A 57,159-nucleotide genomic window follows, 5' to 3' on the forward strand; every position below is an offset into this window, starting at 1 on the left:
GATGCTCGCCATGCTCGGCGGGGTGTTTGTGGTGGCGAATACCGGCGAATCGGTACAAAAGGTGGTCAGCCTGTTTGTGAACCCGGACAGCCGCTTCATGCTGGTGGTCATTTATTGCGTGGGGATGGCGCTGTTTACCATGATTATGGGCAACGCCTTCGCTGCCTTCCCGGTGTTAAGCGCCGGTATCGCTCTGCCATTCCTGATTAACGTCCATCACGGTAACCCGGCACCATTGCTGGCTATCGGCATGTACGCAGGCTATTGCGGCACGCTGATGACCCCGATGGCCGCCAACTTCAACATCGTGCCCGCCGCGCTGCTGGAGCTAAAAGACAAATATCAGGTTATCAAGATCCAGATCCCGACCGCGTTAACCTTGCTGGTGGTGAACGTGTTCTTAATGTATTTCCTCGTGTTTCGCTAAGGAGCTGCAATGGAATTAACGCAACATCAGGCTGACGCCTTCGCCAGAATGCCGTTGACCTATTTACGTCAGGAATATCCGAACCACATTATGCATCTGCTCAACGATGACAGCGACGTTCTGCCGCCTCGCGAGCTGCACCCGATCTTTTACGGCTGTTTTGACTGGCACTCTGCGGTGCACGGCTACTGGCTGCTGCTGCGCTGCCTGCGTCTCTGGCCCGAACTGCCGTGTCGGGAAGAGATCATCACTCTCTTCGAAGAACACCTGACCGACGAGAAGGTGGCGAAGGAGCTGGCCTATTTTACCGCGCCGTTCCGCGCGTCGTTTGAGCGACCTTATGGCTACGGCTGGCTGCTGGCGCTGGCGCAGGAGCTGAAACAATCGTCACTGCCGCAGGCGGAGCGCTGGTACCAGACGCTGCAACCGTTAACGCGGGATATTCGCCAGCGGCTGGTGGATTACCTCAGCAAGCTTACCTATCCGATCCGCGTCGGGACGCACTACAACACGGCGTTTGCGCTCGCGCTGGGGCTGGATTATGCCCGGGCGGTGAACGATGACACGCTTGAGCGCGCCATCCTGGACGCGGCAACGCGGTTTTACCTCGCGGACACGCATTATCCTGCGCATTATGAGCCGGGTGGCGACGAGTATATCTCCGGAGCGCTGACCGAGGCCCTGCTGATGAGTAAGGTGGTGGAGGATTTCCCGGCCTGGTTCGATGCGTTTCTGCCTGAAGTGGGCGCCATTTCTGCGCTCATGAACCCGGCTGAGGTGAGCGATCGCACCGACCCGAAAATCGCGCATCTGGACGGTCTCAACCTCAGCCGTGCCTGGTGTATGAAGCACATTGCCCGCGCCCTGCCGGAAAATCATCACGCCCGGAAGCCATTACGCGATGCCGTTGCGCGCCATCTCTCGGCAAGCGTGGAGCATGTTGTCGGCAGTCACTACAGCGGCGGGCACTGGCTGGCGAGTTTTGCGCTGCTGGCACTGGAATAGCGCTTAGTTGTATATCAGACTAAATGTTGCCAGGCTGTCTGCCAGCCCCGCGGTGGCCTGGGTTTCGGTGCGCACATATTGTGCGTCGTAATCCAGGGAAAACGCGGTCTGCCGGGCAGCATTGGCAAAAGGCTCGACACCGGTGCTGTTGAGAGGAACGGTTGTGCCTCTGGCGGCACCGTAGTTATCGCCATACAGAATGCGGATCCCCACGCCGGTAGCGGCGCTCTCCTGTTGACTTAGCGCCAGCACATCGTGATTCTGCGCGTCTTTTTCAGTCGGACCAAAGAACCCGATCTTCACCGCTGCCGTTTGGGATGCGTCACAGACCAGAGGGATGATGAAGCGGTGTTTATCCCCATCCATTCCTTTGTTGAGATCGCTTACGCTACTTTGTCCCATATTAACGGTGATGTTGTTATCCGAGATATAACAGCTCGATTTATGCACTTTCAGGTCGGCGGCAGCGACTTCCACCGTCACGCCAGCTTCAGATATCACCGCGCCGTTAGCATCCTCCAGAATAAGCGTTCCTGCGCGAATTTGCCCGCTGTTCGGCTGTTCATAGACAATCTCCTGCGCGGTTTTATAAAACACGACGAAGAACTGGGTCGCCATTTGCGAGGGATCGTTTGTGCTGCAAATCGCAACGCTGTCATCCCCCGAGGCGATGTAATGCACGGGTTCAGCTGCACAGTGCGTGGTTTCGCGAATGCCCACCGCAAACCCAACGCCGGGAATATCTGGCACGTCATAAACGGAGGCCGGGGCGCCCGTACCGTTCGGCGCCACGCCGCTGACGGGCGCTACGGTTAAGGCGTTATTGGCCACAAAGCGCATCGTTACCGGGCCGGTTCCCTCAGGACAGTTATAAAACGAGCGGTTTTCCTGGCCCAGGATAGCGCCTGAAAGCATCGACCCCGGAGGGATCGATGGGTTATCAGTGATCGAGTAGTTTTGAAAGTTAATGACCGCATCGCCCATGGTCGGCGGGCAGGTCTGAGACGCCCTTGCCGTAGCGTGAATCAGCAAAAAAGCGAGCATCAGGAGATTGATTAAACGGTTGATATTGTTCACAGGTATCTCAGTAAGTTATTGGCACTGAAGGTTCATAAGCGTGACCGGAGTGCGGCCAGCGGTATCCGGAAGGCGTAATGGGGCGCTACAGCGCATATCCTGGCCTTTCTGCCGCCAGCTGGCATGCAAGGTTCCGCGTAGCGGCACGCCGCTGAGATAGACCTGTCCTGCTTCGCCAACGATGCCGACGCTTGATTTCGCAGATGTCCCGTTCGAGACATACGCGCTGGCGCCAAATGGAAGCGGGCGCCCGTGTGCCGTAAGGGTGATGAGCGTTCTGATGCCCACGTGGGTATGGTAATTCGCCAGGACGACCGCGCCGCTGGTCGGCACAATCGTTCTGCTGTTCTGGTCCAGATCGACATTTTCTGCCAGCGTTTCGGTATCCAGCGAAATGGTGTTTTTGTGATACGCCGATAAGGTTGGCATCACGGCATAACCTCGGGAGTCGGTGTGAACATTGGTCGCCCCTTCAACCTGAACGTCCGACGCCTCGTCAGCGCGGATCAGCGCCAGGGTATCCCCAAGGCTTTGGCTCAACGTCACCCCATACTGTGTTGCCACAATGCCGCCTGCCGCGCCGTAGTTCACGCGGTTGCTATAGCGATCGTGGCTGTACCCGAGACTGGCGCTGCCATAACCGCCGTGATAAGCCAGCGCAAGGTTGCTGTTCGCGGTATTGGCCTGGTTGTCGAAGCCCTGCTGGAGGTTATAGTTCAGGCGATCGTGGGCCAGCGCCGTACCATACAGCGAAACCTGCCGGGTAGTATGGCCATCAAGGTTATTGTTGAGGCTGTAGCTGGTTGTTGCGCCGGGTAACCAGCGGCTGAGTGGGACGCTGATGCTAAGGTTTATCGCCCGTTCGTTGTCGCTATCATCAGCGCTTGAGCGGGTGAGATAATACCCAACACTTAACGACACCCCTTTGTAGTTAGCGTAATAGCCAAGATGGACGGTTTGATCGACCGCCGAGGCGTTCCAGTAATCCTGACGGTAAAAAGATGCGCTGATATTGCCCATCGCACCGAGATCCTGCGTCAAACTGAACTGTGTGCGGTTACGCCGGTTATGCACGTGCTGGTCTGGATCGCTGTCATCATTTGCTTCACTGAAACTGTAAAAGTCATGCGTCGTATAATGGCTGGTCGAAAGGGTGAGCGACGTGTTCGTCTCAGCGAGATTTTTTTGGTACTGAGCGCGTATTTGCTGCCCGAGGGCCAGCCTGTCATCACTGAGGTGTGCTTTCGCCGCAACGGTGTCCACACCCAGTGCCCCAAACCGGCCAAAATCTTTACCTAATCCCAGCGCGAGAGCCTGATAGTGGCCGGAAAGCTCCGCTCCGCCGTACAGCGTCAGGCTTGAAGACAATCCGTAAAAGGCGGAGGCCTGAACAAACGGCGGGGTGTCGCCCTCGGCGTCAGGGCTGTTATACCGTCCGGCGCTGGCGCTGAATTTCAGTCGTTTCTCCCGTAGCATGAAGGCCACCGAGGAGTAGGGTTGGGTGAACGTGCGTTCGCTGCCATCACTTTCATGGACCGTGATCTCAAGATCGCCGCTTTGCGAAGTGGGGAAGAGATCGCTAATGACAAATGCGCCAGGCGCAACATAGGTTTCATAGATGGTGTAACCGTGCTGGCGAACGCTGACGCGGGCATTGCTGTGAGCGACCCCGCGGATCGTGGGCGCGAAACCGCGCTGGCTGTCCGGCAGCATATTCTCATCCGAGGCAAGCTGAAGCCCCGTAAACTGAAAACTGTCAAAAACCTCGCCAGACGTGTAGGCATTCCCTATTGTTAACGCGCTCTTCAGCGGCGTAATGGCCCGCTGGAGGGATGTTCCCTGAGACTGCCAGTGATGGGTATTACCATATTCAAACGTGGCGTAATTGCGTAAACGCCACGCCCCCAGGTTGATACCGGATCGCAGGCTCAGATAGCTGCTGTTGTCATGAATATTGTCGATGTTGGTTGTCGAGCCCGTAAGATTGTAATCGACAAAAGCAGCGGGGATGCCGTCGTCCCACTGTTCGGGAGGAATATAATCGGCACTTTTTTGCAACATGGCTGCCTGCGGAATGCTGAAAACCAGCCGATGATGGGTGAAGTCAAAATGCGTCGACGCATCGGGAATATATTTGCCGATGTCCGTAAATGTCTCCTCGTCATGCAGCGCATCGAACGAAGAGAAGGCCGCGATGTTTACCCCAAGTCTCTTGAGGTACGCCAGGTTGAGGACCGGTGAGAGCGTTCCCCCGGTATCAACGAATGCAATTTCGCGCTCATCCCGCTGCGTCTGGTTAACAACAACCGCGACACGATAACGTCCCGGCTGCTGACCGCCTTGTCGGGAAAAATAGCTTAAGTCGCTAGCCTGCTGCTGATCTGCTGTGATCTCCAGCGCCTGAGGATCGAAGTACTCATCGGCCTGTGCCCGGCGCACATGAATGCCAGACGTGACCGCACCCGCAAGCATCGCGAGCGTATAAATGCGGGGTAAATTGCGTGGGCCGAGAGAATGCATGTGCGGTCGTTGGCTACATTCGCCAAAGGCGTGTTGTCACAGCGTCAGGATTGCGTGGCGACTCTCGTCAGCCCGCCGTAATCGTTGATCGCCTGCCAGCGAATGGTCCCCGAGCAGGGAATGTGCCATTGACGATCGGAAAAGGGGTCAATCATTCCCGGCATTTCAACGTCGGTGTTCACAACGCTGACCTTGTAAAACGATACAAACCAGGGCGAGGGGTTGTGTGCGCTAAGCGTATTATTACGACAGGTAAATTTTAATTTTTTGTAGGCAAGTTCGGCATTGCCTTTCAACCCTGCGGGACGGAAAAATAACTTGAATTTTGACTTCACGTTAATCTGCAATTTGTTGCTGTTTGCTTTTTTGCTCGGGGCAATATTTTTGATGTTAAGCCAAAAAACAGATTCCCGGTCAGTGGGTAATGGCGTTCCAAGATAATTGATGCGCAGCGAGTTTTTCTGTTCCGCATCTAAACGAAATAACGTAGGCGTCACGATAAAGGGCGGAGCGGTTTTATTTTTACTGTCAATATTTTCAATCCACGACTGAATAAGATAAGGGGTTTCTTTTTCCATATTGGTAATGGAAAATGCCACTTCTCTTTGCCCCTCAAGGTAAACAACACGCGTACCGCCCATCACGACCCCCGCGTGTGCTGACAGACTCATGCCGAGCGAATAAAAGAACAGGGCCGCGGTGAGTTTCTTCATTTTCAGATCCCCGTAGAGGAAAAAGATAAGCAGAGCAAGCTCTGCTTATCATCAGTCGATCAGTTATAAACCATCAGGAAATTGGCATCTGCGTCGGCTTCTCCGGTGCTGACGACATCGGTGGTGGCATTATAATTGGCGTAGAAATTGAGTGTTTTTGAATCTTCCCCTTCGGCAAGGTCGATACTCTGAGAAATATCACCAATTTTAATCTGCGTGTTACGATCGCTTTCATAGAGTTTAACGGCAACGCCAGTCGCCGTATTGCCATCGCTGTCCACGGAAGAATTTAAACCCAGCAGGGTATTATCATTCGCATCTTTGTTACCATCAAACAACACGGCAACGGTTTTAACGGAATCCGGGCAACCTTCAACTGAGATCTGGAAAGGCGTGCGCGTGGTCTCTTTTTGGGTGGCAAAGTAGCTTGCAGCCCAGGTGCCTAATTCAACGGTTTGCCCTGCTGAGTCGGTGGTGATATTACAGGATGCATCGGTAATCTTACCGGTAAAATGGACTACGCCGCCCGTGCCCTGAGTCCCCGCATCGTTCTCTGGGTTGGTATTAATATTATTGTCGCTGTCACCAGAAGGAAGGCCCGCCAGCGCACTGCCACTTGCCATCATCAGGCCACAAAGGGTTAATGCGATCATGTTTTTTTTGTTGATCATGCCTATTGTTCTCATTCGCTCAAATATGTCAGTCTGGATATGCTGCTAGCAACACTGCCGGTGGCATTATTGCTCAGAAAAAACAGCGCGAATGCTAACAAAATGCCAATCCAGGCCATAACAAAAGGTTGTCTAAAATTAAATTACTTTATTTTACGAAACTCCGTAACTTTCTTGTAACCTTACTTCGGGTTTGCTGATGTCGTTTATTGATGTTACGAATCTAATTCCTGCCTGAGCGTTTATATTAGCCTTGTCACAGACGGTGCATTATTCATTGTTAGCTCAGCGGTGCTGCTTTGTTATTGTCTCGTCCTGGCAGGAATAAAAATGAAGATATTTATTATTTCTATTGGGATATCAACGAATGAAACTGACTAAAATTGGTGCGACGCTTATTCTGACTTTCTGTGGCGCGAGCGCGGCGACGGCTTCTAACACTATCACATTTAATGGAACGGTGCTCGATCAGGGTTGTGATATTGCCGTTGATGGCGGCACGGCAAATGCGACCGTTGATCTGGGCTCAACGGCGGCAACCGACCTCGCTACAAAAGGCGACCTTGGCGCGCCAAAACAGTTTGTGTTCGACCTGAATAACTGCCCAACCAGCACGACTGCAAATATTGTCTTCTCAGGCCCTGTTGATGCTGTTGCAGCCGATCCATCCTATTTTGCAAACACTGCTACGCTGGGTGCGGCAACCAACGTGGCCGTTCAGCTCAAGCAGGGCGGCTCAAATGGTACCATCGTCAAAAATAATGCAGATAACGATCCTATTACTTTCACCGATGGCACAGCGAGTCAAACCTATACCGCGCAGATGATTGCCACCGGGCAGGCCGTTGCCGGCGATGTTAACGCTGTTATTACCTATAACGTCCGTTATAACTGATTCCGCAGGAGGGGAAACCCTCCTTTTTAGTTTGTGAGTGCATTATGAAACCCATCGCCGCTGTTATTTTTTGCGTGGCCAGCGCCGCCAGCCTGAACGCGTCCGCCAGTATTGTTACCGGGAGTACGCGGGTTATTTTTGATGGCTCCCGCCAGGCCGCCTCTTTGTCCGTTGAAAACTCTGACAAGGTTACCAACCTGGTACAGTCGTGGATTAGCCCGGCTAAAGGCAGCCCGTTAAAAAAAGAAAATATGATTATTACGCCACCGCTATTCCGTCTGGAAGCCGGGAAAAAAGCGTCAATTCGTATTGTGCGTTCAGGTTTACCTGTTCCGGAAGATCGTGAATCGCTGTTATGGCTGAACGTGAAAGGGATCCCCGCTACCGACGGTAGTGAAGGTAAAAATACGATGCAAATTGCCATCAACTCAAAGATTAAGCTGATCTACCGTCCGGCAGCATTACAGGGGCAGACGCCAGAATCCAGTGCGGAAAAGCTTAAGTGGAACCTGACCGCGAAGGGTTTACAGGTCAATAACCCGACACCTTTTTATATGAACTTCTCACGAATTGAAATTAATCACCAGGCGTTAAGCGGACAGTATTTTGTCGCGCCATTCTCCACGTTGAGTATTTCTGAAGGTGTTATGTCACCTCACGGCAAAGTAACCTGGTCGCTTATTAATGATTATGGCGTGAAAGGTCCGGACAAAGTCACCTCATATTAATCGACACCGTAAGTCTCCCGCACGGATACAGGGTTACAATGGAAAAAGTGAAACAAACCTACGTCCTTTCTTTAGGGCTCGGGCTCAGTGTTGTCTTTAGTTCTTTCAGCGCACGTGCGCAGGAACATTTCAACCCTCATCTTTTGGAAACAGACAGCGCAGAAGTGCCAGCAATGGATCTCAGTCTGTTTGCCAAAGATGAGGTGCCGCCCGGGGACTATAACGTCGACATTTTTATCAACGGCAATCTGGTAGACAGTAAAACCCTCTCTTTTCGAAGGTTGAAAAGTGCCCCTACGTCAGACCGCACAGGGGCATGCTTAAACGTCACTCAGCTGAAAGCCTGGAACGTTCGTGTCGATAACTATTTTGGCGAACAGGAAAAAGCCAGCGAATGTGTGGATCTGTATGCCATCCCCGGCGCGGACGAAAAAATCGATCTGGCGCAGCAGCGTTTCGACCTGATCCTGCCGCAGGTTGCTTTATTTAACACCGCAAGGGGTTATGTTTCACCGGAGCGCTGGGATGAAGGGATCACGGCGGGTTTACTTAATTACAGCGTCTCGGGTCAACAGGATCTGCATCAGCGCAACGGCACCGACAGCAGTAATCAGTTTCTTAGCCTGCAACCGGGGCTGAACGTAGGCGCCTGGCGCTTTCGCAACTATTCCACCTATACCCATTCCGAATCCGAAAATGACTGGGATTCCGTGTATACCTACGCCTCACGGGATATTAAATCTCTTAAAAGCCAGCTGGTGCTGGGACAAGGAACCACGCGCGGCGGCATTTTTGATAGCGTCGGTTTCACCGGGGTGCAGATGTACTCGGATAACGATATGAAGCCGGACAGCATGCAAGGCTTCGCCCCGGTAATACGCGGTATAGCCCGCAGCAATGCCGAAGTGACGGTATACCAGAACGGTCACAGCATTTATAAGGCTACCGTGCCGCCGGGACCGTTTGAATTCAGCGATATGTATCCGACCGGCAGCTCCGGCGATCTGCAGGTGGTGATCAAAGAGTCCGACGGTACGCAAAGTAGCTTTATTGTGCCTTACGCCACGCTGCCGGTATTGCAACGTGAAGGTCAGGTGCAGTATGGCCTGGTGGCGGGCAAAACCCGTCAGGACGGGTCGGGTTCACGTGCAGAGGATTTTAACTTTATTCAGGGATCAGCGGCCTGGGGCGTCGGAAAAGGGATCACGCTTTACGGCGGCTATATTCAGGCGGAAGACAATTATTCCAACCTGATTGCCGGAACTGGTTTTAATATGGGCAGCGCCGGAGCGCTCTCATTTGATATTTCCCAGTCGTGGGCGGATATCCCGCAGCCGGACAACATGCGACAACAGGAACACCATAGCGGCCAGTCGTATCGCGTGCGCTACAGTAAGACGCTTCAGCAAACCAGCACCGATATTTCCGTCGCCGGTTATAAATTTTCAACCCGGGGTTATCTTTCGTTTCAGGACTTCCTCAATGACTGGGATCCGGGCAATAGCACTATTGATAATGGCCGGGAGCGAAACCGTTTTGATGTGACAATCTCACAGACGTTGCCTTTCGGCACCCTGTCACTGAGCATGTACGACGCCTCTTACTGGAACAGTGAACATGCGGACTCCATGAACCTGGGCTTCAGCAGCACGCTTGGACCGGTGTCGTACTCGCTGAACTATGCCCACTCTAAAAACGTCAATGGCGGTTACAATAACGATTCCGATAACTACGACGACGATAACGTCTTCTCGCTTAACCTGAGCGTACCGTTCAGCGCCTTCAGCCACAGTGAAGCGGCCCGGTCTGTTTCGGCTAACTATTCGATGAACAGTAGTAAAAACGGCGATACCACGCACAACATCGGAATTTCCGGTACCGCGATGCAGGAAAACCAGCTGAACTGGCAGGTTTCAGAAGGCTATAACGCCGATTCTGAAGCTACTAACGGCAATGTCACTGTGGGTTATCAAAGTACTTATGCCGATATGTCCGCAGGCTATAGCTACGACGATTACAGCCGACGAGTGAATTACAGCCTGCGCGGGGGCATGGTGCTGCATCGCGACGGTATCACCCTGGCGCGTCAGCTGAACGATAGCGTAGCGCTGGTTGAAACACCGGGTGTTTCCGGTATGCCGATCAACGGGCAGACGAACGTTCATACCGATTATTTCGGTAACGCCATTGTGCCGTACGTTCGTCCGTATCACAGCAATTCGATCTCACTCAACACAGTGGATGCCAGCGATACTTCTGCGGCCATTGATAACATCGCCAAAACCGTGGTGCCGACCAAAGGGGCGGTAGTACGCGTGAAGTACAACACCTGGATTGGACAAAAGGCGATGATGACGCTGACCTACAACGGTAAACCGGTGCCGTTTGGCGCAGTAGTAACACAAACCAGCGGCGAGTCGGATGACACGCGCAGCAGTATTGTTGGCGACGGCGGGGAAGTGTATCTCGTCGGGCTCGCCGGGAAAGGGCGGTTAATTGTTAAGTGGGGGGAGGCGGCGAACAAGCAGTGCGCCGTTGATTACACACTTGCCGGCGCAAAAACAGAGGCCGATATTTTATTCATCAACGGGGTTTGCCATCCCGTATCGGGAGCAAATTAATGTCACGCTTCATTATTCTCCGTTCCGGCCTTAAATCGCTCATCGGCCCGGGAATGGTATTCATGCTGAGCGTGTCGCCGGCAATGGCGTACACCGATCGCAATGATATTGAGTTCCATGTCACCGGAAACATTATTGATGGCTCATGTAACGTCACCAAACCGGAGGCAGTCGACCTCGGGAAATATTACTGGAAAGACTTTGCCGTAGCGGGGGGGAACACAGGAAATGTGCCAGTGACCATCGCGTTTGACAGCTGCACCGCAGGGTTAAGCCAGGCAACGGTTACCTTTACAGGCGCACCTTACGCTGAAGATCCGGCTTATGCTTCTGTCATTTACGCCAATCAGGTGGCGGCAGATGCAGGCGGCGCGACCGATGTCGGCCTTCAGTTGTTTATCCGTGATCACGAACATCCCATCAGCGGTGTCGCGCTGGCCAACGGCGTGAGCTACCCGGTTGCGCTCGAAAACCAAACCGGCGCGATGACTTTTACTGCCCGAATGTATACCCCACATGGGACCCCAACACCGGGTGCATTCAGCAGTGCGATTACATTGAATGTTGTTTATAACTGAGCTTAAGTGAGCAGACTAATTTCATGTCAAAATATTTATATTATCTGGTGTTATTGCTGGGGCCAGTCCCACTATTAAGTCATGCAGCCTGTAACCGGGATAACGGCGATGATGTTACCGTTACGACGATCCCATTACCCTCGAAACTGTTGGTCAGTGCGAAAAATTATACCTTTGGCGAAGTGTTATACGATTCTGGATATATCAGCGGGACGGATGGGGATGTCACGATTAAAAACTGTAGCAGGGATTATTACGTAGGATTTCATTATAACCCGACTCATTTAGCGTCGGCGTCGCCGGTGGGAGATAATATCTACCCGACCACGATACCGGGTATCGGCATTAAGACCTACACGCTTAACCAGGCCGGTCCGTATGATTATGAACGTGCGGTTGATAACTCATGGCAGTCCGGCGATGGCGAGAGCAGCCATACGCTGGCGGGCTCGGCCTATCGTGTGCAGTTGATTGCGACGGGGGGTACAATCCCGGGCGGTAATCTGGCCCTCGAGAGCGGCAAACTGGCGACGGTGGAATTTCGTGAAGGGCAAAGCAGTTCGGATAACGGTGATAATGCGTCAGAAGTCTATTTGTCAAATACACAGATAGAAGTCTATGCGATGGGATGCTCAGCATCCGTTTCTTCCCTGCTGTTTAATATGGGCGATGTGGATACCTCTGCGTTTGATAATCTTAAGATGGTGGAAGGACCCGAACAGGATGTTGGTCTGAGCTGTCAGCCAGGCACCAACGTGACCTTGACCATCAACGGGCCGCTTGCCGAGGGCGACAACGATGATGGTTCAGTGATTGCTTTAGACCAGTCTGAATCGGGTACGACGGCGACCGGTGTGGGGGTCGTGATATCAGCCTATCAACCGGCGCTACGCAGTTTTACCTACTGGGCCCTTGGTCAGGAGGTGCAAGCTTTTAATTCAAGTCGTGTAAAAGCCGCATCACAAGGCAGTGGGCTTGCTGCCGATGGTACCGCGATTGCTGATATCGGCTCCGCAACAACCTATAGCGATCCGGCAAATGCAGGCGGGGCCGGAGAGTCTGAAACCTTACGTTTCAAAGCGTGGTATTACAAAACCAGTGACGTTGTCACGCCAGGGCAAGCAAATGCCACCGGGACAATCACCCTTAAATATAATTGATACCTTTGATCATGACAGGGGGTAGCGCTGCGGTTTATTTTTGTACACCTCTGCGCTACCGTTATGTGTTTTTGTCGTGTACATTTCCTCAGCGACCATATTTATTCGGTGGAACTGACAATGATTACTAAACGGTCTGAGCCACGCTTTTCAGTCATTCTGTTAATTTTTGTGTGTCTTGTAGGATTATATTCTTTTAACGGTCACCTTAAGCCTCACGCCGGACAAAAAGGGGTTGCATGTATTTCTTACAAGCGGATCCTGCGTGAATCACCGTTACTGGCACAGGAAAAAAAGCAGAACGAAATACTTCTCGCATTAGCTAAAAAATCCGCGCTTGAAGTTGAGAAAAAATATTATGCTCTGCCAGAACCCTTGCGCCGTGAAATGAAAGCGATCGATGATATGAGTAAAAACACGCAACTGCGGGCAGAGCAGGGTCGCCTGCGGCATATAAGCCAGCGAGTCATTTCTGATACCGTTGAAAAATACAGAATAGATCATCACTATTCAGTCGTTTTCAATAAAGATAGCGCCTCTACAGTGGATTATGGTCACGACATCAGTAATGAAATCATTAATGAATTACAGCATGTAAAAGTGGTGTACGGGCCGCGCCCTAATTTTGAAGATGCGACCCGGGAGCTTTTGCTCGCTCAGCCTGTTTCCGCAGGATGAGTGATTTTACGCAGTCGGCTCGCGCTGACGATGACCGCTACCGCAGAAGCCGCCGCAGCGATCCACAGTGCAGCATGAATTGCTCTCTCATTTGTCGCCAGCAGTACGCCCACAGCGGCGGCCCCCAGACACTGCCCGAACGTGCGCATAATGGATAACACACCGGATGCATAGCTCGCATAGTCACGACTAACGTTTGAGAGCATTTCCCGGTTATTGGGACTCTGAAAGCAGCCAAATCCCATCCCGCAAACCAGGCTTCGCAGGCAGATATCCCACATCGAAGGGCTGGCGGGTAATGTTGCCAGCAGAATCAAACCGACGACAAAAATCATCAGCCCCAGAGTTGAAATCACCGGGGCGGAAATCGTGTCCGCCCACCGGCCTGCATGCGGCGCAATCAGCACGATCCCGAGCGGCCACGGCGTAAATAGCAGGGCAGAAATCACCGGACTGTAGCCGTATTCGCTCTGAAACAGGAAGGGTAGCGCAATAAAGGTGATACCCTGGCTGACAAAAGCAATCATCGACGTTAGGGCCGCGAGGGTAAAACGTTCATTTTTGAATATGGCTGGCGGCAGTAAGGGGTTATCCGTGCGGCGGATCTGCCAGATAAAAGCCATGCCGCTCAGCGCAGCGAGAACCGTCCAGCAAAGACTACCTGTGTGATAAGTAGCATCATGGAGGCTGTTCGCCGCCACGATCGTCGAACCCAACAGCAGCGCCGACAATATGGCGCCCAGGGTGTCAAAGGGCGCTTGCTTTCGAACCGCATCCCGCGGCAGCGCTTTGACCGCCAGCAGCAAGGCGAGGGTGCCGGGAAGAACGTTTATCGCAAAAAGCCATTGCCAGCTCAGGGTGTGAAGGATCGTACCGCCCAATACCGGGCCGATAGCGGAGCTGGAGGCGATGAGCAGGGCGTGCAAACCCAGAATGCGGCCAAGCAATCGTCCGGGAAATACGGACCGCAGTATCGCGGGAGCAATACTCAGCGTCGCTGCGCCGCCGATCCCCTGAAGCACGCGCATACCGATAAGCACTTCGGGCGTTTTCGCCAGCGCGCAACCCAGCGATGTCAGGGTAAAGGTCGTCAGGCCTGCCAGAAATACGGGGCGATAACCCAGGCGGGCCGCAAGCGCCGCGAATATCGCCAGCGTCATTGCAGCCGCCAGCAGATACCCGTTGGCGAACCAGACGGCATAACTGGCTGGCACCTGCATCTTCTGAGCCATGGAGGGCAGGGCAATGTTGATCATGGTGCCATCAAACACGCCCATTAACGTGGTGGTCATTATCGCGGCCATCACCCGTGCGCGCGTCGGGCCAGGCAGTCCATCGTCCCCGGGTTGGCTGGAAAAAAGCATCATCTTGTTGTCCTTAGAGAAGAGTGTGTGGATGACAAAACTATAAAGATGGCTTTTGCAGGGCGGAAGGCGCACCATTTGCACTTTATCGTTGCATGAAACGCCTTATCTGAATCTACAGGGAGGAAGGAGATGTCCGAACCCGATTTTAATTTGCTGATAGCACTCGACATATTGCTGAGCGAAGCGAGCGTGGCAGGCGCGGCACGTCGTCTGAACCTCAGCACCTCGGCAATGAGCCGGACATTAAGCAGGTTACGCGACGTCACTGGCGATCCGATTCTGGTGCGCGCCGGACGTAACATGGTACTGACCCCGTGGGCCGAAGCGACCCGGGACCGTGCCAGGCGTGCAGTGCACGAGGCCAGGGCGGTATTACAGCCCTCAACTGATACGTTCAGCGCGCGAAGTCTGGCGCGACTTTTTACCATCAGGGCAAACGATGGTTTTGTGGTGGCGTTTGGGCCTGCGCTTATAGCGGCTGTGGCCGACGCCGCGCCGGACGTCTGTATACGCTTTGCGCCTAAGCCGGAAAAAACGTCGCGCTATCTTCGGGAAGGGCTGGTTGATCTGGAGATTGGCGTCCAGAGTAATATGGGGCCTGAAATACGGCTGCAACGACTGTTTGAGGATCGGTTTGTGGGCGTCGTGCGTAAGGGGCATCCGCTGGCTAAGCAGGCAGAAATAGGGGTTAAGGATTATGTCGCCTGGGGCCATGTGGTAGCGTCACCCGAGGGTGCACTGCACGGATCCGTTGACGATGCGCTGGCCGAACTCGGAACAAAACGTAAAATCGCGAGCGTCGTACCGGGATTTCCGACGGCGCTGTCCGTGGCGGTGGCATCGGATCTTATCGCCATGATACCCGCTCTCTATTTACTCAATCAGCAGGTAACGGACCAGGTACAGGTTTTCGAGCTGCCGTTCAAAAGCCGTCTAATTACGGTATCACAGATGTGGCACCCAAGAATGGAACGCGATCCCGCGCACCGCTGGCTGAGAGAGCAAATTCTTGCGATATGCAGAGTGAAGAAGTCAGACATGATTAAGGGACCTGTATAGCGATTGCTATACGCGCCGCTTATGCTATGCTTGTAAAGCAATTGCTATACAAGAGGTATACCCATGAAATCAGATGTTCAACTCAATCTTAGAGCCAAAGAATCCCAGCGGGCGCTTATCGATGCCGCCGCAGAGATCCTCCATAAATCACGTACTGACTTCATTCTGGAGATGGCCTGTCAGGCAGCCGAAAATGTGATCCTCGATCGGCGTGTATTCAATTTTAACGATGAACAGTATGCAGAGTTCATTGATATGCTCGATGCCCCGGTCGCCGACGATCCTGCCATAGAAAAACTGCTGGCAAGGAAACCTCAGTGGGACGTGTAACCCCCCCAGAGCCCTTATCCAGCGTCCATCAACTGGCGGAGTTCGTCAGTGGAGAGGCCGTACTTGACGAATGGTTAAAACAAAGAGGTCTGAAAAACCAGGCGCTTGGCGCAGCCCGAACGTTTGTCGTTTGTAAAACGGGCACAAAGCAGGTCGCGGGATTTTACTCTCTGGCTACCGGCAGCGTTAACCATACGGAAGCGACAGGTAATTTGCGGCGTAACATGCCGGATCCCATTCCCGTGATTATTCTTGCCCGTCTGGCTGTCGATGTCTCAATACGCGGAAATGGGTTGGGAGCCGATTTACTCCAGGATGCGGTTTTACGCTGTTATCGGGTAGCAGAGAATATTGGGGTGCGGGCGATCATGGTTCATGCACTCACTGAGGACGCCAAAGCGTTTTATATCCACCATGGTTTTAAAGCATCGCAGACTCAGGAACGGACACTGTTTCTCAGGCTTCCTCAGTAGCGGCGGGATTTTATGGAATGAATGTTCAGCCCGTCTGGCTGATAAGCTTGCGCCAGACTCTGTTATGCAAAGTAAATAGCAGCATCTTATAGAAAGCGGTAGAGAGGATACAGCTGCCGCTAAGCCCAAGCATGACAATACTTACCAGTGCCGCGGTCAGGCTGACGCCCGGAGAAGAAGTACCGCTCAGCGCAGCCAGCAGATAGGCTGCCGTTAAAATCATGGAAGATGATGAGAACACAGGTCAGCGACTCCGGTCATCACGGGTAAGGAGTTCCAGTACCACCTTCGCGCTGACCCCCAATCCCATAACCTTCATCGTCAGTTTAGGCAACCGACAGATTCATCGGTAAGTTCCTGAAAGAGAGGAACTCATGAACTAAAGAATAAACACACCGCATTTAACATAATATACATTATGCGCACTTAGATTGAATACGAGTAAATCCAGCCAGTTCAGACCCATCCTTGTTCTACTCATTCCGCGCATCATGTCCCTCTGTTCTATGCCATCAACGTTCATAACAGTCGTTACGGTCTTGCGTGATCTCCACGGCAGTCACCTGTACATCCTTAAAGCGCAGCCCATCCACACCAGAAATTTTCCCGAACTCTGACGCGTCAATCAAAATCCCCTCCAGCGTTAACCCAACCACAGGACGCTCCGGATATCCCTCGATGAAAAATGCCCGCGAAAAGCATTTGCTGTCTGATCGACGCGCCGTCATATTTTTAATCGTCAGTCCGCTGACCGCAGTAAGACCGGCTTCGCCCTCAACACCTTCAGCCAGTTTGCGCCAGTGTTCTGGTTTATCAGATAAATTGCTCTGGTCGCCATAGCTATACTGCGGAAACCAGTTCAGCTGGATCAGCACCGGAAAACGCACGTCCGTAAGCCGTAGATTTTGTACGGTGATATCACGGATAAATCCGCCCCGGTTGCGAGCAGATTTAATGCGAAACCCGACGCCCGTTCCGTTAAACGCGTTATCTTCTATCAGGACGCGTTCAATGCCACCTGAAGTTTCACTCCCCAGTGTGATCCCGGATCCCTTATTCAGCGTACATCCTCGAATCACTATATCCCGCGCGGCACGAGCTTTTTGCGCCGCTTCGCGTCCTCGTCCTGATTTGATGCAGATATTGTCGTCATTGCAGGACACAATGCAGCGTTCAATCCGCACCTGTTCGCAGGAGTCGACGTCAATCCCGTCGGTGCTCGGCCCCGCAGAATTGCTGATTTGCACGCCCTCAACCGCGATATGGCGCGAATAACAGAGGTGCATGTTCCAGAATCCGGACTCCCGACTGGTAAAATCACGCAGCAGAATGCTCTGGCTTTCAAAGACCAGAATATTGCGCGGGCGCTGACAGTCATAATCAACAACCCAGCGCAATCCTCTTGCGCTGTAATCGCCGACCATGCCGCTGCGCTCGTCATCGCCCCAGTAGCGTTGCCACCAAATTGCACCCTGCCCGTCTATCGTGCCTGTACCGGTAATGCTGACGTTTTCACAATCGATGATATTAATAATGCCTGCCGGCCAACGCATATCAATGCCGGCTACCCGGGTATTTATCAGGGGATAATCAGCCAGATCCTGGCTTCCAACGAGCTGTGCGCCAGCGTCCAGGCGAAGTGAAACACCGCTTTTCAGAAACAACGCTCCGGTCAGAAAACGGCCTTGCGGAATAACGATGACATCGTTCTGTTGAGCACTTTTTATGGCCTGCTGAATGGCGGACGTTGCCAGGCGTTGAGCGGTTGGGTCCGCGCCATACGCCAGAATGGAGATCGCTTTCATGGCTTTTCCTTAAACAGATGAAAGCCTTAGTCTAGGAATCCGCGTGATGGATAACCTTTGTCTGTTTGACAGCCACGCAGGCAGGCTGGCAAAAAAGCGGATATTTACTGGCTGGCGATCACCGCAACGCCCTTTTCTTTCATAGCGTTGACCCAGCGTTCATCCGTTGTGTTTTCAACAACGAGCGTATTCACCAGCGACAAATCGCCAATCACAAACGCCGAGGCCGTGTTGATCTTTTCCGGTGAGGCCAATACCACCGTTTCCGCCGCTCTGCCGGAAAATGCACGTTTGATGCATGCTTCTTCATAATCTCCGGTGGTCAGCCCGGCCTCAGGATGCACGCCGGTGACACCCATGAAAAACAGATCCGCATGAATATTGTTGATGCCTTCAATAGCGGCCGCGCCGACCGTGACGATGGAGTGTTTATACAAACGACCGCCAATCAGGATCACCTCTATGCACGGATGGTTGACCAGCCCCAATGCAATACCCGGGCTGTGCGTCACCACGGTTACCCGCAAATCTGGCGGCAAGAAGGTAATAAGTTCTGAGGTGGTCGTCCCGCCATCAATGATCACCACCTGCCCCGGTGAAATGAGCTGCGCGCCCCGACGTGCCACGCGTTTTTTTGCATCCATTTTAACGGACTGACGCTCGGCAAAAGGCGCAATCGCTGAAGATGCCGGAAGCGCGCCGCCGTGGACACGCTGCAAACGCCCTTCTGCCGCCAGTTCACGTAGATCCCGGCGGATAGTGTCCTCAGACACCGAGAAAAAGAGGCTGAGCGCAGTTGACTGGACCTGGCCTTCCGCCTCCAGCTTTTCCAGAATCAACTGTTTACGCTGACTTGTGAGCATGAATTATTCCTGATGTTGCACGATAATTATTGTAATTACACGAAAATGCTGTTTATGATGCATACTCTACGAGAGGAGAGCCAAACGTGCAATCAAAACGTGCAGATATACGCATCATCAACAGCGAAACGTTGTCCGACAACTGGTATAACCTGAAAAAATACACTTTTGACCTCCAGCGCAGCGATGGTGACTGGCAGCGGCAAGAGCGTGAAGTGTATGACCGCGGGAATGGCGCGACGATCCTGCTCTATAATCGCGACAGCAAAACAGTCATTCTTACACGTCAGTTTCGTTTCCCTGTGTTTATCAATGGTCACGAAGAGGATCTCATTGAGGCGGCTGCCGGGTTGCTCGATAACCTTGACCCGGAAAGCCGGATTAAGGCCGAAGCGGAAGAGGAAACCGGGTATAAGGTGACGCGCGTAGAGAAAATTTTTGAGGCCTATATGAGCCCGGGCTCCGTTACCGAAAAACTCTACTTCTATCTGGCGGAATATCACCCGCAGGATCGGACCAGCGCGGGCGGCGGCGTTAAAGCAGAGGGGGAAGATATCGACGTGCTGGAAATGACGCTGGACGACGCGCTTCGTGGCATCGAGAATGGCCAGATCGTCGACGGTAAAACCATCATGCTGCTTTATCACGTGGCCCTGAAAGGCATTTTATAATCTCACGTTTATCCGGATACCTGCCCCTGCGCAGGTATTTGCCTGTGCTATTCTTGCTGAACACCTCAACATGGAGATGCGAAAATGGCCGACTGGGATCCTTCTCTGTATCTACAATACAGCGCAGAACGCACACGTCCCGCCGCTGAGTTACTGGCCCGGGTGCCGCTTGCTGACATAACCTCTGGCGTGGATTTGGGCTGCGGGCCAGGCAACAGCACCGCGCTGCTGAAACAACGCTGGCCTTCAGCGCAGATAGCCGGTGTGGATAACTCCCCGGCGATGCTGGAGGAAGCCCGACAGGCCCTGCCAGACTGCCACTTTGTTGAATCGGATATCCGTCACTACAAACCTGACCAGCCTCTCAGCCTGATCTACGCCAACGCTTCCCTGCAATGGATCCCGGACCATTACCACCTTCTGCCGCATCTGGTTTCACTGCTCCAGTTAAACGGCGTGCTGGCGATACAAATGCCTGACAACTGGCTTGAGCCGACGCACGCCCTGATGCGTGAAGTTGCCTGGGAACAGGGCTACCCCGATCGTGGCCGCGAGCAGCTGCCGGGTATTCATGCCTACTATGATATTCTGACGGACGCGGGATGCGACGTGGATATCTGGCGCACCACCTACTTTCATCAGATGAGCTCTCATCAGGCGATTATTGACTGGGTCAGCGCGACGGGGTTACGGCCGTGGCTACAGGATCTCAACGAGAGCGAGCAGCAAAACTTTCTGAAACGCTACCTCGAGCTGCTGGAAGAGCAGTATCCGCTCCAGGAGAACGGGCAGATACTGCTGGCTTTTCCGCGCCTGTTTATGGTTGCTCAGCGGGTTCCGTAAGCCGAATCAGGAACGCGCTTCCTTGAGCAAATGCTGAATTACAGCCTCCTGCTTGTCGTAGTTGCCTTCGCCAAACGAGGTGTAACGCAGTTGTCCTTTCGCATCGAAATAGTAATGTGCTGGCCAGTACTGATTACCGAACGCGCTCCAGATTTTGTAGTTATTATCCGTCACTACGCGGTACGGCAACTGCCATTCGTTGACCGCGTTTTTCACCGATGATAACGGCTTTTCCCAGGGGTATTCAGGGGTGTGGACGCCAATCACCACCAGACCTTGTGACTCATATTTCTTCGCCCAGTCTCGAACATGCGGAAGGGTATGCTGGCAGTTGATACAGTCCCAGGTCCAGAAATCGATAAGCACAACTTTCCCCCGCAAGGCCTTAGACGTGACAGGGTCACCGTTTACCCAGCCCGTACCGCCGCTTAATGTCGGTAGCTGGCTGCTCGGCATTGCGTCAGCGATCGGTCGCAGTTTCACCTGCGTGGAGGTTGGTTGCGCAAGGCTCAAGAGAGCGTTTTCCAGCTGGTCGGTAATACCGCTGGCGCCTTTCAGGACCGACGTCATTCCTGAGGCGTTGAAAGCCACGGCGGCTAACATCATCACCCCTGCGCCCTGACGCAGACGCTCCATCAATGCGGATTTGGCTCTCAGAGGGGTTATCAGCTTACGGCCACCCGCGACAAGCAGCCCCAGCATCAACGCGCACCCACTGCCGTAAGCGGCTAACAGCGCTCCGGTTGCGATGGCCGAGTGGCCAGTAATGTTAATGCCGAAGATCGCCCCGAGAATCGGTCCTGCACAGGGGGACCACAGAAGTCCAACGGCCAGCCCTGCCAGAAAAGCCGAAAACATGCCGTGTCGCTGAACGCTGTGGGTGTTAAGAACGTTCCCCGCGCTGACCGCCGGGCTGGCAATGCGCTGAGCGAACTGCGGGAAGATCAGGGCCAGGGCGGCAATGCTCAGTACCAGCAGCGCAATCCAGCGACGATAACGGTGGCGTCAGCGATCCAGTCACTGGCAACCGTTACTACCATCGCCACAAACGTGAACATCACTATCATTCCCGCCAGAAGCGCCAGAATGTGTTTGCGCTGCCCCTGAAAGCCGGCGAACAGCAGAGGAATAACGGGAAGCGTGCACGGACTGAGCAGGCTAATCATGCCGCCTAAAAAAGCGATTATCAGAAACATAACGACCTCACGATACAGTTGCTGCGAAGGTGCAGTGAGGTCATTTCACCCTGCGAATGTGTTCAGGCCGTGTGCAAAAAACTGAATTTTGTCTGCCTTCATATCTGCACGGCGCGCAGATACACAGGCGTACAATTAAACGCGCGGAAGAGTCACGCTTACGGCCAGCCCGCCCTCTGCCCGGTTTGCAAGATGCAATTTCCCGTCAAGCTGGGCGGTGAGCTGCGCGGCAATGGCGAGGCCTAACCCGGTGCCGCCCGTTTCGCGGTTGCGCGACGTTTCAACCCGGTAGAACGGCTGTAACACCGCCCCCAGTTCTGCCTCCGGGATGCCGGGGCCGTTATCCATAATGCGGATCGCTACCTGCCTTTCATCTTCATCAATCTCTATTACCGCGCTATGGCCAAACTTGAGCGCATTATCCAGCAGATTGGTCATTACCCGGCGCAATGCCTGGGGGCGGGTGACGATCGGCAGACGTGTACTGCGTGCATGAAACTGCACGTTTTTACCAATGTCCTGATAATCACTGGCGATGCTGTTAACCCACGCGTTTAGCTCCAGCTTAAGCGTGGTCTCTTTCAGTGATTCTGATGACCGGGCATAGGCAATACCTTCTCGTACCAGGCGCGACATATTATCCAGGTCGCTCAACAACTTATCGTGGAGTTCGGGCTGATCCGCCATTTCGACCCGCAGCTTCATACGCGTGATGGGCGTCTGAAGATCGTGAGAAATGGACGCCAGAATCTGCGCGCGTTCACGCAGATAAGTTTGTATCCGCGACTGCATCTCATTAAAAGCCTGCGCCGCCTGTCGCACCTCAACCGGACCTTTTTCAGTCATAGGAGAATGGGCCGCAGGATCGAGGGAATCAACCGCGCGCGTGAATTGCAGGAAAGGCCGGACAACCTGGCGCACGGCAATCCAGGAGCAGAGCGCGACCAGTAACAACTGAAGAACCAGCACCACGGGTAACCAGCTGGCGACTGGCGGCATGCGCGGGATCAGATCGATAGTGAGCGGTGCGCCGTCGCGGAGCGTCAGATGGGCCTGCATGTGGGAAACAGGCCCCGGCACTGCCGTAAACTGGAGCGGATATTGAACTGAAAGCGTCTCTTTCAGGGTGCGAATCGCATCCCGCGAGCGCTTGTCCGTTGGCGCAGCGCCTGCCTCGCCGGGACCAAGGATATAACGATAATTACCGCGACCGAGCCGTTCCAGCCACTCTGGCCGCTCTTTGGCCGGAAGCCGGTCGAGAATGGCCACGCTGGTCGCCACGTCATTCTCAAGATTGCCCAGCATAACCGTGCGCGCGCTGTGCATTCGCTCAACCATGACCAGCGTCAGGCTGAGCGCGTTAGCCAGCAAGAGTCCAAGCAGCACAATGATCAGCAGCCGGGCCAGTAAGGTGCGGGGCCACAGCGTCATTCATTGGCCTCGACGATGGTCACCGGCATAGTAAAAACGTAGCCTTCGCTGCGAACGGTTTTAATGTAGGCTGGCGAGCGGGCATCTTCATTCAGGCGCTGTCGCACGCGGCTCACCAGGAGATCAATCGAACGCTCAAACAGCTCGGCATCACGTCCCTGCGTCAGGTTCAGCAGTTGATCGCGGGTCAGCACCCGTTGAGGATGATCGAGAAATACACGCAGAAGGCGATATTCCGCCCCGCTGAGCGCCACAACCATCCCCTCGTTATCAATCAGATGACGCGCCACGGTATCCAGCTGCCATTCACCGAACACCACCAGGCGCCCTGCCTCGGTCACCTGAAGATTAGGCGGCATAGTACGAAAACGGCGCAGGATAGTTTTGATACGCGCCAGCAGTTCGCGGGCCACAAACGGTTTTACCACATAATCGTCGGCGCCCATCTCCAGCCCCAGGATCCGGTCCATGTCCTCGTTGCGCGCGGTGAGCATCAGGATCGGCAGATCCTTATGCCTGCTGCTGCGCAGCTGTCGACACACCGTCAGGCCATCATCACCGGGCATCATCACGTCCAGCACCACCAGGTCGATATGCTGTTTGTCGAGCACCATGCGCATCTCTTTTCCGTTCGCCGCACCAGAGGCGTGATAGCCGGATTTCACGAGGTAATCGACAATCAGTTCACGAATATCCCTGTCGTCATCGACGACAAGGATGTGATCAATATGCTCCACCGCAGGCTCCTGATTAAGAGGTAACGGATTGAAAATAGCACATATCAGAGCTTATCCGCGTCGACAACTGCTTTAACAAAGTCCTGCGGATCTTCTTGCGGCGGGTTGTGGCCCACCGTTGCGCCGAAAGTACGGTGCTCATATTTTCCGGTAAATTTCCCGGCATAGGCCGCAGGTGCAGGGTGTGGCGCCCCGTTATTACCGCCTTCGATGGTGATGGTCGGCACCGTAATGTTCGGCAGCGTCGCCAGTTTTTGTTCATAGGCGTCATATTTAGGCTCCCCTTTTTCCAGACCCAGACGCCAGCGGTAATTACTGAGCGTGACGGCAACGTGGTCCGGGTTATCGAGGGATTTGGCGCTGGCATTGAAGGTGGCATCGCTGAATTTCCAGTCCGGCGAAGCCTGGGACCAGATCAGCCGGGCAAAATCGTGCGTATTTTTAGCATAGCCTTCCGCCCCGCGCGGCGTGGCGAAATAGAACTGATACCACCACTGAACTTCTGCCTTCGGCGGTAAAGGCTGTTTGCCAATCGCCTGGCTGCTGATCAGGTAGCCACTTACCGAGACCAGCGATTTCACCCGTTCCGGCCAGAGCGCCGCAACGATATCCGCCGTACGTGCACCCCAGTCATAACCGGCAAACACCGCCTGTTTGATATCCAGGGCGTCCATCAGGTTGACGATGTCTTTCGCCATTGCCGAAGGCTGGCCGTTTCGCGGTGTTTTATCAGAAATAAAGCGCGTGGTGCCGTACCCGCGCAGGGACGGCACAATGACACGATACCCTTTCGCGGCCAGCGCGGGGGCCACTTCAGCGTAGCTGTGAATGTCGTACGGCCAGCCATGCAGCAGGATCACCGGTTGCCCCTCTTTCGGCCCGATATCGACATAACCGACGTTAAGATCGCCAGCGTTAATCTGTTTTACCTGGTTGAAGGCCGACGCGTAATCCTTGCCCATCGCTTCCGCCTGACAGGACATCACGGTGCCAAGCGAAACGGTCAGGGCGACTGCTGAGTATGCGAGTTTGTTAAACATGATGTTATCTCCGGGTGAGTTCAGTTGACGGAGATATAACACCATGCGTTTGTATAAAGGATGTGTGCGGATGCGGTTTTATTGCATACCTGTGTATGTATCACGGACGCAGATACAGTGTGATACAAACCCGGTTAAGGGGTGATTCGGTACCGGACGTAATCGTCGGCTTCACCATAGTGGTCATACAGCTTACGCGCCGGATTGTGCATGCGGGTTACCCAGTAGAGTTTTGACCACCCTTCCCGCTTACCCTCATCGATCAGGGCGTCGATAAGCGCTTTACCCGCCCCTGCGCCACGTTCGGCAGCGTCAACAAATAGATCTTCCAGATAGGGGTAAGTTTGGATATCGAAAATTATGTACGTTAAGGTTAATTTTTTGCCATCACGTCCTAGTATATTCACAAACAGACTCGCCATTATTGACTGTATGCTGGAGATTCAGCTCCGTTAAGTAGCCGTCTGCCAGATACAAAACCCGGTCTGCAGAGGCTATGGTTTCCGGGCGATGGGCTATCAGCAGAACAGGAAGCCCCAGTTGACGTAAGGTCTGGCTTATCCGGATTTCACTCTCAACATCAAGGTGGCTGGTCGCTTCATCCAGTAACAGGAATCCCGGTTTCTTGTACAACGCCCTTGCCAGCAGAATGCGTTGTTTTTGTCCTCCGGAAAGCCCTCCGCCGGTTTCACCAATCAGCGTCTGATACCCCATCGGCATTGCCATAACATCGCTGTCGATAAGTGCCAGTCTTGCGCACTGGATCATTCGTTTATAATTTCGGTCATCACTGAAAAAAATAATGTTATCTGCTACAGAACCTTTGAAAAGATGGTCATCCTGCAGTACGGTACCGATACGCTGACGAACCTGAAAATAATCCGGATGCGTATGCAATATGCCAAATGCCCTGATCCTGCCCTCATCAGGGATGTGGATCCCAAGGATAAGCTTCACCAGTGTCGTTTTCCCGCATCCGGATTTACCTGTAATGGCAACGACTTCTCCGGGATTGAGTGTCAGCGACACCCCGCCGATTATCGGATTTTCCCCTCCCTTGTGGCTGAAGATGATGTGCTCAAGTACTAGAGGAGCATGAGCATATTCATCCATCTCCCTGCGGGATACAGAAGGAATGTGCGAAGCGTTGTTATGCTCACGAAAAGGCTGTTGCTGAAGGCCTTCTGTCGGGGTCAGTACAATATCAGCCAGTCGTTCGTTGTAAACATCGAGCATACGCCAGGAAAAAAACTTATCAGTCAGGCTACTGATACTGGAAGAAAAACGCGTCTGATAGGATAAATAAGCAACCAGCATGCCGACGGTGAAGGTACCATTCAATACCTCCCCGGCGCCTTTCCACAAAATGATTGCTGATACCACGCTGCCGGTAAGAGTGTGAGCAATGTCATAGCACATCAGCAGACGGCTCTGACGCAACTGCGTATTTCTGCGGGCAACGTTGAGATTCAGCCAGGCGGCCTCACGATGTGCCGTCACACCGTTAATTCTCAGGCTGAGGATCCCGTTGAGTGTTTCAAGAAAATGCCCGGACTCCTTGGCACCTGCATCCCAGGCATCTTCTGCCGACTGTCGAAGGGACGGATACCACAGTGCCCTCAACACACCATAGAAAATGGCTGCAAGTACGGCGATCAATGTCATTTCAGGACTGTACAGCAGCATCATGCAAAGCGCAGTCACCACGAGCAACACATCCAGAATACCTTCCAGCACTTGCGTAGTCAGCGCCTGCTGGATGGTATCTACCGCCTCAAAACGAGCATTAATACTCCCCTTACTGCGTGCATCAAACCAGGCCAGAGGAAGATGGACCAGATGATGGAAAACCCGTGCTGTCCACTGCATGTTAAAATTGACGGACAGTGTAATACTCGCCCACTGGCGGGCCAGTGACAGCAGCATCTGGGTCAGTGACATCAGCAGAAGCGCAATAATAATGACGGTCAACAAACTCTGGTCGGCAGCCACCAGGACTTCATCAATCACCAGCTGGTTGAGAAGCGGGCTTCCCAGTGTCAGGATTTCGAGTGCCACGGCAAAAACGATAATTCGCGACATTGCCGACAACAGACCCGGTGTTTTACCTGTCAGTTGGCGCAGATGGATTTTTTTCCTTTCATCCCGAGCGGTAAAATCACTGGCTGGCATCAGCTCCAGCGCGACGCCGGTGAAATGTTTTCCAGCATCCTGTAGGGAGAGCGTTACTTTTCCCTTTTCCGGATCATGAATAACCAGCCTGCTTCCGCGAACTTTATGTAGCACAACAAAATGATTCATGTTCCAGTGGAGAATACACGGGAGAGAAAGGGATCTTAGGTCCTCAAGCTCCAGCCGAACTGCCCGGCTGGATAATCCGATACCGGCCGCACATTCAGTCAGTCTCTGCAGGGTCATCCCTTGTGAGCTGATACTGAAACGTTCGCGCAGTGTGGGTAAGTCTGTTTGCAGACCATGCCAGCAGGCCATCATGACCAGGCATGCCAGACCACATTCCGCTGACTCTGTCTGTCGGGTGAGAGGAAGCTGTTTTCTCCCGGTCCATTTGAGTGTATCCATCACAGCTTTCCTTTCAGGCTCCAGAGCGGCTCAGTCAGCCACTCCCACAAATTGCGGGTATCCAGGCTGACATCCCCCTCAAGAACCATGCCGGGGCGCAGGGCTTCCTGTTTCCCATAAGCCAGAATAAAAGTATTTTCAGGTTCAACGATGACGCGGTAATGACCTTCATTCTCCTTCCAGGTCACAGGAGATACGGAGAGTAAATCAGAAGATGTCAGCGTTGTATGGCTTATTTCACGGATAGTCCCGTACTGCACACCAAACTTCTGATAGGGGAAGGCAGAGAACCGCAGGGCAACACGCTGCCCCGCCTGAATAAAGCCAGCATTCTGACTGGTAGCATAGAGTTCTATCTGCAAACGGGCATTGTCGGGAATGAGGGTCATGACAGGTTCAGATGCCCTGACAGACTGTCCCTGTCTGACCAGCACGGCAGCAACGGTTCCGGATACCGGTGAAGTCAGCGTGAAATTTTCCTTACCTGCCAGTTCGTCCTGCTGTTGCCTGATAACCTGCAACTGCCTGTCCATTTCAGCCTTCCGGCTTTCACCCTGAACGATGAGATGGTCAAGGTCGTCTTTAGCAGCCTCCATCGCGGTGTGCAGTTGCAGAAGCCCCTGACGCTGATCCTCAACGTTTTGCTGTGACGTTGAAACGTCAATCTGCTTCTGCTGGTATTCGATATCTGATACGTAATGCGTATCAGCAAGTTTCTTATAGCGCTCCATAACAGACACGGCCAGCGCAGCCTGATGCACGGCAAGTGACAGACGCTTTTCTGCACTTTTAACCTGAGGTTTCAGGGAAACTATTCGCTGTTGTATGGCATGCTGCTGCTGACTGTTGTCACGCAATTCCAGGGTCTGTTGAGAAGTCAGCATTGTAAACTGAGTTTGTAGGGAAAGTCTTATAGCAGCGAGTGTACCTGCCCCCTGTTCGTTGAAATGTTCACCGCTGATATGATAAAGAGTCTCACCGGCAATAATGTGTTGACCTTCTGAGGCGGTCAATTTGGTTACGTAGCCAGCATATTGAGGAGTGATTTTTACCAGCCCGGATGAGGGCATAACGATTCCGGAAAGGTGAGCCTTACGTGTATAGCTACCATAAAGAATAAAGAGTATCAGGCACAGAAATATGAATAACGTTGTGAGTGCGCTTACTGATAAACCGAATGACGCAGGTAAGACAATCTCACCATAATCAGAATCTGTTTGATGATTTAAAGCCTCTTCCCTGAAGATATTCATATCCCAAATACCCTTCAAAAATTTAACGACAAAACAAAAGCATTCATGCACGAATGAATTATAATAGGATAAAAAAGCCCTCTGCTTCTTATTCTAACTATTAATAGCAATATTGACACCAAAAAAAGAATGGATTGATCTAAAATGTTATAATACTGTCCATGCATCAGACAAAAAGACAATGAAGTCAATATACATGGGATAATATACTTTTTATTAAAAATTGAGTGGAAAACACCGAAGATACAGCCCCTGTATATAATCTCCTCATAATATGGGACTACGAAGGTGGCTATTATAAATGCTATAAAACTAATATGGGAAGGTCCATAATGATATAAATTGTCCCTGTAAAGATAAACATTATACTGAACCAGCAAAATGACAAACAACACAACAATAGAAAATTTTATTGAAGTTAAATCTCTATTTGGGCGTAATTTAAAACCATCCAACTTCCTTAAGTAAAAAATATACAAGAAAAATGCAATTGAAAATTCCGCAATAAACAATAAGAAAAATGACACATCGAGGGTAAGATAGCGGAGGGTTATGGATGGCGATAACGTAATTATTATTGAGATAACAGACGCAATAAAAAGAACAATTACGTTTTTCTTACTATAAATGAATGGATAGACATGCCTAAAGATTATCATGTTCAACCTATTATTAATTCATATTTTATATAAGAATCAACAAATATGGTTATGATATCGTAATCATTTTTTGATATCATGCACTTTAACTTCAGTGAACATTTGTAATGATTCCATTCTGCAACACAACAAATTTTATCGGAGTGTACTTTATTTACTTTTAAACCTATTCATCAAGTTAACGCCCCATCGAGTTACTGCTATTAATACAATCAACGCAATAAGAAACCTTGATATAATCCCTGGCCGTGATACTTCGTCAAACTCAAGAACTTCAGCGTATTTCAAAAGGGTAAATGCGATAATGAAAAAAAATAAGTAAATTAGGAAATTTAAAAATCGTTTCATGCTTAACCCGATACTTGTGATTACATTAACTTTATCAAAAATAATAGCTCATCATGACTACTTCGAATAATCATTAAATATCGAAACACCTAGAATAACATTCAGTTATAATGAGCTTTTAAATTATTATCACACACAACTCAAATTACTTACCAACGGCATTGTCCGGGGCCGTTGTAATTATTACTTTTATCTTTACTACCACGATCTGAAAAACTATCTTTTGTGCACTGGCCAGCTATAGCTCCACCAATTACCCCAGCGGTCATACCCACTGGCCCCCCAGGAGAGCCGGCGATTAGACCACCGATGATTCCTGCGCCGCATGAGTCAACGCCCTTGTAAATAGAGCCATTGTTTCCTTTTGAATTACCAGATTTAGAGCTGGTGTTACGACTACCGGCACCTTCATAATTACCGCTTCCATTGCCGCCACTTACTAATGCTATCTCATTAAGGCTTAATGCTCTTATATTCGACATAAATCATCTCCATTTAATTTAGTTTTGCATTTTGTGCTAAAAAAATATCTTACATTACTTAATGTAAAGAAAGTGTATTTATGTAAGCAAATGTAAATAAGCTATTGAACTTCGTAAACCGTAGCTCCATTTGGGAGCAGTTCAGCTCCTGCATGGGCAGGCCTATAACACGAAATCGACCTGGAGGTACGGTAATGTTCAGGCATCTTTTCTGACGTCCAGCGCGCAATCACTTCTGCGTCGTAACAGATTTTACAGCCATGGCGCATCGCTTCGTTACGGACGTGCCAGAGTGTTTCGGCTTCTTCGGGCCTGGCTTTTCTTGGCATTACATACTCCTTTATGGATAAATCTGAATAACAAAAGCACGACCAACTGGAATGTGATATTGATGAAATATCAGAACCCAAACAAATGATAACGCTCAAATATGGAGATCACCGGATGACGATACCCACGCTTACGACAGAACGCTTATTACTTAAACCCCTTGTTGCCGCCGATGCCGTCCAGATCCAGCAACGCTATCCGCGCTGGGAAATTGTCCGCTATATGGTGGCTTCAGTCCCCTGGCCCTACCCGGAAAACGGTGCAGAAAATTATGTTAACAACGTTGCACTGCCCGACATGGCCAAAGGGATTGCGTGGTTCTGGACGATTCGCCGTCGCGAAGCGCCTGACGAACTGATGGGGTTGATTTGCCTGTATGACGTGGAGGACAACAACAGGGGGTTCTGGCTCGCGCCGGAATTTCAGGGCCAGGGATATATGCGTGAGGCGAGTATCGCGGCAACGGATTACTGGTTCAATACGCTTAACAAAGCGGTGTTACGCGCGCCGAAAGCGGCGGCCAACAGCCGCTCCCGACGTATTTCAGACAGCAGCGGCATGCGACTCATCAGGACAGAGAAGAAAGCCTATGTCAGCGGCCTGCTGGATTCGGAGCTGTGGGAAATCACCCGCGACGAGTGGAATGCCCGTCAGGTCAGCTGATAATGCTTATCCGGCATTAGCCTTTCAGGGATGTTCTCTTCATCGTTCATCTGCAACAGATCGCGCTCCATCATGTTGCAGATGGCGTCCAGCGGCAGATCGTTATCTTCCGTCCCAAACGGATCTTCCAGCTCTTCCGCCAGCGTATCAAGCGAGATAAAAGTGTAGGAAATCAGCGCAGAGACAAAGGGCGTCATGTAATGCAGATCAACAACCAGCGCAAACGGCAGCATGATGCAGAACAAATACACCGTCCGGTGCAGGATCAGCGTATAGGCAAACGGGACTGGCGTATTGGCGATACGCTCACAGCCTGCCAGCACGATGGACATATCGTTCAGGCGGTTGTTGAGGCTGTGAAACAGGATGTCTGAAAGGTGCCCGCTGCGCCGCCGCACGGCCAGCCACTCCCCCATGATCAGCAGGATACGGTTCGCCGGCGAGTTGGCATCCATCACTTTGCGTAAATCGTCTGGAGCCAGATAGCGGGACAGCTGATCGGCATTGGTTTCTCGGCGCAGGGTCATACGTAGACAGTTAGCAAAGGCGATTTGCAGGCGTACAAACTCTCCAAGATGTTTATCATCCGGCAAGGTGTTTTTTACCTCGCGAAACAGCGAGCGCGCCGCTATCATCAACTGCCCCCAAAGCAGACGCGCCTCAACGTAGCGCGAATAACAGGCGTTATTGCGAAATCCCAGGAAGATGGCGATAGCCACGCCCAGAATGCTGAACGGCGCGACGGTAAAGCGGATACCCAGCGAGGTGTACCACGGCAGCATGACAATCACGGCGATGGAAAGCAGGAAGTTAAGCAGCAGTCGGGTATAAATTTTGGGAAGTACCGAACCATGCCAGACAAAAATCAGTTGCAGCCAGTGCTGTTGAGGACGAACAATCATAATCAGCTTCAGAAAAGTAAAGAGCGCGGCTATTAAACGTGATCCTCATCACGGTTGCAAGCATGTTAATAGTTCATTGCATTTTCTGACCTGTTAAGCCCTGACCGCACGGTGCTGCCTGTGCTTTTTTAAAAAAAGGACGTATAGTATGTTGTAACTAATAATGGTCTGTAAAAAACCCGGCAAACGCCGGGCATTATGATTAGCAGAGCGGTTTCACCGCCTCGCGCATGCCTTTGCTTAAAATTGCTTCCAGATCCTGCGCAACCTGGTCTACCAGTCCGTTCACCAGAGTGAGATCCTGTTCCCAGTGCTCGCTCACGCTTAACACCGACGATACCAGTTCACGGGTAGTGACTTGTTTGTCGTGATGTTGCGTCCACAGCTGCTGGTAACGTTCAAGCCAGTGCGCATCGTCCTGCACCGGATAGCGCTCACCGTTGCGCTCGGCACGGTAAAATGCAATCAGCGCCGCCAGGGCAAAGGTCAGACGTGCTGGCAGTTCACCGGTCGCCTTCTGCCCTGCCAGCAGTTGCGGCAGAATGCGGGTGCGGTACTTGGTCATCCCGTTCAGTGCAATCGACAGCAGCTGATGCTTAATATACGGATTACGGAAACGCCCCGTTACGGCACTGGCGAAGGAGTGCAGCTCATCGCGCGGCAGATCCAGGACCGGAATAATCTCTTCATAAATAGCCTTCTCTACGAACGCGCAAATCTCCCCGTCGTTCATGGCTTCCCCTACCGTATCCAGCCCGGCCTGAAAAGCGACCGGAACCAGCGCCGTGTGTGCGCCGTTGAGGATCGCCACCTTACGCTCTTTATAAGGCTTGATATCGTCAACAATCAGGACGTTGAGCGGGTATTTATCCAGGCGCAATTCAGCTGAAAGTGATTTTGGCCCCTGAATAACAAACAGGTAGAAATGTTCTGCCGTGTCGAGGAAGCTGTCGTGATAGCCCAGCCCGGCTTCCAGCTCTGCCACCTCATCACGCGGATAGCCGGTAACAATGCGGTCAACCAGCGTCGAGCAGAAGGTGTTAGCGTTATTCAGCCACGCAATGAATGCCGCTGGCAGCGCCCACTCCTGTGCATAGCGCAGCACCAGTTCACGCAGGGCATCGCCGTTATAGTCGATAAGCTCACAAGGAATGATGATCCAGCCTTTATCCGCAGCCCCGTTAAAGTGGGTAAAGCGTTCGAACAGCAGACGCGTCAGTTTGGCCGGATAGCTGACAGCTGGCGCATCGTCAAACTTATCGCCCGCGTGATAGCCGATCCCCGCCTCCGTGGTATTGGAGAAGACAAACCGCATCTCCGGGTTATGGGCGAGTTTCAGGAATTCATCGTACTGGCTATAGACGCTGATTTCACGATTCACGGAACGAATAAGACGCGCATCGCTTACCGCTTCCCCCTCCTCATTCAGACCACGAATAATCGTGGTATACAGACCATCCTGGGTGCTCAGCGACGGCGGAAAATCACTCTGGATCGGCCGTACAATCACCACACCTCCATTGAGATCGGTATGCTCGTTTAAGAGGTCGATTTGCCAGTCAACGAACGCGCGGAGGAAGTTACCTTCGCCAAACTGGATGATACGTTCAGGGTAGCGCGCACCGGGGAAATCACGACGGTTGAGTGTGTTCACAATGGAGGTCCTTTATGATTAGTCATACAGCCTGATAAGATTGGTGTGATAACTTATCAAAACTTCAGGACCAGAACCCCTGTCTGGATCAACTCAGGACGCGATGGTGAAAAATATCAAATAAATTTATAGAACACCGAGGTCGCCGTCATGTCCCCGTTCGGCATCAGGGCGTAGCGTGGGATCTCCCCCGCCTTTTGCCAGCCCGCTCTCTGATAAAATGTCTCCGCGCCGCTGCCGGTCGAGGTATCAAGCACCAGCACCGTAAGCGCTTTTTCACGCGCAACCGCCTCCAGGGCTTCCATCAGCGCCATTGCCGCACCTTTACGGCGCGCCTTCTCATGTACCAGAAGTTTCGCGACATCTGCACGGTGCGGCTGGTTTTCCGGCTGGTCGGTGATCAGCTGGACCGTGCCAACCAGCCCCTGCTCCGCGTCAAAACAGCCCAGGACGGTACGCTCGTCGCGCCCGACGCTGTCTGCCACGCCGAGCCAGAAGGTTTGGGCTTTCTCGGGAGAAAAAGGCAGCATAAAGCTGACGGAGGCGCCGCCGTTTACACAGTTGACGAGGATATCGCTCAGGGCATCAATGTGGGTGAGGATGTCCTGTCGGGAGAGAGGTTTAATCAGCATGGGAGAGTTCATTGCGCGTCCTTAGGTTGAATCTCTCCACTTTGCTATTAACATTTTTGTTACGCAATAAGCGATGACATAGGATTTCGTTATGTCATTTTTCGCCGTGATGTTGCCGCTTCATGGCGTACATTTGCGCATCCGCGTGTTTTAACCATGCCTGCATATCGTTGCGGTGATGATCGAACTCGCTCAGCCCCCAGGAGAACTGTAACGACCAGGGATGCAGCTGACGCGCGTTATACTTCTCCGTTTGTTCGACAAGATACTGCATGGCGATCCAGGCGCCAGGCTCATCGGTATCCGCAAACAGCACCGCGAACTCATCTCCCCCGAAACGCACCAGCATATCGGCCTCGCGGAATGAGGAGCGCATCAGGGCGGCCATCGCTTTCAGGGCCTTGTCGCCCTCCTGATGCCCGAAGCGATCGTTAATGGTTTTGAAATGGTCCAGATCCAGCCAGCCAAGCGTTAACGGTTCTGCCCTACGCTGCGAAACCGACAGTGCAAACTGCGCAAACTGGTTAAACCCGCGTCGGTTAAACAGGCCCGTGAGTTCATCGGTCGTGGCGGCGCTAACGGCTGCAAATTCATCTTCTGCCAGCGCGCTGAGATCGGCCAGTACGGCGGAATCCGCCGCGGTAAACTCACGCGGTGCGTAATCAATGAGACACAACGATCCTACGCACGCCCCGTCACGTAAACGCAGCGGGAAACCGGCATAAAAGCGCACGCCCGGATCTCCCGCCACCTGCGGATTATCCGCAAAGCGTTCGTCCAGCAGCGTGTCAGCCACCACCAGCGGCGCGTCACCCAGGATCGTATGACCACAAAACGAGAGATCGCGAGGCTGGCTGGCGAGTGCCCGCCCGTCGGCAGATTTCACGATCGCAGCGTGGTCATCCACCAGCGTAATCATCGCCAGCGGCACCCTGAAAAAGCGTGTTGCCAGCCGCGTGAGACGATCAAACGCGGGATAATTGTCGATCTCAAGCAGACCGGACTCGCGCAGCGCATTCATGCGCTCCGTTTCATTCACGGGAATTAGAGGTGCTTTCATGACGTCTCCTGACGCTGAGCATTAGTAAAAGCGTAGCTTAAACAGAGACATTGTCAGTTCAGGAGGCACGATTTACCTCAATGACCAGCCAATGATGGATCACGTTGACGATATACTGTTGCTGCTGCGCACTCAGCGGCACGCCCTGCGGGATAGCATGCCACTTAGCCAGACAGCCCCGGCAGCAGGTTGCCGTGGCATGCTGGGCGATAAAAACCGGATGGCCGCGCATCGGCGTCTGCTTACCGTCATTCACCGGGTGTGCAGGCGCCAGCCGCGCGGCGACAAAATCAGCGGCATGCTTATCGATAGTGTCCGCGCCCTTATCCCAGCAGTATTGCCGCTCTTTCATCCCTAAATGAAATCGTGAACGAAACGTGGAGCGAGCCAGGCGCGTGAACAGAGGATCTAACGTGGACATCAGTATACGGACCGTCCAAGGCGTTTGGTCAGCTGTTCCAGCGCCGCGACGCCCGCCAGTGAGTTGCCGGTCTCGTCCAGTTCCGGGCTCCAGACGGCAATCGCCATCTCGTGCGGAACAATGGCCACGACGCCACCGCCAACGCCGGATTTAGCCGGCAGCCCCACGCGCCAGGCAAACTCCCCGGCGTTCTGATACATTCCGCTGGTTGCCATTAAGGCGTTGATCTGCCGGGCCTGCATCGGGGAGACAACGTCCTCGTCCAGATGCGGGGCATGGCCCTGATGCGCCAGAAACAGAAAAGTCTGCGCCAGTTCAACGCAGTTCATCTTCAGGGCGCAGTAATGAAAATAGTTTTGCAGAACCGTGGCGACATCATTATGAAAGTTGCCGAAGGACTTCATCAGCCAGGCGATGGCGGCGTTACGTGCAGAGTGTTCAAACTCAGAGCGCGCTACCACCGGATCGTAGGCGATGTCCTGCACGCCGGAAAGCTGACGCACAATCTGGAGCATACGCTGGCGCGGCGCGCTCAGACGGCTTTGCAGCATATCGCACACCACCAGCGCCCCGGCGTTGATAAACGGGTTGCGCGGCTTACCCTGTTCGATTTCAAGCTGGAGAAGGGAGTTGAAGGGCTGACCGGAGGGATCTTTGCCCACCCGCTGCCAGATCTCCTGCTCGTCATACTGGCGCATGGCGGCAACGAGGCTAAGCACTTTTGAGATCGACTGAATTGAAAAGCGCTCCAGTGCATCTCCCGCCTGAAAACGCTGCCCGTCGACAGTACAAATGGCGATGCCGAGCTTATTACCGCTGATCGAGGCCAGCGCGGGAATGTAATCGGCAACCTTACCCTGCCCCAGTAACGGACGAACCTGCGCCAGAATCTCGTCCAGCATCTCATTATGGATGACCGCAGCCACACTTTGCTCCTTGCCCTCAGGCTAAAACGGGCTGCGAGTATAACAGAGGCTTATACGTCACGTCAGGCAGGGAGACGAAAACGCGAGACGGCCTGCAACAAAAGATCTGACTCCCGATGCAGGCGCTCAGAGGCATTCGACGCTTCGCTAACCAGCACATCTGTCTGACGCGATACCTGATTCAGCGCCTGAAGTTGGCGCGTCATCTGATGAATGCTTTCCCCCTGATTTAGAGTGGCCAGCGAAATATCATTCAGCAGGCTACTCAGATTGGCCACCAGCCCGGTGACCTGCTGGAGATTTTCTTCCAGACGGTTTACCACCTGAGAACCTTCTTCAATGCCCTGTAGCGAGTGGTTAATTAGCGACTGGATGGTTTGCGTAGAGTGACTGCTTTTTCTGGCCAGCAGCCCCACTTCACGGGCGACCACCGCGAACCCGCGCCCCTGTTCTCCCGCATGGGCGGCTTCAATGGCAGCGTTGAGGGCCAGAATATTGGTCTGAAACGCCACGCTGTCGATCATGGCGACGATCCCACGCATCTCTGAGGATCGGTCGACGATCGTCTGCATCGAGCCATTCACCGCTGTCATCATTTGCTCCCCGCCGACGGCAGCCTGTCGGGCTTCATCCGCGCGCGAGCGGGCGAGTTTTGCATAACCCGTGTTCCCCTCAACGTGGGTTTCGAGATCGGCGATATGCGCGGTCACCTCCTCCAGCTCTTTGGCCTGTCGCGTGGACTGCTGATAAAGCTTCTGGTTCCCCTGCGCAAGTGACCCGATATTTTCGACCATAGAGGTCGTGGCCTCGCTGACCTGAGTCACCAGTTGCTGGAGCCCGCGCTGCATGGCGGTAATACTGCCGCTGAGCTGGCTGATTTCACGGTTAAAACGCACAACGTCAGGGGGTATTCCCGACAAATCCCCTGCCGCAAGCTGGTTAATATGGACAATCAGACGGCGTAGCGGGGATATCACCCATTTCGCCATTGCAAACCAGACGGCAATGGCAATAGCCAGCAGCACCAGCGGCGCAAACAGGAACAGCCGTTGCAGGCCTGAGAGTTGTTCCATGAGCGCCTGACGCCCCTGTATCGCCTGCTTCTCACTCCGTTGCTGATAACGTGCAAAGTTGTCATTAAAATCGGTCTGAAACGCCTGGGCGGGTACGGCGAAAAAGAGGTCGATGCTGTTGGTTTTCACCAGCCCTTCCGCCTGCTCGCTAATGGCACCGAAGAACAGCTGATAGCTATTAACAAGCCCCTCGTCCTGCGGAGGATTAAGCGCGAGCCAGGCTTGCCATGCCTGCTGAGACGCCGCCAGGGATTTTTGCGCCTCGTCCATCAGGCTATGCCAGCTCCCTTCCGAACCGGTCTCTTTATCCTGCATAAAGTACACCCCGGAGCGGTTGAGCAGATCGCTCGCCGCAAGCAGCGAAATACGCGCCTGATCCAGTCTGCTCTGTTGCTGCCAGGCCAGCTGATTGCGCTGTTCGTTACGCTGGGCTTGATTCAGGGAAGCGGTAAGCAGGAAGGAGGATGAAAGTTGCAGGGCGGAGAAAAGGCCGATAATACAAAAGATGCCGGTCAGCAGGCCAAACTGACGAGGAAAAAAGCGCTGCGCAAGACAGCGAAAAATTTGCGTTAGGTTCATAATTTTCTTCTGTAACAATACGTTAGACGCGAGCGAGTCTACGAAACGAAAATGACAGAACCATTGCAAAATAATGACAGGAAACGTGAATTGCCGGGTAGCGGCCTTGCCCTACCCGGCATCAACATTACACGCGATCCTTCCAGACCGTCTGAACGTTACAGAACTCATGCAGACCGAAATGTGAAAGCTCTCGCCCGAAGCCGCTCTTCTTCACTCCGCCAAACGCAACGCGCGCATCGCTTGCGCTGTAGCCATTGATAAAGACTCCGCCGCACTCCAGCTCGCGAGAGAAGGTTTCAGCCAGCGCATCGTTCGCGGTAAAGACCGTCGCTGATAAGCCAAAGTCGCTGTCGTTAGCCAGCTGCAACGCGTGCGACGCATCATTGGCGACGGTAATCGCAGCCACCGGGCCAAACAGCTCCTGACGGAAGGCCGTCATCTGTGGGGTGACGTCGCCGAGTACGGTTGGCGCATAAAAGTTACCGGTCCCGGCAAGCTTCTCGCCGCCGAGCAGCAGGGTCGCCCCTTCCGCCAGCGTAGCCTGTACCTGCTGATGCAGTTCATCGCGAAGATCAAATCGCGCCATCGGGCCAATATAGTTATCTTCCTCATCCGGTGCGCCCATTTTCAGCGCCTTGACCGCGTCAACAAAGCGTTGGGTAAAGGTGTCCGCCACGCCCGCTTCCACAATAAAGCGTTTCGCCGCCGCGCAAACTTGTCCGGTATTCTGATAACGTCCGGCCACGGCCGCGTTGACAGCCAGATCCAGATCGGCATCATTCAGAACGATAAACGGATCGGAGCCGCCCAGCTCCAGCACGCATTTCTTCAGCGCCGCGCCCGCCTGCGCGCCAATTGCCTCACCAGCCCGAACGCTGCCGGTTACGGTCACCGCCGCGATACGCCGATCGTTAATCGCCTGGCTGACGCCGTCATTTGTCGCGTTCACCCAGCCAAAGATCCCCTCCGGGAAACCGGCATCCGCGAACACCTTCCCGATCAGCTCCGCCGAGCCGAGCACATTTGGCGCATGTTTAAGCAGATAGCTGTTCCCTGCCAGCAGGATCGGCACCGCACCGCGCAGCACCTGCCAGAGCGGGAAGTTCCACGGCATCACCGCCAGAATAGGCCCCAGCGGACGGTACTCAATCACCGCATTGTCGACCTGGGTAGATTCCGGGCGCAGCATCGCCGGGCCGTATTCAGCGTACCAGTCGCAAAGGCTGGCGGACTTAGTCACCTCCGCACGCGCCTGCCCAATGGGCTTGCCCATCTCCCGGGAGATAGTCTGCGCCATCTCTTCCGCACGGCTACGCAGCGCCGCACCCAGATCGCGAAGTTTTTGCGCCCGGTGCGCCACGCTGTCGCGTCGCCACTGACGAAAACCGGTATCCGCCTGCGCAATGGCACGCTCAACGTCACCGGACGTTGCCCACGGGTAAGCAGCCAGCGTTTCGCCGGTAGCCGGGTTGACAGAGTGGGCATGGGTAGCAGATGAATACGTCATGAAGTTCTCCATGTAATAACAGTTGATTGATTGTGGCCCTCTCTGCTATTTCTTAAAAATGAATAATACTCACCACCTTGTTCACGAATCGAGAACGGTATGGACTTAACACAGCTTGAGATGTTTAACGCCGTCGCACTGACCGGCAGCATTACCCAGGCGGCGCAGAAGGTACACCGGGTGCCGTCAAACCTCACCACCCGCATCCGACAGCTTGAAGCGGATCTCGGTGTGGAGCTGTTTATTCGCGAGAATCAGCGCCTGCGGCTTTCCCCCGCCGGGCACAATTTTTTGCGCTACAGCAAACAGATCCTGGCGCTGGTTGACGAAGCACGAATGGTCGTCGCCGGGGATGAACCGCAGGGATTATTCTCACTCGGCGCGCTGGAAAGTACCGCCGCCGTACGCATTCCGGAAAGTCTGGCGCGGTTTAATCAGCGCTATCCGCGCATTCAGTTTGCGTTATCCACCGGGCCTTCCGGTACGATGATTGACGGCGTGCTTGAGGGGACGCTCAGCGCCGCCTTTGTCGACGGGCCGCTCTCACACCCCGAACTGGAAGGAATGCCGGTTTACCGGGAAGAGATGATGCTGGTCACCCCTGCGGGCCATGCGGAAGTGTCAAAAGCCACGCAGGTGAGCGGTAGCGACGTGTATGCCTTTCGCGCCAACTGTTCCTACCGGCGTCATCTGGAGAGCTGGTTTCATGCTGACCGCGTAACGCCGGGAAGGATCCACGAGATGGAGTCCTACCACGGGATGCTCGCCTGCGTGATTGCCGGGGCAGGCATTGCGCTGATGCCCCGCTCCATGCTGGAGAGTATGCCGGGGCATCATCAGGTGGCGGCGTGGCCGCTGGCGGAAAACTGGCGCTGGCTCACCACCTGGCTGGTGTGGCGACGCGGGGCGATGACCCGCCAGCTTGAGGCGTTTATAGGGCTGCTAAACGAACGTCAGCCACCAGTGTCTTCTCCATAAACAGGCTCAGCGGATCCTCGTTGTAGGGGGCAAACGCGGGGCGCCGTTCGTATCCACACTGTTGATACAGACGAATGGCGGCATGTTGTTTGATCCCCGTCTCCAGCCGGACGGTGTGGCAGCAGCGGCTGAGGGCTTCATCTTCCAGCGCCGCCAGTAATTTATCACCCAGCCGTTGCCCGCGATGGGTTGGATCAATATAGACCCGTTTCATTTCCCCGGTCCCGTCCCCGTTCAAAACAACAGCGCCACACCCGACAGCGTTAAGCTGAGTGTCACGAATAATCATCAGGATCAGCGAGTCGTCCGGCAGTTCGGTTAAATCCAGCAGATGATTACTTTCCGCGGGATAGAGAACGCTTTGATAACGGTCCAGCGCCGTAATCAGGGCGAGAATATCTGGATGATGGGCGGATTCAGCGGTAATAGAATACATGGCAGGCTCCTTGTCGTTTTCGTTCAACATACCGCCCGCCCTGTATACCGGCGTCATAGTTTTTAATGATGACCGTAATCCTGGAGACGAAGGAAAATTTTCCCCTTCATATACAGCGTGGCCTGGCCGCCAATCAGCACACGGTCGCCTTTCAGCTCACAGCGCAGATCCCCGCCACGGGAGGAGACCTGGCGGGCCAACATCTGCGTTTTGCCAAGCTTTTCGCTCCAGTACGGGATCAGCATGCTGTGCGCTGATCCCGTCACCGGATCCTCCGGTACCCCTTCCCCCGGGCAGAAGAAGCGGCTGACGAAATCATACTCATCCCCCGGCGCCGTAACGCAGACCATTTTCCCCAGCGGGAGCATGGCTGTGATATCCGGCGTCAGCGCCTCCACCTGCCGCTGGCTGTCGAGCACCACCATGTAATCGCGCCCCACACGCACCTCTTTTGCCGCGTTAATGCCCAGCGAGCTGAACAGCACTGGGGGTGGAGTATCGACAACCTCGGTTGACCACGCCGGGAAATTCAGCGTCAGCCAGTCGCCGCTGCGTTGTACCGTAAGTTCGCCGACAAAGCGCGTGGTGAAGGTGATTTCCGTATGTGGATAATCCAGGTATTCGAAAATAACGTGAGAAGCCGCGAGGGTTGCGTGGCCGCAGAGGTTAATTTCATCCTGCGTGGTAAACCAGCGCAGTTCAAACCCGTTATCCGTTCGGACAAAGAACGCCGTCTCTGACTGATTATGCTGCTTCGCCATCTTCAGCAGCGTCTCATCCGGCAGCCACGCTTCCAGCGGACACACCGCCGCCGCATTGCCGCCGAACGCCCTGTCGCTGAAGGCATCCACCAGATAAAAATCAATTTCCTGCATCGTTGGTTCCTCTTAGATTTATTCAGCGCAGAAATACTGTGCCCTTCAGATACAGCGCCGCCTGCCCGCCCATCCGCACGCGGTCGCCTTTCAGTTCGCAGCGTACGTCGCCACCACGGGCAGAAACCTGACGGGCAAACATCTGTGTTTTGCCAAGCTGTTCACTCCAGTAAGGGATCAGCATGGTGTGCGCGGAGCCGGTGACAGGATCTTCCGGCACGGCCACGCCCGGCGAGAAGAAACGACTGACAAAGTCGTATTCCCCCTCGTCCCGGGCGGTGACGGCCACTTTATGCTCCCCCGGCGTCATGGCGGAGAAATCCGGATTAATGGCTTCCACCTGCTCGCGGCTCTCCAGTACCAGCACCCAGGCGCGGCCTTTTCGCGCCTCGACGTAGTGGCTGATACCGAGTGCGGTGAGCATCTCCGGTGGCGGCGTCTGTGCCTGCGTCGGGCAGGCCGGGAAGTCCAGCGTCATCCAGTCACCTTCACGGCTGACGGTCAGGCGACCAGAAGCGGTGTCAAAATGAAGGCGTGAGTCCGGATAATCCAGTTCGTTAAACAGAACATACGCCGCGGCAAGCGTCGCGTGACCACACAGATTAACCTCGGTGAGCGTGGTGAACCAGCGCAGCTCAATCCCCCCTTTGGTGCACACAAAAAACGCGGTTTCCGACTGGTTATGCTGTTGTGCCATCCGCAGTAACGTCTCATCCGGTAGCCACGCGTCGAGCGGGCACACCGCCGCCGGGTTGCCGCCAAAGGAGGACTCGCTGAACGCATCTACCAGATAAAAATCAATCTCCTGCATTGTGTTACCGCCTGTTTTTGTTGTGTTGTTCTTTATCTTCAATGAAAACAACCGCGTTCGCTACCGCTGCATGAAGGTAAATTTTGTGATTCACATCACATAACGGTTGAGTTTTCGCCGTTTAAGGCTTTAAGATCGTCTCCTCATCTTTCAGGCAACGAATCCCAGATATCCCTATGACAACACACACGGTTTCCCGCAGGGTCGCGTGGCTACGCGTGGTCACGCTCGCCATCGCAGCGTTTATTTTCAACACCACGGAATTTGTTCCGGTTGGGCTGCTGTCCGACATTGCAGCCAGCTTCCATATGGAAACGGCACAGGTTGGCATTATGCTGACCATCTATGCATGGGTGGTAGCGCTGATGTCGCTGCCGTTTATGCTGCTGACCAGCCAGATGGAACGTCGTAAGCTGCTGATTGGGCTGTTTGTGGTGTTCATAGCCAGCCATGTGCTGTCATTTATGGCATGGAACTTTACGGTGCTGGTGATCAGCCGCGTCGGCATCGCGTTTGCCCATGCCGTTTTCTGGTCGATCACCGCATCGCTCGCCATTCGTCTCGCCCCGGCGGGGAAACGCGCCCAGGCGTTGAGCCTGATTGCCACCGGAACGGCGCTGGCGATGGTGTTAGGCCTGCCGATCGGGCGCATTGTGGGTCAATACTTCGGCTGGCGCACCACCTTCTTTGCCATCGGCATGGGGGCGCTGATCACCCTGGTGTGTCTGATCAAACTGCTGCCAAAACTGCCCAGCGAACACTCCGGCTCGCTGAAAAGTCTGCCGCTGCTGATGCGTCGACCAGCGCTGATGAGCATCTATCTGCTGACCGTGATTGTGGTGACCGCCCATTACACGGCCTACAGCTATATTGAGCCGTTTGTTCAGGTTGTGGCGGGCTTTAGCGCTAACTTCGCCACCGTTCTGCTGCTGATCCTGGGCGGCGCGGGTATTATCGGCAGTATCCTGTTCGGGAAGCTGGGCAATAAGCACGCGTCTGCGCTTGTAAGCAGTGCGATTGGCCTGCTGCTGGCGTGCCTGCTGTTACTGATGCCTGCGGCAGGCAGCGAGAGTCATCTGGCGATCCTCAGTCTGTTCTGGGGCGTGGCGATCATGATTATTGGCCTGGGAATGCAGGTCAAAGTGCTGGCCCTGGCCCCGGACGCCACGGACGTGGCAATGTCGCTGTTCTCGGGAATTTTCAATCTGGGAATTGGGGCCGGTGCGCTGGTGGGAAATCAGATCAGCCTGCATGTAACGATGTCGGCCATTGGCTATCTCGGGGCGATTCCCGCGCTGATTGCGCTGATCTGGTCGGTGCTTATCTTCCGTAAATGGCCGGTCGCGATGGAAGAACAGACCAGCCACGGTTGACGTTTGTTATGCCGGGTGGCGGCTTCGGCCTACCCGGCCCAGGTTATTACGGACTTGTAGGCCGGGTAAGCGCAGCGCCACCCGGCAATGTCCTCAGTGATACGTCTTAATGATCTCCAGCACGCCGTTAATAATAAACTGCACGCCCATACAGACCAGCAGGAAGCCCATCAGACGGGAGATAGCTTCAATTCCCCCCTTGCCCACCCAGCGCATAATCGCCCCGGAGCTGCGCAATGACCCCCAGACGATAATGGCGATAAGCGCAAAAATGATCGGCGGCGCAACGGTAATAACCCAGTGCGGAAAAGTAACACCATCACGCACCGTTGAGGCGGAACTGATGATCATCGCAATCGTTCCCGGCCCCGCCGTGCTCGGCATGGCTAACGGCACAAACGCGATATTGGCGCTCGGTTCGCTTTCAAGCTCCTCCGATTTGCTTTTGGCTTCCGGCGATTCATGCACTTTATGCGCCGGGAACAGCATCCGGAAACCAATAAACGCCACAATCAGCCCACCGGCGATACGCAGACCGGGAATCGAAATACCAAAAGTATTCATCACCAGTTGTCCGGCGTAATAAGCCACCATCATAATCGCGAAGACGTAGACGGAGGCCATCCTCGACTGCTGGTTGCGCTCCGCGCTGTTCATGTTACCCGCCAGCCCCAGAAAGAGCGCCACGGTCGTTAACGGGTTCGCCAGCGGAAGCAACACCACCAGCCCAAGCCCCACTGCTTTAATCAAATCCAACATAATGCACCGCAGTCCTTATCCTTATTCATTACCGCAATTATAGGGGGAAAGTCTCGTCCTGAGCTATCCGCGCAACGTAACCATAATTGTCTCGCGTAACTAATAACCCCAGATTATCTATATGATTTAAAAGCGTACAGAAAAAGTTCCTGAAGCGTTTTAGCATTTCGTGGCATCGGCTGATCCATTCAGTTGACTTATACTTGCCTGAGCAATAATATCTGCCGTGACTAAACTACTTGCCAGGGCAACCATTGTGAAAAGCACCAGTGATCTCTTTAACGACATAATCCCACTGGGTCGTCTTATTCATATGGTTAACCAGAAAAAAGATCGCCTGCTCAATGACTACCTGTCACCGCTGGATATCACCGCAACACAGTTCAAAGTGCTGTGTTCCATTCGCTGCGAAGTGTGTATCACGCCGGTTGAGCTGAAAAAGGTGCTCTCTGTCGATCTGGGTGCGTTAACCCGCATGCTGGATCGTCTCGTCTGCAAAGGATGGATAGAACGAAGCCCTAACCCGAATGACAAACGTGGCGTACTGGTGAAACTGACCAGCGATGGCGCGGCCATGTGTGAGCAATGTCATCAATTAGTAGGACAAACACTGCACCAGGAACTGACAAAAAACTTAACGGCAGATGAAGTGGCAACGCTTGAGCTTTTACTCAAGAAAATCCTGCCGTAAACAGAAAAAGAGGTATGACGATGTCCAGACGCAATACTGACGCTATCACCATTCATAGCATTTTGGACTGGATCGAAGATAACCTGGAATCTCCACTTTCCCTTGAGAAAGTGTCTGAGCGTTCAGGTTACTCAAAATGGCACCTGCAACGGATGTTTAAAAAAGAGACCGGCCATTCATTAGGACAATATATTCGCAGCCGTAAGCTGACGGAGATTGCCCAAAAACTGAAAGAAAGCAATGAGCCGATCCTCTATCTGGCGGAACGCTACGGATTTGAATCGCAACAAACCCTGACGCGTACGTTCAAGAACTACTTTGACGTGCCGCCTCATAAGTACCGTATTACCAGTATGCCGGGTGAATCCCGTTATCTGTATCCGCTAAAACATTGCAGTTAATCATCGCCTGTTAAGACGTAACCGAGGAAATCATGAAATTTATCGTCTCCGCCGCCCTCACCTTGCTGGTGCTGGTTTCCGGCCAGAGCTTCGCGGAGCAAACCCCCAGTGCGGGGCAGCAAAATAATCGTGACACCATGATTATGCCGTCCACGCAAAACCAGTCGCCCTGGGACTTCAATCACATGGGCGCTGGCAGCGACAAATCCGACGAATTAGGCGTGCCGTATTATAATCACGACCTGTAATTCGTTTTTGCCCCGCTAATGCGGGGCTTTTTTCTGCCTTAACTCCGCACCCGCGTCGCCCGACGCACCCGCAAGCCAAAGACGTTGATATACAGCCCGGCCATAATCAGCCCTGCGCCACACAGTTGCAGCGCGCTGAGCGTTTCATCCAGCAACAGGGCGGCGCTGGCAAGCCCGACCACCGGAACCAGCAGCGATAACGGCGCCACGCGCCAGGTTTCATAGCGTCCGAGCAGCGATCCCCAGATGCCGTAGCCAATGATTGAGGCGACTAATGCCAGGTAGATCAGCGACAAAATGGTCGTCAGGTCGATCTCCACCAGGCTATTCAGCATCACCTGCGGTCCATCCAGAATAAACGACGCGACCATAAACGGCACAATGGGGATCAACGCGCTCCAGACCACCAGCGACATGATCCCAGGACGCGACTCATGCTGCATTATCAGCTTGTTAAAGATGTTGCCGCACGCCCAGCTCAGCCCCGCCGCCAGGGTGAGCATAAAGCCCAGCAGCGCGACATGCTGACCGTTGAGGCTGCCTTCTATCAGCACCAGCACGCCAAAGACCGCAAGGCTAATACCCGCCAGCTGTTTGCCCTGCAAACGTTCGCCAAAGACAAACGCGCCGAGAATAATGGTAAAGAAAGCCTGCACCTGAAGCACCAGCGAAGCCAGACCCGCAGGCATACCGAATTTGATGGCGCAAAAAAGAAACGCAAACTGACCAAAGCTGATGGTGAGGCCGTAGCCCAGCAGAAGCTTCAGGGGAATCTTTGGGCGGGCAACGAACAGCAGCGCCGGGAAGGCCACCAGCAGGAAGCGCAGACCCGCCAGCATGAGTGGAGGCATGTTGTGCAACCCCATTTTGATGACCACAAAATTGAGTCCCCACACCACGACAACCAGTAACGCTAACAGCCCGTCTTTCCGCGTCATTTTCCGCCCCTGAATTATTAAATTTTTGTAAACACTTCAAGGTAACAGAAAAAATACCCCCGCGAGAAGATCATTAATTCTGGTTCTGAGGAGAAGCACTTGCGGATAAATTGGGTGCTATACAAGCTGCCGATCCCATGATAATCCTGTAATAACACAACAAAAAAAGCATAAGCATTTGTCGGGCAGGAAAATGAAACCATCAATCAGGCGCTCAACCGCAGCGCTGCTGGCATCGTCATTGTTATTAACAATTGGCCGCGGGGCAACGCTGCCCTTTATGACCATATATCTCACACGCGTGTACGATATGAGCGTGGAGAATATTGGCTATGCCCTTACCGTGGCGTTGACCATTGGCGTGGTGTTTAGCCTGGGGTTTGGCATCCTGGCGGACAAGTTCGACAAAAAACGCTATATGCTGGTCGCCATCGTGGCCTTTATCGCCGGGTTTGTGGCCATTCCGCTGGTGAATAACGTGACGCTGGTGGTGTTGTTCTTTGCCCTGATTAACTGCGCCTATTCCGTCTTCTCAACGGTGCTGAAAGCATGGTTTGCCGACGTGCTGACCTCCAGCGAAAAGGCGCGCGTTTTCTCACTCAACTACAGTTTCCTGAACATCGGCTGGACGATTGGGCCGCCGGTTGGCACTCTACTGGTGATGTACAGCCTGCAACTGCCGTTCTGGCTGGCGGCCTTCTGCGCCGCACTGCCGCTCGGGTTTATCCATTTCTTTGTGCAGAAAAGCGTAGCGTCTGACAGCGTGGAGGAAAAAGCGCCGTGGCAGCCCTCGGTGCTGCTGAAGGACCGGGCGCTGTTCTGGTACACGCTCTCCGGCCTGCTGGCGTCCTATGTGGGCGGATCGTTCGCCAGCTGCATTTCCCAGTATGTCCTCGCCGCGTATGCGGACAGCGATTTCGCAGAAAAGGTGGTGGCCGTTGTGTTGCCCGTCAACGCGGTGGTGGTGGTCACCCTGCAATACGCGCTTGGCCGCAAGATCTCCGCCAGCAACATCCGCCCGCTAATGACTGCCGCGACGCTCTTTTTCATCCTCGGGCTGGGCGGGTTTATGCTTTCCGGCGAGAACCTGCTTTACTGGGGGATTGCGGCGGCGATTTTCACCCTGGGTGAAATTATTTATGCCCCGGGTGAATACATGCTGATCGACAATATCGCCCCGCCGGGCATGAAGGCGAGCTACTTCTCCGCCCAGGCGCTGGGCTGGCTGGGCGCGGCGGCGAACCCGATGATCACCGGGCTCATCCTGACCCATCTGCCGCACTGGTCGTTATTTATTATTATGATGGCCGCCATTATTGCGGCGTGGCTGATGGTTTTGCGCGGGATGCGCGTGAAAAGTGAAGATAGCGTGTCGGGTGGCGCTGCGCTTACCCGACCTGGAAAACCCTAATCCCACGCCGGGTAAGGCTAAGCCCCCACCCGGCAAATCCAACAGCCTAGTGGTGCAACATCTCCTCCACCACCTGCTCTTTGTACATCTCGTTCGGGTAGTAGGTCGGCCAGTTATCCATCTCTTTCAGCAGCGCCTCGTGGGAGGTGTTGCCCATAAAGATATGGAAGTGTGAAGAGGCTTTCGGCCCGATGGTATGATCGCTGAACTGCACAAACTTAGGCGCCTGGCTTGCCTTATCCTTACATTCAAACAGGTAGCGCACGCCTTTTTTCCCCGACGCATAGGTCAGAATTTTATAGCCGCTGTAGTCGTAGCGGCAGCTGCTCATCGTTTTGCCTCTGTGGAATTCCATCACGTTGTTTTCAATGCCGATGGCGTCCACGTCCGTCGCGTAGCCCTTACGGTAGTAGGCTTTCACCTCGGCAGCGGATTTTTCCCCCTTCCGCGCTTTCTTTTCGAAAACCGGATCCAGCGAACCATCAAGCAGGAACGGGTAAACAGACTGCCAGGTCCCGTCCCAGTCAGACAGCGTCCTGTCCCTGACGTCTTTATCCTCAAAGACGCCGTTTGCCGCCTTCTGTTCCGCCTCCGTCATCTGATGACCGTGCGAATGGGCAAAAAGCGAGCCGCTTACCAGCAGCGTTCCCAGAGTCAGCGCAATTTTTCCAAGTTGTGCAGCCACAGCAAAACCCTCATTCCGTGTTATAAGAATGAGGATGTTATAGTATAACATTTCAGATCGCAACCAGTCCGCGAACCCCCTCCTGCTCCATGTTCTCACCGCGCCCTTGCTGGACGATGCTGCCGCGCGACATCACCAGATAGCTGTCGGCCAGCTCCGCCGCAAAATCATAAAACTGCTCCACCAGCAGGATCGCCATATCCCCCCGGTTCGCCAGGCTGCGGATCACCTGCCCAATCTCTTTAATCACCGACGGCTGTATACCTTCCGTGGGTTCATCCAGGATCAGTAACCGTGGACGGCTCGCCAGCGCGCGACCAATCGCCAGCTGCTGCTGCTGACCACCGGAAAGATCGCCTCCGCGACGGTGTTTCATCTCCTTCAGCACCGGGAAAAGCTGCCAAATCTCCTCCGGCACGCTCCTTGCGTTTCCCGCGGAGAAGCGCGACAGTCCCATCAGCAGATTTTCTTCTACGGTCAGACGCGGAAAAATCTCCCGCCCCTGCGGAACATACGCCACGCCGGACTGCACCCGCTGGTGCGGTTTACTGTGAGTGATGGTCTTTCCCTGCCAGACCACCTCCCCGGCTTTCACCGGGATCAGCCCCATCAGGCACCTCAGCAGTGTGGTTTTCCCCACCCCGTTGCGCCCCAGCAGGCAGGTAACTTCCCCGACCACCGCCTCAAAGCTCACCCCGCGCAGAATATGACTTCCGCCGTAGTACTGATTCAGCTCGTTAACCTGTAACATTACCTCTCCTTAGCGTCCCAGATAGACGTCGATCACCTGCTCATTGGCCTGTACCTCGCGAAGCGAGCCTTCGGCCAGTACGCGCCCCTGATGCAGCACCGTGACGTGGTCGGCGATGGTCTCGACGAAGCCCATATCGTGCTCAACCACCATCAGCGAATGCTTGCCTGCCAGAGTTCGGAACAGCTCGGCTGTGTATTCCGTCTCTGCGTCGGTCATACCGGCGGCGGGTTCGTCCAGCAGCAACAGATGCGGATCCTGCACCAGCAGCATGCCGATCTCCAGAAACTGCTTCTGCCCGTGGGAAAGCAGCCCGGCGCGGCGATCGCGCTCGCTGCCAAGCCGCAGCAAAACCAACATCTCGTCAATGCGGTCGCGCTGCTCGCCGCTGAGTGTTGCCCGCAGGCTCGCCCAGACGGACCTGTCGGCTTTCATGGCGATTTCGAGGTTTTCCCCTACGGTCAGCGCTTCAAACACGGTCGGTTTCTGGAACTTACGGCCAATGCCCTGACGGGCAATGGCCGCCGGTTCAAGGGCTGTCAGATCGATGGACTGATCGTAAATAGCCTTCCCGCTTTTTGGCCGGGTTTTGCCGGTGATCACGTCCATCAGCGTAGTTTTACCGGCGCCGTTAGGGCCAATGATGCAGCGCAATTCACCGACGCCGATATTAAGTGAGAGATCGGTCAACGCCTGAAAACCATCGAAACTGACGTTAATGGCCTCAAGCTGTAACACCGGATCGGTCTGCTCACGGTAACGATCGCCCGGTAGCTGGCGGGTAAAGAGTCCTTCAGAGGGCTGCATTAATTCTCTCCCTTACGAAACAGACCGAACACGCCGCGCGGTAAAAAGAGCGTCACGGCGATGAAAATCAGCCCAAGAAACAGTTGCCAGTACTCCGGCATCGCCACGGTGAAAAAGCTCTTCGCACCATTGACCAGCGCCGCACCAATCACCGGGCCTACCAGGGTGCCGCGCCCGCCCAGCGCCACCCAGATGGCCGCTTCAATCGAGTTGGTCGGCGACATTTCACCCGGGTTGATAATGCCCACCTGCGGAACGTACAGCGCTCCCGCCAGGCCACACAGCACGGCGGAAAGCGTCCAGACCAGCAGCTTGAAGCCGCGCGGATCGTAGCCGCAGAACGTCAGACGGTTTTCCGCATCGCGCACCGCCGTTAAAATGCGGCCAAATTTACTCTTCGCCAGGGCGTAGCCTGTGCCCAGGGCCAGAAGCAGCAGCATGACCGTTGCGAGAAACAGCGCGATCCGCGTGGTAGTCGCCGTAACGGAAAACCCGAGCAGCGTGGTAAAGCCGGTAAAGCCGTTATTGCCGCCAAAGCCGGTTTCGTTGCGAAAGAACAGCAGCATGCCCGCATAGGTCAGCGCCTGGGTCATGATGGAGAAATAGACCCCTTTGATCTTCGAGCGGAAAGCAAACCAGCCGAAGACCAGCGCCAGCAGGCCGGGGATCGTCACGATTAACACCAGCGCCCAGGCAAAATGCTGCGTTCCCCACCAGAACCAGGGCAGTTCGCTCCACGAGAGAAACGACATAAACGCGGGCAGCCCGTCCCCGGCCGCCTGGCGCATCAGGTACATGCCCATCGCATAGCCGCCCAGGGCGAAGAATATGCCGTGCCCCAGCGAGAGCATACCGGCATAGCCCCAGACCAGATCGAGGGCCACGGCGACAATTGCGTAGCAGAGGATCTTGCCGATAAGCGTCAACATCCACGTCGAAACGGCCAGCGGATGGGTGGCGGGTAACAGCGCGAGAAAAGGCAGCACCAGCAGCGCCGCAACCAGCAGACTGCCGAAGATTTGCGCGGTGCGCGGTGCCCTGCGCGCCAGTGTTAAGGTCAATGGCTGGCTCATCAGTCTGTCACCCTCCCTTTAAGTGCGAATAACCCCTGCGGACGTTTCTGGATAAACAGAATGATCGCCACCAGAATCAGGATCTTGCCCAGCACGGCGCCCATCTGCGGTTCAAGAATTTTATTGAAGATCCCCAGACCAAAGGCCGCCGCGACGCTACCGGCCAGCTGGCCGACGCCGCCGAGCACCACCACCAGGAACGAATCGATGATGTATCCCTGGCCCAGCTCCGGCCCCACGTTCCCCAGCTGGGACAACGCCACGCCGCCCAACCCGGCAATGCCGGACCCGAGGCCAAATGCCAGCATATCTACCCGTCCGGTGGGAACGCCGCAGCAGGCCGCCATGCTGCGGTTTTGCGTCACCGCCCGCACGTTGAGACCCAGACGCGTTTTGTTCAGAATGAGCCAGGTGAAGAACAGCACCAGCAGTACAAAGCCGAGCACCACAATACGGTTCCAGGGCAGCGTCAGGTTGGCGAAAACCTGCACCCCGCCGGACAGCCATGCCGGGTTAGCGACCTCAAGGTTCTGAGCGCCAAAGGTCATGCGGACCAGCTGGATAAGCATCAGGCTTATCCCCCAGGTGGCGAGCAGGGTTTCCAGCGGGCGGCCATAAAGATGGCGGATCACCGTGCGCTCCAGCACCATCCCGATGCCTGCGGTCAGGCAAAACGCCACCGGCAGCGCCACCACCGGATAAAGCGCCAGCCACTGAGGCATCCACTGCGCCATTACCTGCTGCACCATCCAGGTGGCATACGCCCCGAGCATCAGCATTTCACCGTGAGCCATGTTTATCACCCCCAGCAGACCATAGGTGATAGCCAGCCCGAGCGCGGCCAGCAAAAGTACCGACCCCAACGACAGGCCCATGAAGGCCTGCCCCAGCAGTTCGCCCCACATCAGCCGGTGCTGAATACGCTCCAGGCTCTCAGCGGCGGCGGCACGTACCCGTGCGTCCGGCTCGGTTTGCGTTTGGGTGAACGGCGTCAGCGTGGCCTGCACGTCCGGATCGTCAGACTGTCCCAACAGCTCAACAGCCTTGAGCCGTACTTCAGCCTGTGGGCTCGTCAGCTGGAGGTTTGCCAGCGCCAGCATCAGCGACTGTCGGGTGACGTCGTCCGTTTCGCTACTGGCCCGCTGTTGCAGAAAGCCGAGCATATCCGGCCGGGCGTCACGCTGAAGTTGCCGCGCGGCATGACGCCTTTCGGTGACACTGTCACTGACAAGCTGATGCGTCGCCAGCGCCGTGACGGTTAACACGCGCAGTCGGTTGGTCAGCCGCACGGCTTTGGTCGTGCCTTCAGCGCTTTTTGCCGCGCCCAGGGCAACCATTTCGCCGTCGATGCGGGTAAATGCCTTCTTCTGGCTGTCGGTATAAAGGTTCTCCTGTTGCAGCGCCTTAAGCAGCGGCAAACGTGCAGGTTCCGGCGTGGCTGCCCAGCGGGTCAGCATGGCGGTTTGCTGGCTGCGGCTAGCGGCAACGAAATCATCGGCATCCGATGCCTGCGCCATCCCTGGCAGCAGTCCGGTAAGCCACACAATCGCAATCATCATGCGTATGGCGTTCATGACGTCTCTCCCTGGTGGTGGCTTAGTTGCTGGCGGTTTTCATCGGCTGGTCAGGCTTTTTGTCATTCCCGGCGATAAACGGGCTCCACGGCTGAGCGCGTACCGGCTGTTCGGTTTGCCAGACGACGTTGAACTGGCCGTTGCCTTCAATTTCACCAATCATGACGGGCTTATGCAGGTGGTGGTTGGTGGCGTCCATGGTCAGCGTAAAGCCGGACGGCGCGTTGAACGACTGGCCCGCCATTGCCGCGCGCACTTTGTCCACGTCGGTTGTTCCCGCTTTTTCAACCGCCTGCGCCCACATATGCAGGCCAACGTAAGTCGCTTCCATCGGATCGTTGGTGACCACGGTATCGGCATTCGGCAGCTTATGGGCTTTCGCGTAGGCTTTGTAAGCCGCGACAAAGGACTGGTTGGTCGGGTTGTCGACGGATTCAAAGTAGTTCCACGCCGCCAGGTTACCCACCAGCGGTTTGGTATCAATGCCGCGAAGTTCTTCCTCGCCCACCGAGAACGCCACCACCGGCACGTCTGTGGCTTTCAGCCCCTGGTTCGCCAGTTCTTTATATAAAGGCACGTTGGAATCACCGTTGATGGTGGAGACCACTGCCGTTTTGCCGCCTGTGGAGAACTTTTTGATACTGGCGACGATGGTCTGGTAATCGCTATGTCCAAATGGGGTGTAGACCTCTTCAATATCTTTATCTTCAACGCCTTTCGAGTGCAGGAAGGCGCGCAGGATCTTGTTAGTAGTGCGCGGGTAAACGTAGTCCGTACCCAGCAGGAAGAATCGCTTCGCGCTGCCGCCGTCCTCGCTCATCAGGTACTCCACCGCCGGGATCGCCTGCTGGTTAGGCGCCGCGCCGGTATAGAAGACGTTAGGTGACATCTCTTCACCTTCATACTGCACCGGATAGAACAGCAAACCGTTCAGCTCCTCAAAAACCGGCAGAACCGATTTACGCGATACGGAGGTCCAGCAGCCAAACACCACGGCGACCTTATCCTGGCTCAGAAGCTGGCGGGCCTTTTCGGCAAACAGCGGCCAGTTGGATGCCGGGTCAACCACCACCGGCTCCAGCTTTTTCCCGAGCACGCCGCCTTTAGCGTTGATTTCATCGATGGTCATCAGGGCGACATCTTTCAGGGGCGTTTCTGAAATGGCCATCGTGCCGGAGAGAGAGTGCATAATCCCGACTTTAATGGTCTCTGCGGCCTGGACGCCAAAGCTCATTCCCATGGCGATGACGGAGGCGGACAAGGTGAACGCTTTAATAAAGGTACGACGGTGCATATTTTCACTCCTGAAAAGAAAGCTGTGCGAAGACGTCCGTTACCGCCGGACGCAGAAAAAAGTAACGCCAGTTTCAGGAGAGCAAAAACAGTGCCAGGTTGCAGAGACAGGATTTTAAAGGGATCGAAGAGAGGAGTGACGGGAAACGACTCAGAATGGTACAGCGCTGCACTGTAATAATGCAGCGCTGTAAACGGCGTTACCAGACGTCGCTGGCGATTTGCGTCACCAGGCGAACTTTATCCCACTGCTGGGCTTCGCTCAGGCTGTTACCCTCTTCCGTAGAAGCAAATCCGCACTGCGGGCTGAGGCAAATCTGCTCTTTCGCCACGTAGCGCGCAGCCTCTTCCAGACGCGCTTTCACCCCTTGCGGGTTCTCCAGTTCACCGTGTTTGGTGGTGATCAGCCCCAGAACCACCTGCTGTTTACCCGGGCGCACAAAACGCAGTGGCGCGAAGTCCCCGCTACGGTCGTTGTCGTACTCCAGGAAGAACGCGTCGACGTTCACGGTGCCGAACAGCACCTCCGCCACCGGCTCATAGCCGCCCTCGGAAATCCAGGTTGAGCGGAAGTTGCCGCGGCAGACGTGCAGCCCGACGGTCAGATCGTCCGGTTTGCCCTCCAGCGCCTTATTCAGCACCCGGGCATAGGTCCGGGCAAGTTCGTCTGCATCGTCACCGCGCTCGCGGATCTGGCGGCGCTGGTCCTCCGAACAAAGATAGGCCCAGACGGTGTCATCCAGCTGCAGATAGCGGCAGCCTGCATCGTAAAAGGCCCGAATGGCATCGCGCCAGGTGGTCGCCAGATCGTCAAAGTAATCCTTCAGATCCGGGTAGACCGTAGCATCAATATCCTTGCGGCCACCGCGGAAGTGCAGCACGCTCGGGCTCGGAATGGTCATCTTCGGCTGTGCATTACCGCTAATGCTTTTGAGGTAGCGGAAATCTTCCAGCATAGGATGATCGCCGAAGCCCAGTTTGCCCGTTACGCGCACGCCATGGGCTTTAGTCTGCACCCCGTTGAACTGAATGCCCTGCTGGGAATCATAACGCTCCACGCCCTGTAGCCCGTCAAAAAAGTCAAAGTGCCACCAGGCGCGGCGGAATTCACCGTCCGTTACCACATGCAGACCGCAGGCGCACTGCTGCTCGACAACATGACGAATGGCCTCGTCCTCAACCGCGCGAAGCTGCCCGGCATCGATTTCACCGCTGGCAAATTGCAGACGGGCCTGTTTAATGGCATCCGGGCGTAAAAAACTGCCGACTACATCGGCGCGGTACGGGGCATGGTGTCGCTGCATGGAAATCTCCTCTGTCTGTCGGCGTTAATTGCCCACAGTGATAATTCATCTCTTGAATCTTTAGACTTCTGGATGTCTAAACGTCCTGAAAAGATGTCATACCGGCTCGCCGCCGACAAACGAGAAAATTTCATCTGTGTTGAAATAAATTCATGTTCACAGAGCGGGTGATGAAGATCCTGCAAACGCGAACCGCTCATCTTCCCAGCCGGTCATGCCCCCGAGCATAATCTTAACCGGCAGACCCAGACGCGCCAGCTTCAGCGCCGCCCTGTCCGCCCCGTTGCAGTGCGGGCCTGCACAATAGACGACAAACAGCGTGCCCTCCGGCCACGCTTTCATCCGCTCTGCGGTGATCTGGCTCCAGGGTAAATGCAGCGCGCCGGGCAGATGCCGCCGGGCAAAATGTTCAGGCTTTCCGACAACGTGCAGCAGAACAAAGTCCTGCTCACCGCCGGATACCGCGTGATGGACATCGGCGCAGTCCGTCTCGACACTCAGACGACGCAGAAAATGTCCCGCAGCTTCCTGCGGCTCAGCAGCCGGAAATTCAGTAACATAGCTCATGAATCTTCCTCATTTGTGGTGTTTGTGTTAACACTACTCTATCCCTTAACTCAGCCCATGAATGCGTCCGCCTATGCCAGAAAACAGCAAAAAGATGACAAACTTAAGACATCCCTCGCCGCGCGCGGTCGTGCTGGCATATGACGGTTTATGTACCTTTGAGTTTGGCGTGGCGGTAGAAATCTTTGGCTTGCCGCGCCCGGAGATGGGCGATGACTGGTATC

At 54.3% G+C, this 57,159-nt stretch carries 56 protein-coding genes and 3 pseudogenes (2 of these 59 running past the window's edge); 21 read left to right on the top strand and 38 right to left on the bottom strand.

Features of this window, described 5'->3' with window-relative positions; all coding sequences use genetic code 11:
* Both C3451_RS00270 and C3451_RS00275 read left to right on the top strand, forming a co-directional pair.
* On the top strand, positions 1-427 hold the end of the coding sequence (locus tag C3451_RS00270) for a DUF979 domain-containing protein (protein WP_032677267.1). The gene continues 560 nt to the left of window position 1, outside the view; the window shows 427 of its 987 coding nt (coding positions 561-987); its start codon lies off the left edge, out of view; the stop codon is at positions 425-427.
* A 9-nt stretch (positions 428-436) separates the two neighbouring features.
* The gene (locus tag C3451_RS00275; protein WP_045622676.1) at positions 437-1,432 is read left to right on the top strand and encodes a DUF2891 domain-containing protein; all 996 of its coding nucleotides are present in this window, start codon (positions 437-439) and stop codon (positions 1,430-1,432) included.
* A gap of 3 nt (positions 1,433-1,435) precedes the next feature.
* Here the strand turns inward: C3451_RS00275 and C3451_RS00280 are convergent, their stop codons facing one another.
* Genes C3451_RS00280 through C3451_RS00295 form a run of 4 tightly spaced genes read right to left on the bottom strand, consistent with a single transcriptional unit; the run spans position 1,436 to position 6,413 of the window.
* Positions 1,436-2,509, bottom strand: a complete 1,074-nt coding sequence (locus C3451_RS00280) for a fimbrial protein (RefSeq protein ID WP_022648153.1) — start codon at positions 2,507-2,509, stop codon at positions 1,436-1,438.
* A 15-nt stretch (positions 2,510-2,524) separates the two neighbouring features.
* Positions 2,525-5,029, bottom strand: a complete 2,505-nt coding sequence (locus C3451_RS00285; protein ID WP_223862208.1) for a fimbria/pilus outer membrane usher protein — start codon at positions 5,027-5,029, stop codon at positions 2,525-2,527.
* Positions 5,030-5,073: 44 nt separating this feature from the next.
* On the bottom strand, positions 5,074-5,742 hold the full coding sequence (locus C3451_RS00290; protein ID WP_045622674.1) for a molecular chaperone: 669 nt from the start codon (positions 5,740-5,742) through the stop codon (positions 5,074-5,076).
* A gap of 59 nt (positions 5,743-5,801) precedes the next feature.
* A complete protein-coding gene (locus C3451_RS00295) occupies positions 5,802-6,413 on the bottom strand; it encodes a fimbrial protein (RefSeq protein ID WP_022648150.1) in 612 nt (203 codons plus the stop codon).
* Positions 6,414-6,780: 367 nt separating this feature from the next.
* Between C3451_RS00295 and C3451_RS00300 the strand changes: the two genes are divergently transcribed.
* The 6 genes from C3451_RS00300 to C3451_RS00325 all read left to right on the top strand — a co-directional run bounded on the left by C3451_RS00300 (position 6,781) and on the right by C3451_RS00325 (position 13,073).
* Complete coding sequence (locus C3451_RS00300; RefSeq protein WP_022648149.1) at positions 6,781-7,308, top strand: fimbrial protein; 528 nt, start codon at positions 6,781-6,783, stop codon at positions 7,306-7,308.
* A 44-nt stretch (positions 7,309-7,352) separates the two neighbouring features.
* Complete coding sequence (locus C3451_RS00305; RefSeq protein WP_022648148.1) at positions 7,353-8,036, top strand: fimbria/pilus periplasmic chaperone; 684 nt, start codon at positions 7,353-7,355, stop codon at positions 8,034-8,036.
* Positions 8,037-8,074: 38 nt separating this feature from the next.
* Positions 8,075-10,657, top strand: a complete 2,583-nt coding sequence (locus C3451_RS00310; RefSeq protein WP_045622672.1) for a fimbria/pilus outer membrane usher protein — start codon at positions 8,075-8,077, stop codon at positions 10,655-10,657.
* On the top strand, positions 10,657-11,235 hold the full coding sequence (locus C3451_RS00315) for a fimbrial protein (RefSeq protein ID WP_022648146.1): 579 nt from the start codon (positions 10,657-10,659) through the stop codon (positions 11,233-11,235). The genes C3451_RS00310 and C3451_RS00315 overlap by 1 nt, the downstream gene beginning before the upstream one ends.
* Positions 11,236-11,258: 23 nt before the next feature.
* Positions 11,259-12,395 (top strand): type 1 fimbrial protein, encoded by a 1,137-nt coding sequence (locus C3451_RS00320; RefSeq protein WP_124304191.1) that lies wholly within the window; start codon positions 11,259-11,261, stop codon positions 12,393-12,395.
* 120 nt (positions 12,396-12,515) lie between these two features.
* Complete coding sequence (locus C3451_RS00325; protein ID WP_045622668.1) at positions 12,516-13,073, top strand: OmpH family outer membrane protein; 558 nt, start codon at positions 12,516-12,518, stop codon at positions 13,071-13,073.
* Here C3451_RS00325 and C3451_RS00330 read toward each other — a convergent pair.
* Positions 13,052-14,440 carry an MFS transporter gene (locus C3451_RS00330; protein ID WP_045622667.1) on the bottom strand — a complete coding sequence of 463 codons (1,389 nt, stop codon included), beginning with the start codon at positions 14,438-14,440 and terminating at the stop codon, positions 13,052-13,054. The two genes, C3451_RS00325 and C3451_RS00330, sit on opposite strands and share 22 nt — an antisense overlap.
* A gap of 129 nt (positions 14,441-14,569) precedes the next feature.
* On the opposite strand from C3451_RS00330, the gene C3451_RS00335 reads away from it, so the two are divergent.
* From C3451_RS00335 to C3451_RS00345, 3 genes are all read left to right on the top strand, one after another.
* Positions 14,570-15,499, top strand: coding sequence for a LysR family transcriptional regulator (locus C3451_RS00335; protein ID WP_063139082.1), 930 nt, complete (start codon positions 14,570-14,572; stop codon positions 15,497-15,499).
* 63 nt (positions 15,500-15,562) lie between these two features.
* Positions 15,563-15,829 carry a DUF1778 domain-containing protein gene (locus C3451_RS00340; RefSeq protein WP_003857131.1) on the top strand — a complete coding sequence of 89 codons (267 nt, stop codon included), beginning with the start codon at positions 15,563-15,565 and terminating at the stop codon, positions 15,827-15,829.
* Positions 15,817-16,302 (top strand): GNAT family N-acetyltransferase, encoded by a 486-nt coding sequence (locus C3451_RS00345; RefSeq protein WP_063139083.1) that lies wholly within the window; start codon positions 15,817-15,819, stop codon positions 16,300-16,302. Before C3451_RS00340 ends, C3451_RS00345 begins: the two co-directional genes overlap by 13 nt.
* A 25-nt stretch (positions 16,303-16,327) precedes the next feature.
* Here C3451_RS00345 and C3451_RS00350 read toward each other — a convergent pair.
* From C3451_RS00350 to C3451_RS00360, 3 genes and pseudogenes are all read right to left on the bottom strand, one after another.
* Positions 16,328-16,528: pseudogene (locus C3451_RS00350) on the bottom strand (hypothetical protein); the annotation flags it as partial.
* Positions 16,529-16,814: 286 nt separating this feature from the next.
* Positions 16,815-18,107, bottom strand: coding sequence for a glycosyl hydrolase family 28 protein (locus C3451_RS00355; protein ID WP_045622665.1), 1,293 nt, complete (start codon positions 18,105-18,107; stop codon positions 16,815-16,817).
* Between the two features lie 104 nt (positions 18,108-18,211).
* Positions 18,212-18,970 carry a DeoR/GlpR family DNA-binding transcription regulator gene (locus tag C3451_RS00360; RefSeq protein ID WP_022648129.1) on the bottom strand — a complete coding sequence of 253 codons (759 nt, stop codon included), beginning with the start codon at positions 18,968-18,970 and terminating at the stop codon, positions 18,212-18,214.
* Positions 18,971-19,056: 86 nt separating this feature from the next.
* Between C3451_RS00360 and C3451_RS00365 the strand changes: the two genes are divergently transcribed.
* Together C3451_RS00365 and tam are read left to right on the top strand one after the other, a co-directional pair.
* Positions 19,057-19,641 carry an NUDIX domain-containing protein gene (locus C3451_RS00365; RefSeq protein ID WP_022648128.1) on the top strand — a complete coding sequence of 195 codons (585 nt, stop codon included), beginning with the start codon at positions 19,057-19,059 and terminating at the stop codon, positions 19,639-19,641.
* Between the two features lie 84 nt (positions 19,642-19,725).
* A complete protein-coding gene (gene tam, locus C3451_RS00370) occupies positions 19,726-20,484 on the top strand; it encodes a trans-aconitate 2-methyltransferase (RefSeq protein WP_032624253.1) in 759 nt (252 codons plus the stop codon).
* 6 nt (positions 20,485-20,490) lie between these two features.
* Here the strand turns inward: tam and C3451_RS00375 are convergent.
* The 9 genes and pseudogenes from C3451_RS00375 to C3451_RS00415 form a co-directional block, all read right to left on the bottom strand.
* Positions 20,491-21,680 (bottom strand): annotated as a pseudogene (locus tag C3451_RS00375) (cytochrome c biogenesis protein/redoxin).
* 135 nt (positions 21,681-21,815) lie between these two features.
* The gene (locus tag C3451_RS00380; RefSeq protein WP_045622663.1) at positions 21,816-23,111 is read right to left on the bottom strand and encodes an ATP-binding protein; all 1,296 of its coding nucleotides are present in this window, start codon (positions 23,109-23,111) and stop codon (positions 21,816-21,818) included.
* Positions 23,108-23,848, bottom strand: a complete 741-nt coding sequence (locus C3451_RS00385; RefSeq protein ID WP_022648124.1) for a response regulator — start codon at positions 23,846-23,848, stop codon at positions 23,108-23,110. Before C3451_RS00385 ends, C3451_RS00380 begins: the two co-directional genes overlap by 4 nt.
* Positions 23,849-23,892: 44 nt before the next feature.
* Positions 23,893-24,888 (bottom strand): alpha/beta hydrolase, encoded by a 996-nt coding sequence (locus tag C3451_RS00390; RefSeq protein ID WP_038416060.1) that lies wholly within the window; start codon positions 24,886-24,888, stop codon positions 23,893-23,895.
* Positions 24,889-25,022: 134 nt separating this feature from the next.
* Positions 25,023-25,307, bottom strand: a pseudogene (locus tag C3451_RS00395) (GNAT family N-acetyltransferase); the annotation flags it as partial.
* A complete protein-coding gene (locus tag C3451_RS00400; RefSeq protein ID WP_124304192.1) occupies positions 25,276-27,468 on the bottom strand; it encodes a peptidase domain-containing ABC transporter in 2,193 nt (730 codons plus the stop codon). The gene C3451_RS00400 and the pseudogene C3451_RS00395, both read right to left, overlap by 32 nt.
* Positions 27,468-28,721 (bottom strand): HlyD family efflux transporter periplasmic adaptor subunit, encoded by a 1,254-nt coding sequence (locus C3451_RS00405; protein WP_032624257.1) that lies wholly within the window; start codon positions 28,719-28,721, stop codon positions 27,468-27,470. Before C3451_RS00405 ends, C3451_RS00400 begins: the two co-directional genes overlap by 1 nt.
* Positions 28,722-28,735: 14 nt before the next feature.
* Complete coding sequence (locus C3451_RS00410) at positions 28,736-29,380, bottom strand: type II CAAX endopeptidase family protein (RefSeq protein ID WP_074142881.1); 645 nt, start codon at positions 29,378-29,380, stop codon at positions 28,736-28,738.
* Between the two features lie 497 nt (positions 29,381-29,877).
* A complete protein-coding gene (locus C3451_RS00415; RefSeq protein ID WP_023300105.1) occupies positions 29,878-30,210 on the bottom strand; it encodes a hypothetical protein in 333 nt (110 codons plus the stop codon).
* 444 nt (positions 30,211-30,654) lie between these two features.
* On the opposite strand from C3451_RS00415, the gene C3451_RS00420 reads away from it, so the two are divergent.
* Positions 30,655-31,203, top strand: a complete 549-nt coding sequence (locus tag C3451_RS00420; protein WP_023300104.1) for a GNAT family N-acetyltransferase — start codon at positions 30,655-30,657, stop codon at positions 31,201-31,203.
* Here the strand turns inward: C3451_RS00420 and C3451_RS00425 are convergent.
* From C3451_RS00425 to sad, 8 genes are all read right to left on the bottom strand, one after another.
* A complete protein-coding gene (locus C3451_RS00425; RefSeq protein WP_003857155.1) occupies positions 31,191-32,105 on the bottom strand; it encodes a bestrophin family protein in 915 nt (304 codons plus the stop codon). The two genes, C3451_RS00420 and C3451_RS00425, sit on opposite strands and share 13 nt — an antisense overlap.
* Positions 32,106-32,307: 202 nt before the next feature.
* Positions 32,308-33,759 carry a tagaturonate reductase gene (locus tag C3451_RS00430; RefSeq protein WP_045622735.1) on the bottom strand — a complete coding sequence of 484 codons (1,452 nt, stop codon included), beginning with the start codon at positions 33,757-33,759 and terminating at the stop codon, positions 32,308-32,310.
* Between the two features lie 116 nt (positions 33,760-33,875).
* Positions 33,876-34,403, bottom strand: coding sequence for a GNAT family N-acetyltransferase (locus tag C3451_RS00435; protein ID WP_045622736.1), 528 nt, complete (start codon positions 34,401-34,403; stop codon positions 33,876-33,878).
* Between the two features lie 82 nt (positions 34,404-34,485).
* Positions 34,486-35,451 (bottom strand): sensor domain-containing diguanylate cyclase, encoded by a 966-nt coding sequence (locus tag C3451_RS00440; protein WP_022648115.1) that lies wholly within the window; start codon positions 35,449-35,451, stop codon positions 34,486-34,488.
* Positions 35,452-35,509: 58 nt separating this feature from the next.
* Positions 35,510-35,872, bottom strand: coding sequence for a DUF4186 domain-containing protein (locus C3451_RS00445; RefSeq protein WP_022648114.1), 363 nt, complete (start codon positions 35,870-35,872; stop codon positions 35,510-35,512).
* On the bottom strand, positions 35,872-36,798 hold the full coding sequence (gene glsB, locus C3451_RS00450; RefSeq protein ID WP_022648113.1) for a glutaminase B: 927 nt from the start codon (positions 36,796-36,798) through the stop codon (positions 35,872-35,874). Before glsB ends, C3451_RS00445 begins: the two co-directional genes overlap by 1 nt.
* A 62-nt stretch (positions 36,799-36,860) precedes the next feature.
* Positions 36,861-38,450: a methyl-accepting chemotaxis protein gene (locus tag C3451_RS00455; RefSeq protein ID WP_063139084.1), complete on the bottom strand. Its 1,590-nt coding sequence runs from the start codon at positions 38,448-38,450 to the stop codon at positions 36,861-36,863.
* A 127-nt stretch (positions 38,451-38,577) separates the two neighbouring features.
* Positions 38,578-39,960, bottom strand: coding sequence for a succinate-semialdehyde dehydrogenase (gene sad / locus C3451_RS00460; protein ID WP_045622740.1), 1,383 nt, complete (start codon positions 39,958-39,960; stop codon positions 38,578-38,580).
* Positions 39,961-40,059: 99 nt separating this feature from the next.
* On the opposite strand from sad, the gene C3451_RS00465 reads away from it, so the two are divergent.
* Positions 40,060-40,938: a LysR family transcriptional regulator gene (locus C3451_RS00465; RefSeq protein ID WP_045622741.1), complete on the top strand. Its 879-nt coding sequence runs from the start codon at positions 40,060-40,062 to the stop codon at positions 40,936-40,938.
* Here C3451_RS00465 and C3451_RS00470 read toward each other — a convergent pair.
* The 3 genes from C3451_RS00470 to C3451_RS00480 all read right to left on the bottom strand — a co-directional run bounded on the left by C3451_RS00470 (position 40,892) and on the right by C3451_RS00480 (position 43,060).
* Complete coding sequence (locus tag C3451_RS00470) at positions 40,892-41,374, bottom strand: GNAT family N-acetyltransferase (RefSeq protein WP_032622224.1); 483 nt, start codon at positions 41,372-41,374, stop codon at positions 40,892-40,894. The genes C3451_RS00465 and C3451_RS00470 overlap by 47 nt on opposite strands.
* A 62-nt stretch (positions 41,375-41,436) precedes the next feature.
* Positions 41,437-42,249 (bottom strand): PhzF family phenazine biosynthesis protein, encoded by an 813-nt coding sequence (locus tag C3451_RS00475; RefSeq protein ID WP_045622743.1) that lies wholly within the window; start codon positions 42,247-42,249, stop codon positions 41,437-41,439.
* 22 nt (positions 42,250-42,271) lie between these two features.
* A complete protein-coding gene (locus tag C3451_RS00480) occupies positions 42,272-43,060 on the bottom strand; it encodes a PhzF family phenazine biosynthesis protein (protein WP_022648107.1) in 789 nt (262 codons plus the stop codon).
* A 176-nt stretch (positions 43,061-43,236) separates the two neighbouring features.
* On the opposite strand from C3451_RS00480, the gene C3451_RS00485 reads away from it, so the two are divergent.
* Complete coding sequence (locus C3451_RS00485) at positions 43,237-44,433, top strand: sugar transporter (RefSeq protein WP_045622745.1); 1,197 nt, start codon at positions 43,237-43,239, stop codon at positions 44,431-44,433.
* A gap of 93 nt (positions 44,434-44,526) precedes the next feature.
* On the opposite strand, the gene C3451_RS00490 is transcribed toward C3451_RS00485, so the two are convergent.
* Positions 44,527-45,192 (bottom strand): MarC family NAAT transporter, encoded by a 666-nt coding sequence (locus tag C3451_RS00490; protein ID WP_045622746.1) that lies wholly within the window; start codon positions 45,190-45,192, stop codon positions 44,527-44,529.
* 256 nt (positions 45,193-45,448) lie between these two features.
* On the opposite strand from C3451_RS00490, the gene marR reads away from it, so the two are divergent.
* From marR to marB, 3 genes are read left to right on the top strand one after another with little or no spacing between them, the layout of a single operon-like run.
* Complete coding sequence (gene marR / locus C3451_RS00495; protein WP_020884159.1) at positions 45,449-45,883, top strand: multiple antibiotic resistance transcriptional regulator MarR; 435 nt, start codon at positions 45,449-45,451, stop codon at positions 45,881-45,883.
* 20 nt (positions 45,884-45,903) lie between these two features.
* Positions 45,904-46,284, top strand: a complete 381-nt coding sequence (gene marA / locus C3451_RS00500) for an MDR efflux pump AcrAB transcriptional activator MarA (RefSeq protein WP_001303241.1) — start codon at positions 45,904-45,906, stop codon at positions 46,282-46,284.
* A gap of 32 nt (positions 46,285-46,316) precedes the next feature.
* Entirely contained in the window at positions 46,317-46,532 is a 216-nt protein-coding gene (marB, locus tag C3451_RS00505) for a multiple antibiotic resistance protein MarB (protein WP_023300098.1), read from the top strand.
* Positions 46,533-46,570: 38 nt separating this feature from the next.
* On the opposite strand, the gene eamA is transcribed toward marB, so the two are convergent.
* Entirely contained in the window at positions 46,571-47,470 is a 900-nt protein-coding gene (gene eamA / locus C3451_RS00510; RefSeq protein WP_045622749.1) for an O-acetylserine/cysteine exporter, read from the bottom strand.
* A gap of 193 nt (positions 47,471-47,663) precedes the next feature.
* On the opposite strand from eamA, the gene ydeE reads away from it, so the two are divergent.
* Positions 47,664-48,881 (top strand): efflux MFS transporter YdeE, encoded by a 1,218-nt coding sequence (gene ydeE, locus C3451_RS00515; RefSeq protein ID WP_022648102.1) that lies wholly within the window; start codon positions 47,664-47,666, stop codon positions 48,879-48,881.
* A gap of 46 nt (positions 48,882-48,927) precedes the next feature.
* Here the strand turns inward: ydeE and zinT are convergent, their stop codons facing one another.
* The 8 genes from zinT to C3451_RS00555 all read right to left on the bottom strand — a co-directional run bounded on the left by zinT (position 48,928) and on the right by C3451_RS00555 (position 56,935).
* Positions 48,928-49,566, bottom strand: a complete 639-nt coding sequence (gene zinT / locus C3451_RS00520) for a metal-binding protein ZinT (protein ID WP_045622799.1) — start codon at positions 49,564-49,566, stop codon at positions 48,928-48,930.
* Positions 49,567-49,618: 52 nt separating this feature from the next.
* Positions 49,619-50,317, bottom strand: a complete 699-nt coding sequence (gene urtE / locus C3451_RS00525; RefSeq protein WP_023300094.1) for an urea ABC transporter ATP-binding subunit UrtE — start codon at positions 50,315-50,317, stop codon at positions 49,619-49,621.
* A gap of 9 nt (positions 50,318-50,326) precedes the next feature.
* Entirely contained in the window at positions 50,327-51,124 is a 798-nt protein-coding gene (gene urtD, locus C3451_RS00530) for an urea ABC transporter ATP-binding protein UrtD (RefSeq protein WP_015570541.1), read from the bottom strand.
* On the bottom strand, positions 51,124-52,197 hold the full coding sequence (gene urtC / locus C3451_RS00535; protein WP_045622751.1) for an urea ABC transporter permease subunit UrtC: 1,074 nt from the start codon (positions 52,195-52,197) through the stop codon (positions 51,124-51,126). The genes urtD and urtC overlap by 1 nt, the downstream gene beginning before the upstream one ends.
* Positions 52,197-53,771 (bottom strand): urea ABC transporter permease subunit UrtB, encoded by a 1,575-nt coding sequence (gene urtB, locus C3451_RS00540; RefSeq protein WP_023306185.1) that lies wholly within the window; start codon positions 53,769-53,771, stop codon positions 52,197-52,199. The genes urtC and urtB overlap by 1 nt, the downstream gene beginning before the upstream one ends.
* A 22-nt stretch (positions 53,772-53,793) precedes the next feature.
* On the bottom strand, positions 53,794-55,065 hold the full coding sequence (gene urtA / locus C3451_RS00545; protein WP_045622754.1) for an urea ABC transporter substrate-binding protein: 1,272 nt from the start codon (positions 55,063-55,065) through the stop codon (positions 53,794-53,796).
* 199 nt (positions 55,066-55,264) lie between these two features.
* Complete coding sequence (locus C3451_RS00550; RefSeq protein WP_045622756.1) at positions 55,265-56,368, bottom strand: cobalamin-independent methionine synthase II family protein; 1,104 nt, start codon at positions 56,366-56,368, stop codon at positions 55,265-55,267.
* Between the two features lie 156 nt (positions 56,369-56,524).
* Complete coding sequence (locus C3451_RS00555) at positions 56,525-56,935, bottom strand: rhodanese-like domain-containing protein (protein WP_045622758.1); 411 nt, start codon at positions 56,933-56,935, stop codon at positions 56,525-56,527.
* Positions 56,936-57,008: 73 nt separating this feature from the next.
* On the opposite strand from C3451_RS00555, the gene ftrA reads away from it, so the two are divergent.
* On the top strand, positions 57,009-57,159 hold the start of the coding sequence (gene ftrA / locus C3451_RS00560) for a transcriptional regulator FtrA (protein WP_045622760.1). 845 nt of this gene lie beyond the right edge of the window; the window shows 151 of its 996 coding nt (coding positions 1-151); the start codon lies at positions 57,009-57,011; its stop codon lies off the right edge, out of view.

The organism is Enterobacter sp. 301B (assembly GCF_003850715.1).
Classification (GTDB): Bacteria; Pseudomonadota; Gammaproteobacteria; order Enterobacterales; family Enterobacteriaceae; genus Enterobacter; species Enterobacter intestinihominis.

What these genes read in the sequence shown, in the direction of transcription:
- C3451_RS00275 (WP_045622676.1), top strand. Translation starts at nt 437, where the DNA reads ATGGAATTAACGCAACATCAGGCTGACGCCTTCGCCAGAATGCCGTTG.
- C3451_RS00285 (WP_223862208.1), bottom strand. Translation starts at nt 5,029, where the DNA reads ATGCATTCTCTCGGCCCACGCAATTTACCCCGCATTTATACGCTCGCG.
- C3451_RS00290 (WP_045622674.1), bottom strand. Translation starts at nt 5,742, where the DNA reads ATGAAGAAACTCACCGCGGCCCTGTTCTTTTATTCGCTCGGCATGAGT.
- C3451_RS00295 (WP_022648150.1), bottom strand. Translation starts at nt 6,413, where the DNA reads ATGATCAACAAAAAAAACATGATCGCATTAACCCTTTGTGGCCTGATG.
- C3451_RS00300 (WP_022648149.1), top strand. Translation starts at nt 6,781, where the DNA reads ATGAAACTGACTAAAATTGGTGCGACGCTTATTCTGACTTTCTGTGGC.
- C3451_RS00305 (WP_022648148.1), top strand. Translation starts at nt 7,353, where the DNA reads ATGAAACCCATCGCCGCTGTTATTTTTTGCGTGGCCAGCGCCGCCAGC.
- C3451_RS00310 (WP_045622672.1), top strand. Translation starts at nt 8,075, where the DNA reads ATGGAAAAAGTGAAACAAACCTACGTCCTTTCTTTAGGGCTCGGGCTC.
- C3451_RS00315 (WP_022648146.1), top strand. Translation starts at nt 10,657, where the DNA reads ATGTCACGCTTCATTATTCTCCGTTCCGGCCTTAAATCGCTCATCGGC.
- C3451_RS00320 (WP_124304191.1), top strand. Translation starts at nt 11,259, where the DNA reads ATGTCAAAATATTTATATTATCTGGTGTTATTGCTGGGGCCAGTCCCA.
- C3451_RS00325 (WP_045622668.1), top strand. Translation starts at nt 12,516, where the DNA reads ATGATTACTAAACGGTCTGAGCCACGCTTTTCAGTCATTCTGTTAATT.
- C3451_RS00330 (WP_045622667.1), bottom strand. Translation starts at nt 14,440, where the DNA reads ATGATGCTTTTTTCCAGCCAACCCGGGGACGATGGACTGCCTGGCCCG.
- C3451_RS00335 (WP_063139082.1), top strand. Translation starts at nt 14,570, where the DNA reads ATGTCCGAACCCGATTTTAATTTGCTGATAGCACTCGACATATTGCTG.
- C3451_RS00340 (WP_003857131.1), top strand. Translation starts at nt 15,563, where the DNA reads ATGAAATCAGATGTTCAACTCAATCTTAGAGCCAAAGAATCCCAGCGG.
- C3451_RS00355 (WP_045622665.1), bottom strand. Translation starts at nt 18,107, where the DNA reads ATGAAAGCGATCTCCATTCTGGCGTATGGCGCGGACCCAACCGCTCAA.
- C3451_RS00360 (WP_022648129.1), bottom strand. Translation starts at nt 18,970, where the DNA reads ATGCTCACAAGTCAGCGTAAACAGTTGATTCTGGAAAAGCTGGAGGCG.
- tam (WP_032624253.1), top strand. Translation starts at nt 19,726, where the DNA reads ATGGCCGACTGGGATCCTTCTCTGTATCTACAATACAGCGCAGAACGC.
- C3451_RS00380 (WP_045622663.1), bottom strand. Translation starts at nt 23,111, where the DNA reads ATGACGCTGTGGCCCCGCACCTTACTGGCCCGGCTGCTGATCATTGTG.
- C3451_RS00390 (WP_038416060.1), bottom strand. Translation starts at nt 24,888, where the DNA reads ATGTTTAACAAACTCGCATACTCAGCAGTCGCCCTGACCGTTTCGCTT.
- C3451_RS00400 (WP_124304192.1), bottom strand. Translation starts at nt 27,468, where the DNA reads ATGGATACACTCAAATGGACCGGGAGAAAACAGCTTCCTCTCACCCGA.
- C3451_RS00405 (WP_032624257.1), bottom strand. Translation starts at nt 28,721, where the DNA reads ATGAATATCTTCAGGGAAGAGGCTTTAAATCATCAAACAGATTCTGAT.
- C3451_RS00410 (WP_074142881.1), bottom strand. Translation starts at nt 29,380, where the DNA reads ATGATAATCTTTAGGCATGTCTATCCATTCATTTATAGTAAGAAAAAC.
- C3451_RS00415 (WP_023300105.1), bottom strand. Translation starts at nt 30,210, where the DNA reads ATGTCGAATATAAGAGCATTAAGCCTTAATGAGATAGCATTAGTAAGT.
- C3451_RS00420 (WP_023300104.1), top strand. Translation starts at nt 30,655, where the DNA reads ATGACGATACCCACGCTTACGACAGAACGCTTATTACTTAAACCCCTT.
- C3451_RS00425 (WP_003857155.1), bottom strand. Translation starts at nt 32,105, where the DNA reads ATGATTGTTCGTCCTCAACAGCACTGGCTGCAACTGATTTTTGTCTGG.
- C3451_RS00435 (WP_045622736.1), bottom strand. Translation starts at nt 34,403, where the DNA reads ATGAACTCTCCCATGCTGATTAAACCTCTCTCCCGACAGGACATCCTC.
- C3451_RS00440 (WP_022648115.1), bottom strand. Translation starts at nt 35,451, where the DNA reads ATGAAAGCACCTCTAATTCCCGTGAATGAAACGGAGCGCATGAATGCG.
- C3451_RS00445 (WP_022648114.1), bottom strand. Translation starts at nt 35,872, where the DNA reads ATGTCCACGTTAGATCCTCTGTTCACGCGCCTGGCTCGCTCCACGTTT.
- C3451_RS00455 (WP_063139084.1), bottom strand. Translation starts at nt 38,450, where the DNA reads ATGAACCTAACGCAAATTTTTCGCTGTCTTGCGCAGCGCTTTTTTCCT.
- sad (WP_045622740.1), bottom strand. Translation starts at nt 39,960, where the DNA reads ATGACGTATTCATCTGCTACCCATGCCCACTCTGTCAACCCGGCTACC.
- C3451_RS00465 (WP_045622741.1), top strand. Translation starts at nt 40,060, where the DNA reads ATGGACTTAACACAGCTTGAGATGTTTAACGCCGTCGCACTGACCGGC.
- C3451_RS00470 (WP_032622224.1), bottom strand. Translation starts at nt 41,374, where the DNA reads ATGTATTCTATTACCGCTGAATCCGCCCATCATCCAGATATTCTCGCC.
- C3451_RS00475 (WP_045622743.1), bottom strand. Translation starts at nt 42,249, where the DNA reads ATGCAGGAAATTGATTTTTATCTGGTGGATGCCTTCAGCGACAGGGCG.
- C3451_RS00480 (WP_022648107.1), bottom strand. Translation starts at nt 43,060, where the DNA reads ATGCAGGAGATTGATTTTTATCTGGTAGATGCGTTCAGCGAGTCCTCC.
- C3451_RS00485 (WP_045622745.1), top strand. Translation starts at nt 43,237, where the DNA reads ATGACAACACACACGGTTTCCCGCAGGGTCGCGTGGCTACGCGTGGTC.
- C3451_RS00490 (WP_045622746.1), bottom strand. Translation starts at nt 45,192, where the DNA reads ATGTTGGATTTGATTAAAGCAGTGGGGCTTGGGCTGGTGGTGTTGCTT.
- marA (WP_001303241.1), top strand. Translation starts at nt 45,904, where the DNA reads ATGTCCAGACGCAATACTGACGCTATCACCATTCATAGCATTTTGGAC.
- marB (WP_023300098.1), top strand. Translation starts at nt 46,317, where the DNA reads ATGAAATTTATCGTCTCCGCCGCCCTCACCTTGCTGGTGCTGGTTTCC.
- eamA (WP_045622749.1), bottom strand. Translation starts at nt 47,470, where the DNA reads ATGACGCGGAAAGACGGGCTGTTAGCGTTACTGGTTGTCGTGGTGTGG.
- ydeE (WP_022648102.1), top strand. Translation starts at nt 47,664, where the DNA reads ATGAAACCATCAATCAGGCGCTCAACCGCAGCGCTGCTGGCATCGTCA.
- urtE (WP_023300094.1), bottom strand. Translation starts at nt 50,317, where the DNA reads ATGTTACAGGTTAACGAGCTGAATCAGTACTACGGCGGAAGTCATATT.
- urtD (WP_015570541.1), bottom strand. Translation starts at nt 51,124, where the DNA reads ATGCAGCCCTCTGAAGGACTCTTTACCCGCCAGCTACCGGGCGATCGT.
- urtC (WP_045622751.1), bottom strand. Translation starts at nt 52,197, where the DNA reads ATGAGCCAGCCATTGACCTTAACACTGGCGCGCAGGGCACCGCGCACC.
- urtB (WP_023306185.1), bottom strand. Translation starts at nt 53,771, where the DNA reads ATGAACGCCATACGCATGATGATTGCGATTGTGTGGCTTACCGGACTG.
- urtA (WP_045622754.1), bottom strand. Translation starts at nt 55,065, where the DNA reads ATGCACCGTCGTACCTTTATTAAAGCGTTCACCTTGTCCGCCTCCGTC.
- C3451_RS00550 (WP_045622756.1), bottom strand. Translation starts at nt 56,368, where the DNA reads ATGCAGCGACACCATGCCCCGTACCGCGCCGATGTAGTCGGCAGTTTT.
- C3451_RS00555 (WP_045622758.1), bottom strand. Translation starts at nt 56,935, where the DNA reads ATGAGCTATGTTACTGAATTTCCGGCTGCTGAGCCGCAGGAAGCTGCG.